This is a genomic window from Paenibacillus sp. 2KB_20 (assembly GCF_052115765.1).
Lineage (GTDB): Bacteria > Bacillota > Bacilli > Paenibacillales > Paenibacillaceae > Paenibacillus_AQ.
The window spans coordinates 1-57,671 of the sequence record NZ_JBFRHH010000015.1 but is presented as its reverse complement, the minus strand read 5'-3'; the positions used below and the strand labels follow the sequence as shown (position 1 = coordinate 57,671).

At 49.7% G+C, this 57,671-nt stretch carries 52 protein-coding genes, 1 tRNA gene and 1 other annotated feature (1 of these 54 running past the window's edge); of the genes, 50 read left to right on the top strand and 3 right to left on the bottom strand.

The genetic code is table 11. The annotated features are described in order from the left end of the window. Together AB4124_RS28845 and AB4124_RS28840 are read right to left on the bottom strand one after the other, a co-directional pair. Positions 1-568, bottom strand: the 5' portion of a protein-coding gene (locus tag AB4124_RS28845) for a class I SAM-dependent methyltransferase (protein WP_441974968.1). Its footprint begins 197 nt before the window's first position; 568 of the gene's 765 nt are visible here — the first part of the coding sequence; its start codon is at positions 566-568; the stop codon falls past the left edge of the window. Positions 569-711: 143 nt separating this feature from the next. Beyond that, entirely contained in the window at positions 712-1,140 is a 429-nt protein-coding gene (locus AB4124_RS28840; RefSeq protein WP_379411196.1) for an EamA family transporter, read from the bottom strand. Between the two features lie 135 nt (positions 1,141-1,275). Between AB4124_RS28840 and AB4124_RS28835 the strand changes: the two genes are divergently transcribed. After that, the gene (locus AB4124_RS28835) at positions 1,276-1,719 is read left to right on the top strand and encodes an acetyltransferase (RefSeq protein WP_076323104.1); all 444 of its coding nucleotides are present in this window, start codon (positions 1,276-1,278) and stop codon (positions 1,717-1,719) included. 616 nt (positions 1,720-2,335) lie between these two features. Here the strand turns inward: AB4124_RS28835 and AB4124_RS28830 are convergent. Beyond that, positions 2,336-2,409, bottom strand: a tRNA-Arg gene (locus tag AB4124_RS28830). Between the two features lie 361 nt (positions 2,410-2,770). Here AB4124_RS28830 and AB4124_RS28825 point away from each other — a divergent pair. The 49 genes from AB4124_RS28825 to AB4124_RS28585 all read left to right on the top strand — a co-directional run bounded on the left by AB4124_RS28825 (position 2,771) and on the right by AB4124_RS28585 (position 57,170). Next, complete coding sequence (locus AB4124_RS28825; RefSeq protein ID WP_441974967.1) at positions 2,771-3,613, top strand: hypothetical protein; 843 nt, start codon at positions 2,771-2,773, stop codon at positions 3,611-3,613. A gap of 145 nt (positions 3,614-3,758) precedes the next feature. After that, complete coding sequence (tig, locus tag AB4124_RS28820; RefSeq protein WP_076323106.1) at positions 3,759-5,081, top strand: trigger factor; 1,323 nt, start codon at positions 3,759-3,761, stop codon at positions 5,079-5,081. Between the two features lie 275 nt (positions 5,082-5,356). Beyond that, complete coding sequence (clpP, locus tag AB4124_RS28815) at positions 5,357-5,947, top strand: ATP-dependent Clp endopeptidase proteolytic subunit ClpP (protein ID WP_006208779.1); 591 nt, start codon at positions 5,357-5,359, stop codon at positions 5,945-5,947. 14 nt (positions 5,948-5,961) lie between these two features. Continuing rightward, a complete protein-coding gene (clpX, locus tag AB4124_RS28810; RefSeq protein ID WP_076323107.1) occupies positions 5,962-7,227 on the top strand; it encodes an ATP-dependent protease ATP-binding subunit ClpX in 1,266 nt (421 codons plus the stop codon). A 113-nt stretch (positions 7,228-7,340) separates the two neighbouring features. Then, positions 7,341-8,450, top strand: a complete 1,110-nt coding sequence (gene ispG, locus AB4124_RS28805; protein ID WP_076323108.1) for a flavodoxin-dependent (E)-4-hydroxy-3-methylbut-2-enyl-diphosphate synthase — start codon at positions 7,341-7,343, stop codon at positions 8,448-8,450. A gap of 691 nt (positions 8,451-9,141) precedes the next feature. After that, positions 9,142-10,851, top strand: coding sequence for an ATP-dependent protease LonB (gene lonB / locus AB4124_RS28800; RefSeq protein WP_379411552.1), 1,710 nt, complete (start codon positions 9,142-9,144; stop codon positions 10,849-10,851). Between the two features lie 84 nt (positions 10,852-10,935). Then, positions 10,936-13,272: an endopeptidase La gene (lon, locus tag AB4124_RS28795; protein WP_076323111.1), complete on the top strand. Its 2,337-nt coding sequence runs from the start codon at positions 10,936-10,938 to the stop codon at positions 13,270-13,272. Between the two features lie 16 nt (positions 13,273-13,288). Further along, positions 13,289-13,933 carry a ribosome biogenesis GTP-binding protein YihA/YsxC gene (gene yihA, locus AB4124_RS28790; protein WP_083659682.1) on the top strand — a complete coding sequence of 215 codons (645 nt, stop codon included), beginning with the start codon at positions 13,289-13,291 and terminating at the stop codon, positions 13,931-13,933. Between the two features lie 214 nt (positions 13,934-14,147). Further along, on the top strand, positions 14,148-14,738 hold the full coding sequence (locus AB4124_RS28785) for a non-ribosomal peptide synthetase module (protein WP_076323113.1): 591 nt from the start codon (positions 14,148-14,150) through the stop codon (positions 14,736-14,738). A 289-nt stretch (positions 14,739-15,027) separates the two neighbouring features. Continuing rightward, positions 15,028-15,426 carry an adenosylmethionine decarboxylase gene (gene speD / locus AB4124_RS28780; protein WP_076323114.1) on the top strand — a complete coding sequence of 133 codons (399 nt, stop codon included), beginning with the start codon at positions 15,028-15,030 and terminating at the stop codon, positions 15,424-15,426. Positions 15,427-15,764: 338 nt separating this feature from the next. Then, positions 15,765-17,171 (top strand): glutamyl-tRNA reductase, encoded by a 1,407-nt coding sequence (hemA, locus tag AB4124_RS28775; RefSeq protein WP_441974966.1) that lies wholly within the window; start codon positions 15,765-15,767, stop codon positions 17,169-17,171. Positions 17,172-17,190: 19 nt separating this feature from the next. After that, complete coding sequence (gene ccsA, locus AB4124_RS28770) at positions 17,191-18,021, top strand: cytochrome c biogenesis protein CcsA (protein ID WP_076323116.1); 831 nt, start codon at positions 17,191-17,193, stop codon at positions 18,019-18,021. Positions 18,022-18,027: 6 nt separating this feature from the next. Beyond that, positions 18,028-18,687, top strand: coding sequence for a precorrin-2 dehydrogenase/sirohydrochlorin ferrochelatase family protein (locus AB4124_RS28765; RefSeq protein ID WP_379411166.1), 660 nt, complete (start codon positions 18,028-18,030; stop codon positions 18,685-18,687). Positions 18,688-18,690: 3 nt separating this feature from the next. Then, positions 18,691-19,647 (top strand): hydroxymethylbilane synthase, encoded by a 957-nt coding sequence (gene hemC / locus AB4124_RS28760; protein ID WP_441974965.1) that lies wholly within the window; start codon positions 18,691-18,693, stop codon positions 19,645-19,647. Between the two features lie 4 nt (positions 19,648-19,651). Further along, complete coding sequence (gene cobA, locus AB4124_RS28755; protein WP_441974964.1) at positions 19,652-21,208, top strand: uroporphyrinogen-III C-methyltransferase; 1,557 nt, start codon at positions 19,652-19,654, stop codon at positions 21,206-21,208. A 55-nt stretch (positions 21,209-21,263) separates the two neighbouring features. Beyond that, the gene (gene hemB / locus AB4124_RS28750) at positions 21,264-22,265 is read left to right on the top strand and encodes a porphobilinogen synthase (RefSeq protein WP_076323120.1); all 1,002 of its coding nucleotides are present in this window, start codon (positions 21,264-21,266) and stop codon (positions 22,263-22,265) included. A 33-nt stretch (positions 22,266-22,298) separates the two neighbouring features. Next, positions 22,299-23,594, top strand: coding sequence for a glutamate-1-semialdehyde 2,1-aminomutase (gene hemL, locus AB4124_RS28745; protein ID WP_379411158.1), 1,296 nt, complete (start codon positions 22,299-22,301; stop codon positions 23,592-23,594). Beyond that, a complete protein-coding gene (locus AB4124_RS28740) occupies positions 23,591-24,499 on the top strand; it encodes an RluA family pseudouridine synthase (RefSeq protein ID WP_430186500.1) in 909 nt (302 codons plus the stop codon). Before hemL ends, AB4124_RS28740 begins: the two co-directional genes overlap by 4 nt. A gap of 163 nt (positions 24,500-24,662) precedes the next feature. After that, on the top strand, positions 24,663-26,009 hold the full coding sequence (locus tag AB4124_RS28735; RefSeq protein ID WP_441974963.1) for a LysM peptidoglycan-binding domain-containing protein: 1,347 nt from the start codon (positions 24,663-24,665) through the stop codon (positions 26,007-26,009). Between the two features lie 190 nt (positions 26,010-26,199). Beyond that, positions 26,200-26,500, top strand: a binding site (T-box leader). A gap of 112 nt (positions 26,501-26,612) precedes the next feature. Further along, positions 26,613-29,282, top strand: coding sequence for a valine--tRNA ligase (locus AB4124_RS28730; protein WP_441974962.1), 2,670 nt, complete (start codon positions 26,613-26,615; stop codon positions 29,280-29,282). A 7-nt stretch (positions 29,283-29,289) separates the two neighbouring features. Continuing rightward, positions 29,290-30,690: a bifunctional folylpolyglutamate synthase/dihydrofolate synthase gene (locus tag AB4124_RS28725; RefSeq protein WP_430199602.1), complete on the top strand. Its 1,401-nt coding sequence runs from the start codon at positions 29,290-29,292 to the stop codon at positions 30,688-30,690. 6 nt (positions 30,691-30,696) lie between these two features. Then, entirely contained in the window at positions 30,697-32,073 is a 1,377-nt protein-coding gene (gene murC / locus AB4124_RS28720) for a UDP-N-acetylmuramate--L-alanine ligase (protein WP_215155283.1), read from the top strand. Between the two features lie 214 nt (positions 32,074-32,287). Beyond that, positions 32,288-33,676, top strand: coding sequence for an SPOR domain-containing protein (locus tag AB4124_RS28715; RefSeq protein ID WP_441974961.1), 1,389 nt, complete (start codon positions 32,288-32,290; stop codon positions 33,674-33,676). A gap of 127 nt (positions 33,677-33,803) precedes the next feature. Continuing rightward, positions 33,804-34,046, top strand: a complete 243-nt coding sequence (locus tag AB4124_RS28710; protein ID WP_076323127.1) for a DUF4321 domain-containing protein — start codon at positions 33,804-33,806, stop codon at positions 34,044-34,046. A gap of 25 nt (positions 34,047-34,071) precedes the next feature. After that, positions 34,072-34,683 (top strand): Maf family protein, encoded by a 612-nt coding sequence (locus AB4124_RS28705; protein ID WP_441974960.1) that lies wholly within the window; start codon positions 34,072-34,074, stop codon positions 34,681-34,683. 85 nt (positions 34,684-34,768) lie between these two features. Further along, positions 34,769-35,458: a RadC family protein gene (gene radC / locus AB4124_RS28700; RefSeq protein WP_009593994.1), complete on the top strand. Its 690-nt coding sequence runs from the start codon at positions 34,769-34,771 to the stop codon at positions 35,456-35,458. 38 nt (positions 35,459-35,496) lie between these two features. Next, positions 35,497-36,531, top strand: coding sequence for a rod shape-determining protein (locus AB4124_RS28695; RefSeq protein WP_009593998.1), 1,035 nt, complete (start codon positions 35,497-35,499; stop codon positions 36,529-36,531). Between the two features lie 57 nt (positions 36,532-36,588). Further along, positions 36,589-37,464, top strand: coding sequence for a rod shape-determining protein MreC (gene mreC, locus AB4124_RS28690; protein ID WP_076323129.1), 876 nt, complete (start codon positions 36,589-36,591; stop codon positions 37,462-37,464). A gap of 1 nt (position 37,465) precedes the next feature. Then, positions 37,466-37,990: a rod shape-determining protein MreD gene (mreD, locus tag AB4124_RS28685; RefSeq protein WP_076323130.1), complete on the top strand. Its 525-nt coding sequence runs from the start codon at positions 37,466-37,468 to the stop codon at positions 37,988-37,990. A gap of 83 nt (positions 37,991-38,073) precedes the next feature. After that, positions 38,074-38,736 (top strand): septum site-determining protein MinC, encoded by a 663-nt coding sequence (locus tag AB4124_RS28680; RefSeq protein ID WP_076323131.1) that lies wholly within the window; start codon positions 38,074-38,076, stop codon positions 38,734-38,736. 3 nt (positions 38,737-38,739) lie between these two features. Beyond that, a complete protein-coding gene (gene minD / locus AB4124_RS28675; RefSeq protein ID WP_009594006.1) occupies positions 38,740-39,534 on the top strand; it encodes a septum site-determining protein MinD in 795 nt (264 codons plus the stop codon). A gap of 167 nt (positions 39,535-39,701) precedes the next feature. Next, on the top strand, positions 39,702-40,607 hold the full coding sequence (locus AB4124_RS28670; RefSeq protein ID WP_430111238.1) for a peptidoglycan DD-metalloendopeptidase family protein: 906 nt from the start codon (positions 39,702-39,704) through the stop codon (positions 40,605-40,607). Next, a complete protein-coding gene (locus tag AB4124_RS28665) occupies positions 40,600-41,463 on the top strand; it encodes a M50 family metallopeptidase (protein WP_441974959.1) in 864 nt (287 codons plus the stop codon). The genes AB4124_RS28670 and AB4124_RS28665 overlap by 8 nt, the downstream gene beginning before the upstream one ends. 118 nt (positions 41,464-41,581) lie before the next feature. Beyond that, positions 41,582-42,817 (top strand): Rne/Rng family ribonuclease, encoded by a 1,236-nt coding sequence (locus AB4124_RS28660; RefSeq protein WP_441974958.1) that lies wholly within the window; start codon positions 41,582-41,584, stop codon positions 42,815-42,817. Between the two features lie 161 nt (positions 42,818-42,978). After that, positions 42,979-43,290, top strand: coding sequence for a 50S ribosomal protein L21 (rplU, locus tag AB4124_RS28655; RefSeq protein ID WP_006208810.1), 312 nt, complete (start codon positions 42,979-42,981; stop codon positions 43,288-43,290). Between the two features lie 13 nt (positions 43,291-43,303). Beyond that, positions 43,304-43,636, top strand: a complete 333-nt coding sequence (locus AB4124_RS28650) for a ribosomal-processing cysteine protease Prp (protein ID WP_076323135.1) — start codon at positions 43,304-43,306, stop codon at positions 43,634-43,636. A 17-nt stretch (positions 43,637-43,653) separates the two neighbouring features. Continuing rightward, positions 43,654-43,965, top strand: coding sequence for a 50S ribosomal protein L27 (gene rpmA / locus AB4124_RS28645; RefSeq protein ID WP_015734021.1), 312 nt, complete (start codon positions 43,654-43,656; stop codon positions 43,963-43,965). A 169-nt stretch (positions 43,966-44,134) separates the two neighbouring features. Next, the gene (locus AB4124_RS28640) at positions 44,135-44,875 is read left to right on the top strand and encodes a Spo0B domain-containing protein (protein WP_441974957.1); all 741 of its coding nucleotides are present in this window, start codon (positions 44,135-44,137) and stop codon (positions 44,873-44,875) included. Between the two features lie 13 nt (positions 44,876-44,888). Next, a complete protein-coding gene (obgE, locus tag AB4124_RS28635; RefSeq protein ID WP_430111230.1) occupies positions 44,889-46,199 on the top strand; it encodes a GTPase ObgE in 1,311 nt (436 codons plus the stop codon). Between the two features lie 287 nt (positions 46,200-46,486). Then, positions 46,487-47,794 (top strand): SPFH domain-containing protein, encoded by a 1,308-nt coding sequence (locus AB4124_RS28630; protein ID WP_441974956.1) that lies wholly within the window; start codon positions 46,487-46,489, stop codon positions 47,792-47,794. Positions 47,795-47,814: 20 nt separating this feature from the next. Further along, a complete protein-coding gene (locus AB4124_RS28625) occupies positions 47,815-48,573 on the top strand; it encodes a hypothetical protein (protein ID WP_430111227.1) in 759 nt (252 codons plus the stop codon). A 24-nt stretch (positions 48,574-48,597) separates the two neighbouring features. Then, positions 48,598-49,350, top strand: coding sequence for a hypothetical protein (locus AB4124_RS28620; protein ID WP_441974955.1), 753 nt, complete (start codon positions 48,598-48,600; stop codon positions 49,348-49,350). Between the two features lie 276 nt (positions 49,351-49,626). Next, positions 49,627-50,064, top strand: a complete 438-nt coding sequence (locus tag AB4124_RS28615; protein WP_063478870.1) for an ACT domain-containing protein — start codon at positions 49,627-49,629, stop codon at positions 50,062-50,064. Positions 50,065-50,117: 53 nt separating this feature from the next. Further along, positions 50,118-51,404, top strand: coding sequence for a homoserine dehydrogenase (locus AB4124_RS28610; protein WP_441974954.1), 1,287 nt, complete (start codon positions 50,118-50,120; stop codon positions 51,402-51,404). A 61-nt stretch (positions 51,405-51,465) separates the two neighbouring features. Continuing rightward, complete coding sequence (thrC, locus tag AB4124_RS28605) at positions 51,466-52,539, top strand: threonine synthase (protein WP_076323143.1); 1,074 nt, start codon at positions 51,466-51,468, stop codon at positions 52,537-52,539. Further along, positions 52,536-53,504, top strand: coding sequence for a homoserine kinase (gene thrB / locus AB4124_RS28600; protein ID WP_441974953.1), 969 nt, complete (start codon positions 52,536-52,538; stop codon positions 53,502-53,504). Before thrC ends, thrB begins: the two co-directional genes overlap by 4 nt. After that, entirely contained in the window at positions 53,501-54,388 is an 888-nt protein-coding gene (gene pheA / locus AB4124_RS28595) for a prephenate dehydratase (RefSeq protein WP_076323145.1), read from the top strand. Before thrB ends, pheA begins: the two co-directional genes overlap by 4 nt. Continuing rightward, the gene (gene ilvE / locus AB4124_RS28590) at positions 54,389-55,273 is read left to right on the top strand and encodes a branched-chain-amino-acid transaminase (RefSeq protein ID WP_441974952.1); all 885 of its coding nucleotides are present in this window, start codon (positions 54,389-54,391) and stop codon (positions 55,271-55,273) included. 163 nt (positions 55,274-55,436) lie between these two features. Then, positions 55,437-57,170: a LysM peptidoglycan-binding domain-containing protein gene (locus tag AB4124_RS28585; RefSeq protein WP_441974951.1), complete on the top strand. Its 1,734-nt coding sequence runs from the start codon at positions 55,437-55,439 to the stop codon at positions 57,168-57,170. Positions 57,171-57,671 lie beyond the last annotated feature (501 nt).

Genomic DNA, 57,671 nt, shown 5'->3' with positions numbered 1-57,671 from the left:
TAGGACGGTCAAAGTGATGGGCGATATGCACGCGGAACCCTTGGGATTCAAGCAAGGTCGCATACTGGCCCAAGCTGGGAAAATACCACGGATTCCGGCTGTCGGCATCAATTCCATAATGATCGGCGAACACTGTTTTCAAGGCATGGTAAATTCCGTCGATATTCCCCTTGCCTCCAAACTCCGCGACGAATCGACCACCGGGCTTGAGTGCGCCATAGACGGAGCGTACCACACCAGCAGCATCCTTCATCCAGTGTAGGGCGGCATTCGAGAAGACGGCATCATACGGCGTTTCGGTTTCGAAGTTCTGTCCGTCTCCGGTCATAAACGTCAATTCAGGATATTTGCTTTTGGCGCGCTCCATCATCTCGGCCGAATCATCCATGCCGGTTACATGAGCACCCGAATCGGAGATTTCATAAGCCAAATCACCGGTTCCGCAGCCGAGATCAAGAATCCGTTCTCCGGGTTGAGGCGCAAGAAGTTCTGCCACTCCTCTTCCATAAGCCGAGACAAACGATAACTGCCGATCATAATCGTATGCTTTCCATACTTGCTTTGACATAACAACACCCCTTCACCCATGAATTATCCTCATTGTGACATGGTTACCTTATAATTAGAAGTATATAAATGTGATAATGTTGATAGGTTTTAGCAATAAACAAGCGAATAAAAAGCCGCTGAGCAGCGGCTTTATGTAGAACATTATTTGACGGCAACAAGAAGAGCGCCAATGGCAATGAGTGCAACGCCGGCTGCGTTAATCCAGGATATCTTTTCTCCAAGAAAGACAAAGGCCAGAATGACCGCGATGACAACGCTCAATTTATCGATAGGTCCGACCTGCGATACTTTGCCGTATTTGAGTGCGAGAAAATAAAACAGCCAGGACAATGCCCCCGCAATGCCGCTGAGCACAATGAAGCTTAATGCTTTCTTCTGAACCAGAATGTCACCAAGTTCCGAGAATTTGCCCTGAACCCCCACGACCCCCAACAGAAACAGTGCCATGATGACAGAGCGAATGGCCGTTGCTGAATTGGCATCGATGTTTTGTAGTCCTATTTTTCCGAAAATAGCGACTAGTGCCGCCGTGGCCGCCGACAACAATGCGTATACAAGCCATAATGGCAATGCTGATCTCTCCTTCCTGACAAAGATAAAGTCTCTGATTAATGTACCGGATTCCTTTATAATAGTATAGAGCAATTTTACCGATATCATGAATTTCTATGAGATCTGAACAATTTGGAAAGGAGTGGATGAAAAATGACGTTTCATATAGCACCTTACGCAGAAGAGTATCATGATCAGTTGGTGGAGCTGTGGCATCGTGCCGTATCTCAAACCCACGATTTCCTGACGGAGGAAGACATCCGGTTTTATTATGACATGATTCAAAACGGAGCTCTGAGAGCCGTGGAGATCTGGGTGTGCTTAAATACGGAACAGGAGCCGGTTGGATTTATAGGGCTGGATGGTTCCAAAATCGAAATGCTGTTCGTGGATCCCCTCCATCACGGCCAAGGTACGGGAACGAATCTGATCCGGCATGCCGAACAGCTGAAGGGGCGGAGGCTGCAAGTCGATGTGAATGAACAGAACCCCAAGGCCCATGCCTTTTACAAAAAATACGGATTCGTGCAAATCGGCCGCTCCGAGCTGGACGGCTCCGGGAAGCCATTCCCGCTTATTCACATGGAGCTGCAGTAAGGTCATGGATCAGCGCAGCTGAGCCCATCGATAATCGTAAGCATAACATCCTCAGCCAAAAACTCCGCGAGATCGCGTTGCGTTGCCTTAACGGACTCAGGAGCCGTTAATTGAGGAAAAAACACTCGTACAGGTATGGTAACGGACCTGAAGTCCGTTATTTATGACAAAAGAGGGTAATTTGCCTGTGAATTTGCTAAATAACGGCTGTGGTGTCCGCTAAATTCCAAATTAGGCCGTTTTTTCTGAAATAACGTACCTACGGTCCGATAGAGTTTGTGTTCTGTGGCGCGATGTTGGGAAACTGCTATTGGAAGTCATATGCCACATTGCCTCTGAAGGGATGCGGCCTTTACAGGCCGACTGCGAAGTGGTCCTCACGAAGCGTATGCGGAGGCGAACCCAATTCTGGGTTCATCATCCTTCTGGAATACGCAAAGAAGCCGCCAACTATAACTAGTGGTGGCTTCCTCTTTTACGTCCCAGAAGGGATACGTCCTCGCAGAGGCCGACTGCGGAGCAATCCTTCCGAAGCATAGGCTCCGACGCTCCCCTACCAGGGTTCTCATCCCCGTGGACGCAAAAACACCGCCCCTAAGAGGCGGTGCATTTTTTACGTCCCAGAAGGGATTCGAACCCCTGACCGACGGCTTAGAAGGCCGTTGCTCTATCCAGCTGAGCTACTGGGACATAGGAATTTTTCAAGCAAAAAATATATTATCACATACGCTGGAGAAATTCAATCATTATTTTAAGATGCAAAGTTTTTTGGTTCTGCAAGATTATGAGAGCAGCATATCGGGTTATATTGATAAAATATACGCTGGACTATATAAAGATAGTCGTCCACCCGTTGCCGGATGTGGCCAAGGACGAGGGATGTCAGCCCTTTTTTAAACTTGGCAGTACATATGCTATAATCAACGAATACGAAAAACAGGACTAGAAAGGAGGTGTCCTTATCAAGGACTCTTACTCCCAAGAACAAGAGGACAAGAACATCATCCTGTTTCCGAAGACGCTGGATTATTACCAGATTCAGCTTACGGTTATGCTCGAGAATGAACGTTACGGTGAGGCGATGGAGGTTCTGCGCTTTCTGCTGAAATGCGGAGGACAGAATGAACGGCATTATGAAGAGTGGAATTCGCTCCTCGACTGGCTTGAAGCCGCATTTCCGGAACAGGCTGTCCCCCGTTCGGTTGATTCCGAAGCAGAGCCCGAGGAGGATGATCCGGACGAAGCGGAAATGGCAAGGCAGCTGGTTAGGGACAAAGTCGCTCAGGATGCCGGATATGCCGACAAGCTGCTGGCTTCGGTCATGAACGGGCCGCTGACAGAGCAGACCATTTTGGCGCTGGAACAGCTCGCTTATTTGGACCGTCCGGAGATCGACGCTATTTTGGTCGAGTGGCTGCATGATACGCCGCTTCATCCGCTGCTGCAATTTCGGGTGCTGCAAACGCTCCGGAGAAGAGGAATGGAAGGGAATGTGAGCCTTCATCGCGGGCAGGAAGCCGTCGAGATTGAGATCGATTCGGTTCCCTTGGACCCAGGAAGTTTCCCGGACGCCATTTCGAAAATTTTGGAGCGTTTGGCCGATCAGACTGAGATTCATGAACCGACACTATTTTATTTTGCACAGGAATTATGGTCTCAGTTCATCATGGCGATTTACGGCACCGAAGATTACCATTCCATGCTGGATGAAGAAGAATCCACGCTTGACATATGGGCAGCTGCTCTGCATGACATTGTGTCGGAGAGTCTGAAAGGGTTTCGCAATGAGGAGGAAATCCGCCCGCTCTACGGCATAACGGACACCATGCGGTTCCGCTATGAGGGAGCCTACCGATCTCTTAAACAATTTGTTGCTGCGGGCGTGGAAGATTAGCGAGAGTTGGAAAACGTTTACGGTATCGTAGCATAAGGGTTCGCCCTTGAAAAAGAATTTAATGTTGTTTATACTATAGTGGTTATTCGGTACGTGATACATTATTGCGTCGACCACGTGAATTATTTTGGAGGGGAAAGCATAAATGAAAGCAACTTGGGAAAAAATAGAGAAGAACCTTGGGGTTCTTGACGTTGAGGTTGATGCGGAGCGCGTTGCATCCGCCCTCGACAAAGCTTTTAATAAAGTAGCCAAAAAAGCAAATGTACCTGGATTCCGTAAAGGTAAAGTACCTCGCTCGATCTTCGAAGCTCGTTTTGGCGTTGAGAGCTTGTACCAGGATGCAATCGACATCCTTCTTCCAGAAGTATACAGCGAAGCTGTAGAACAAGCGGATATCTTCCCTGTGGATCGTCCAGAAGTGGACATCGAGCAATTCGCTAAAGGCGAAACTTTTAAGTTCAAAGCAAGAGTAACGGTAAAACCAGAAGTTAAACTTGGCGAATACAAAGGTGTTGAAGTTGCTGCAGTAGCTGCTGAGGTTTCTGACGAGGAACTGAGCGAAGAGCTTGAGCGTCTGCAACAACGTCATGCTGAGCTTACAGTAATCGACGAAGGTGCTTCCCAGTCTGGCGATATCGTTGTGATTGATTTTGACGGTTCCGTTGACGGCGTTCCTTTCGAAGGTGGACAAGCTGAGCGTTATTCCCTTGAGCTTGGAAGCAACACGTTCATTCCAGGTTTTGAAGATCAAGTCATCGGAATGGCTACTGGAGACTTCAAAGACGTGGAAGTGACATTCCCTGAAACTTACCATGCTGAAGATTTGGCTAACAAACAAGCTATCTTCAAAGTGAAAGTTCACGAAATCAAACGCAAGCAGCTTCCTGAGCTGGATGATGAATTCGCTAAAGACGTAAGTGAATTCGATACGCTTGATGAGTACAAGGAAGATCTGAAGAAACAACTGCTGACTCGCAAAGAGCAAGAAGCACAAGGCGTTCGTGAGAACGAAGCCGTTGAAAAAGCAGCAGCTAACGCTGAAGTTGAAATTCCTGACGCTATGATTCAATCCGAAGTTCAAAACATGATGCGCGATTTCGACAACCGTCTTCGCCAGCAAGGTATGAACCTGGAAATGTTCCTTAGCTTCTCCGGCCAAACGAATGCCGATCTGGAAGGTCAAATGAAGGACGATGCTGCAAAACGCGTTCGCAACAACCTCGTGCTCGAGCAAATCGCGAAAGAAGAAAAACTCGAAGTATCTGAAGAGGAAATCAACAAAGAGCTGGAAAACATGGCTGACACATACAAACGTCCTGCTGATGAAATCCGCAGCATCTTGGGTGCTAACGGTTCCCTTGACAGCCTTCGTGAAGAACTGCTTCTTCGCAAAACCATCGACTTCTTGTTGGAAAACAGCGTAGAAGGCGCTCCTGTTGAGAAGAAAGAAGCAACTGAAGAATAATAAATAGGCGGCTGCGAAAAGCTGCCCTCACATTAGATAAGGCACGTACATTTCATGCGTGCCTTATTTTTAACTAAGAATAGCCAATTTACTACTAAATGTGACATGAATTGGTTATTAATTTCGACATACATAATGAGACAAGTTGGCAGGATATAATTCTTGGCAAGTTCATAGGATGTAAGCAGGGTTAAAAAATGACATCGTGCTGTGAACATGTTAGAATAACTTTTGTAACGTTGTAGTATATTTTTCAAGGAAAAGAGGTTGGTCGCATGAGTCTTGTACCTATGGTTGTGGAACAAACCAGTCGAGGCGAAAGATCTTACGATATCTACTCAAGATTACTGAAGGATCGCATAATATTCCTCAGCAGTGCGATCGATGACGATGTTGCCAATCTTGTCATCGCCCAGCTTCTGTTTCTAGCTGCGGAAGATCCGGAAAAAGACATCTCTTTGTACATCAATTCCCCTGGCGGTTCGGTTACAGCCGGGATGGGTATATATGATACGATGCAGTTGATCAAGCCTGATGTGTCCACGATTTGCGTTGGCATGGCTGCCAGCATGGGGTCACTGTTGCTTACTGCAGGAGCGCCAGGCAAACGCTATGCTCTTGAGAACAGTGAAGTGATGATTCATCAGCCGCTCGGAGGCATTCAAGGTCAGGCATCCGATATCCAAATCCATGCAGATTGGATCATCAAGACGAGACATAAGCTGAATCAAATCTATGTGGAGCGCACGGGTCAGCCCCTTGAAAAAATCGAACGCGATACGGACCGCGATTTTTTCATGAGCGCGGAGGAAGCGAAGGCGTACGGGATTATTGATGATGTTCTGTCTTCACCGACCAAATCTTAAGGGGTGGTAATAGCATGTTTAAATTTAACGATGACAAAGGGCAGCTGAAGTGCTCCTTCTGCGGTAAATCGCAGGAGCAGGTCCGCAAGCTGGTTGCGGGGCCCGGTGTTTATATATGTGACGAGTGTATTGACTTGTGTTCAGAGATCGTTGAGGAAGAACTCGGCCATGAGGAAGAAGTGGATCTGAAGGATATTCCGAAACCTCGTGATATTCGTGACATTCTGGATCAATACGTAATCGGTCAGGATCAAGCGAAGAAGTCCCTTTCCGTTGCCGTTTACAATCACTATAAGCGCATCAATACCCAGAACAAAATTGAGGACGTTGAATTGCAAAAGAGTAATATTTTGCTGCTCGGACCAACAGGTTCCGGTAAAACATTGCTCGCGCAAACCATGGCCAAAATTCTCAACGTGCCGTTCGCTATTGCAGATGCAACTTCACTGACCGAAGCTGGTTATGTAGGTGAGGATGTTGAGAACATTCTGCTGAAGCTGATTCAAGCAGCGGATTATGATGTGGAAAAAGCGGAACGCGGCATTATCTATATTGATGAGATCGATAAAGTGGCTCGTAAATCGGAGAACCCGTCCATTACCCGTGACGTTTCCGGTGAAGGGGTTCAGCAGGCCCTGCTGAAAATTCTTGAAGGCACCGTTGCTTCCGTGCCTCCGCAAGGTGGACGCAAGCATCCACATCAGGAATTCATCCAGATCGATACGACGAACATCCTGTTCATTTGCGGCGGTGCATTTGACGGATTGGAGCAGTACATTAAACGCCGGATCGGTAAAAAGGTCATCGGCTTTAATGCAGCCGGAGAAAACCAGAAGGATCTTAAGCCAGGTGAATACCTGACGATGGTTCTGCCGGAAGATCTGCTGAAATTCGGCTTGATTCCGGAGTTCGTTGGTCGTCTGCCAGTTGTGTCTACGCTCGAACCACTGGATGAGGCAACATTGGTACGGATTCTGTCCGAGCCGAAAAACGCGCTGACAAAACAGTACCAAAAGCTGCTTGAATTTGACAACGTAAACCTCAAATTTGAGCCAGGCGCGCTAGAAGCGATTGCCCGCGAAGCCATTAAGCGCAATACCGGCGCACGCGGACTGCGTTCCATCATTGAAAGCATCATGCTGGATGTGATGTACGAAGCGCCGTCCAGAGATGATATTAAGGATTGCGTCATTACGGAGCAAGTCGTTCGTGATAAAGTGATTCCTGAACTGCAAGCCAAAAGTAACGAAGACGATAAGAAACAAGAAGAAAGCGCCTAATGTGCTCTAGCGCATTAGACGTGGAATAAATCTACGCTGATTCTCCACTTCCAGTTATACCCAATCGGGTTGATTGGAGTGGAGCTTTGGCGTTATATGGGAGAGATCGTACCATGTTTTTGAGACAAGACACACGGCCCGTCAAGGTGGGGAATCTCACTATTGGGGGAAAGAACGAAGTCATTATTCAAAGCATGTGCACCACCAAAACAGCAGATGTGGAGGCGACCGTTGCCGAGATACTCCGTCTGGAAGAAGCGGGATGTCAGATCGTTCGCGTTACGGTGAACAATGAGGAAGCAGCTGCAGCCATTAAGGAAATCAAGAAACGCATTCATATTCCGCTTGTGGCGGATATTCATTTTAACTACAAGCTTGCCCTGATGGCGATCGAGAACGGTATCGATAAAGTCCGGATCAATCCGGGAAACATCGGTAAGCGTGAAAAGGTCGAAGCTGTCGTGAAAGCATGCAAAGAGAAGGGGATTCCGATTCGAATCGGAGTTAACGCCGGTTCCTTGGAGAATCATCTCATTGAAAAATACGGGTATCCGACACCGGAAGCCATGGTGGAAAGCGCCTTGTATCATATCGGCATCTTGGAAGAACTGGATTTCCATGATATCATCGTTTCTCTTAAAGCTTCTGATGTACCGATGGCAATTGCGGCTTACACCAAGGCGGCGGAAGTTATACCATACCCACTTCATTTAGGCATAACCGAAGCAGGCACCCTGTTCTCGGGTACCGTCAAGAGTGCTGCCGGACTTGGCGCACTGTTGTCTCTTGGAATCGGCAGCACGATGCGTATTTCTTTGAGTGCCGATCCTGTGGAAGAGATCAAGGTAGGCCGGGAGCTGCTCAAATCCTTCGGTCTGATCTCGGATGCTGCAACCTTGGTATCTTGCCCGACCTGCGGACGTCTGGATATCGATTTGTTCTCCATTGCCAATGAGGTGGAGGAATATATCTCGAAGATCAAAGTGCCGATTAAGGTTTCCGTTCTGGGCTGTGCCGTAAACGGCCCCGGAGAGGCCAGAGAAGCCGACATCGGTATTGCCGGCGCTCGGGGTGAAGGTTTGCTCTTCCGTTACGGAGAGATGATCCGTAAGGTACCCGAAGAGACTATGGTTGAAGAGCTCAAGAAAGAAATCGATCATATCGTGAAGGTGTACGAGGAAACGGGTGAAATCCCGGGCCGCAAGCACAAATCCACGGTCTAAGCTGGATAACTTGGTTTTTGAAATGTATCCCCACTTAAATAAAAACGGCAGTCTCTGGATTCAAAGAGACTGCCGTTTTGTTGTTTTCTAAGGAAGCACAGGGTCTTAGGTGATGTGTGGTTCAAATTTATGAATGTACTTTTAAGCGGTCTGTTATTAGTATAAAGTTGCAATTATGCTTTCTGTTGTTCCAAGTATAATCGCTCCTAACTGAGCTTCTGATAAATGAAGCTCAGCCCTACCCACTCCCCACCCCCACGATTAAGAAGGATGCAATGCGCCGCACCAGCGGAGCGGACGAATCGATTCCGGAGAAGCGGATGCGTTCGCCTTTGTTTCCGAATTTCTACATTGGTACTCGTCATTCATGAAATTCGGAAACAACAGCGATCGGAGGAACGATACGTACGCGGAGCGTCTCACATCACAACGTCTCACAACGTCTCACAACGTCTCACAACGTCTCACAACGTCTCACAACGTCTCACAACGTCTCACAACGTCTCCCATCCACTTTTTGATACTTTACGACTTCGTTAATGCATCCTGATTAAATCACCCTCTTTTACAATTTGTTCCCCCTCCCGCGTTTTACCATCCGAGGAATCGGCAATACTACCATGTATTAACGTTTGGATGAAGACATAATGGAGTACAGGAGGAATGACTTGTGAATTTAAGTATCGTAATTATGCTGGTGCAACTGTTTTTTGCGGTCATCATCGGCATTTATTTTTGGAATTTATTGCGCGGACAGAAGACAAGCAAAACAGCGGTGGATCGGGAATCGCGCAAGGAGCTCGATAAACTCCGAAAACTCCGGTCGATATCGCTAACGAAACCGCTCGCTGAGAAAACAAGGCCGCAAACGATGGATGACATCGTGGGGCAAAAGGACGGTTTGCGCGCCTTAAAGGCAGCGCTATGCAGCGCGAACCCTCAGCATGTCATCGTTTACGGACCCCCGGGGGTCGGTAAGACTGCTGCTGCCCGCGTCGTGATGGAGGAAGCCAAGAAGAACCCGCAATCGCCGTTTAAATATGACGCAAAATTCACGGAAATCGACGCAACGACGGCCCGTTTCGATGAACGGGGAATTGCCGACCCGCTCATCGGGTCTGTTCATGATCCGATTTATCAAGGTGCCGGTGCCATGGGGGTTGCAGGCATTCCTCAGCCGAAGCCGGGTGCGGTGACCAAGGCCCATGGGGGGATCCTGTTTATTGATGAAATCGGGGAATTGCATCCCATCCAGATGAATAAGCTTTTAAAAGTGCTGGAGGACCGCAAGGTACTGCTCGAAAGTGCATATTATAATTCGGAGGATGCCAATACACCTGCCTATATACACGATATTTTTCAAAATGGCCTTCCGGCAGACTTCCGTCTGGTGGGTGCTACGACACGTTCGCCCGAAGAGATTGCTCCTGCACTTCGCTCGCGCTGCATGGAGATTTTTTTCCGTCCGCTTTTGCCTGAAGAAATTGGGAGAATTGCAGAGGATGCCATTCAGAAAATTGGTTTGAATGCAGCGCCTGAAGCGGTGGAAGTTGTGAAGCAGTACTGTTCCAATGGACGGGAAGCGGTCAATATGATTCAATTGGCTGCCGGTCTTGCTTTGACGGAGAAGCGAGATTCGCTGCGAGCGGCGGATGTAGAATGGGTAGCCAGCAGCAGCCAGCTTCAGCCAAGGCCCGACCGAAAAATACCGGAGAAGCCTCAGATTGGCGTAGTAAACGGATTGGCCGTATATGGCCCGAATATGGGGGCACTGCTTGAAATTGAAGTATCTGCGGTTCCTGTCGAAGAGGGCCGGGGTACCTACAATATCACCGGGGTTGTGGATGAAGAGGAATTTGGCGGAGGCTCGCGCAAGCTGCGTCGCAAGAGCATGGCCAAAGGCTCGATCGAGAATGTACTAACTGTGCTGGGTTCGATGGGCTTTACACCTAAAAACTATGACCTGCACATCAATTTTCCCGGAGGGACACCGATTGACGGTCCTTCCGCCGGTATTGCGATGGCAACAGCAATTGTATCAGCCATCAAAGGAATTGAAGTCGATAACAAGGTCGCCATGACCGGCGAGATGAGTATTCATGGAAAAGTGAAACCGATAGGCGGGGTCATCGCTAAAGTGGAGGCGGCATTCCAGGCAGGTGCTACCCGCGTCATCATCCCTAAAGACAACTGGCAGACGCTGTTTCAGGATTTGAGCGGCGGTTTGCGGGTAATTCCGGTAGAGTCGCTGGATGAAGTATTCAGCCATATTTTTGGTGGAACGTTCGCTCCGGAGGTGGTACAGCTCCCTGCAAACGAGGTATTTCCATCCGCTTCCGCTTCATTGCTGCAGGCGACGCCTCCGCGCAACGGCAAAATAACGGACGCCGGAGGATGTTAAGCTTCGTTTGGTTGGTTTTTTATACGCAGATTTGATAAAATAGGAATAGTGTCAACATTGAGAGCCATTGGAGGTGCGAAAGCGATGGGACCCAGTAAATCCAAAGGTCGTCGTTTTCCTTTACTGCCTTTGAGAGGTCTGTTGGTCTATCCAAGTATGGTGCTTCACTTGGATGTAGGCCGGGAGAAATCGGTAAAGGCTTTAGAAAAGGCGATGGTTGAAGACAATTTGATTCTCCTATGTTCTCAATCGGAAGTGAACATTGAAGAACCGACGCAGGATGATATTTTTCGGATTGGCACAGTTGCGAATGTACGCCAGATGCTTAAGCTTCCTAACGGTACCATACGTGTGCTAGTGGAGGGTATGGAACGGGCGGAAGTTATTGAATATACGGATCAAGAGGAATACTATGAGGTCATCGCTCGGGAGCTTCCCGAAGAAGAGAATCATGACCCTGAAGTTTCCGCATTAATGCGAACCGTACTGTCTCAGTTTGAGAATTATATCAATCTGTCGAAGAAGGTGACACCAGAGACACTGGCGGCCGTTTCCGATATTGATGAGCCGGGCCGACTGGCGGACGTCATTACGAGTCATTTGTCACTGAAGATCAAGGATAAGCAAGAAATTCTCGAAACAATTGATGTTCGCAAACGCCTCGAGAAACTTCTAGATATACTGAATAACGAGCGTGAAGTGCTGGAGCTGGAGCGCAAGATCAACCAGCGGGTCAAGAAGCAAATGGAGAAGACCCAGAAGGAATACTATTTGCGCGAACAGATGAAGGCCATCCAGAAAGAGCTGGGCGACAAGGAAGGCCGTGCAGGGGAAGTAGAGGAACTTCGAAGTCAGCTTCAGGAGCTTGAGCTGCCGGAGCGGGTACATGAGAAGGTAGAGAAGGAAATCGACCGCCTCGAGAAAATGCCGGCGAGCTCTGCAGAGGGCGGCGTGATTCGGAACTATGTCGATTGGCTATTGGCGCTGCCATGGACGAACAAGACCGAGGATGATCTGGACATCGTCAAAGCGGAGCAAGTGCTGGATGAGGATCATTACGGTCTCGAGAAGCCGAAGGAACGCGTGCTGGAATATCTGGCGGTCCAAAAGCTGGTGAAGAAGATGAAGGGGCCTATTCTATGTCTTGTTGGTCCTCCAGGGGTCGGTAAAACATCGCTGGCCCGTTCTATTGCCCGATCTTTGGAACGCAAGTTCGTTCGTGTTTCATTAGGCGGAGTAAGAGACGAGGCGGAAATCCGCGGTCACCGGCGCACTTATGTTGGGGCTATGCCGGGACGTATCATTCAAGGCATGAAAACAGCGGGTTCGATGAATCCTGTGTTCCTGCTGGATGAAATCGATAAGATGGCCTCCGACTTCCGCGGCGACCCGTCTTCCGCACTGCTTGAGGTACTTGACCCTGAGCAAAACAATACGTTCAGCGATCATTTCGTGGAAATTCCTTTTGATTTGTCTAACGTCATGTTTGTCACAACGGCGAATGTGCTTCACAACATTCCAAGACCGCTCCTGGACCGGATGGAAGTGCTGTACATTCCAGGCTATACGGAGCTGGAGAAATTGCAGATTGCCAATCGTTATTTGCTGCCCAAGCAGAAGAGTGAGCATGGTCTTGCGCCGGAGCAGTTAATTCTGGACGAGGAAGCACTCATGAAGGTGATCCGGGAATATACCCGTGAATCTGGGGTGCGGAATCTGGAGCAGCAAGTGGCTGCCCTATGCCGCAAAGCCGCCAAACAGATCGTGACTAATCAATCGGAATCCATTGAGATTAAGGCTGACGATATTAAGGAATATCTCGGTATTCCGAAGTTTCGCTATGGTATGGCCGAGCTTGAAGATCAAGTAGGCACGGTAACAGGGCTTGCGTGGACGGAAGTGGGCGGCGAGACGCTGACCATTGAGGTTACCGTGGTGCCTGGTACCGGCAAGCTGATCTTGACGGGTAAGCTGGGTGATGTGATGAAGGAATCGGCCCAAGCCGCCTTCAGTTTTACCCGCTCGAAGGCGGTAGAACTGGGCATTGATCCGGATTTCCACGAGAAGCTGGATGTCCATATCCATATCCCGGAGGGAGCCATTCCGAAGGACGGCCCTTCAGCCGGCATTACGATTGCGACGGCTCTTATCTCATCTTTAACCAAACGGCATGTAGCCCGTGATGTGGCCATGACGGGGGAGATTACACTTCGGGGACGTGTTCTTCCGATTGGTGGCTTGAAAGAGAAATCCCTGGCAGCCCACCGTGCCGGCTACAAAAAAATATTACTCCCTAAGGATAACGAACGTGACTTGCGTGATATACCTGACAGCGTGAAGAACGACGTTGAGTTCGTTCCGGTATCCCATATGGATCAGGTTCTGGAGCATGCGCTCGTTGAACAAGCGGGAGTGCACTAGAGAGGAAAGTCTAATTATGAAAGTTACGAAAGCCGAGTTTGTCATCAGTGCTGTCGTACCTGCTCAATATCCTGAAGACGCCTTGCCGGAAATTGCTCTGGCAGGGCGTTCCAATGTGGGCAAGTCATCACTGATTAACCGTATGATATCCCGTAAGAACCTGGCCCGAACCAGTGCAACACCGGGGAAAACCCAGCAGCTCAACTATTATCGGGTGAACGACGACCTGTATCTGGTCGATTTTCCCGGCTATGGTTATGCGAAGGTATCCAAGACCCAGCGTGCGGCATTTGGCGAAATGATTGAGAGATATTTGCTCAGCCGGGAAGAACTGAAGCTTGTATTACTGATTGTGGACATGCGTCACCCGCCTTCAAAAGATGACATCAGCATGTATGAATGGCTGCAGCATTATAACCGGCCGGTATGCGTGGTTGCGACCAAGGCGGACAAAATTCCGAAAACGCGCCGTGAGAAGCATGTAAAGATCGTGAAGGAAACACTAGGCTTCAAACCCTATCACTCTTTTGTCATGTTTTCATCCGAGCTCGGTCTGGGTAAAGATGAGTTATGGGCCATCATGGAGTCCCATATGGGGACTATGGATGAAGAGGAAGAGCCATATCTGGATTCGGAAACGGAAGGCAATGAGCAAGCCTGATCCGATTAATTTCGTGATATTTTTTTCAAGGCTAATATAGGGAATCGGTGAATTCTTTACAGGAAAGTGAGCATCTTGCGGGAAATGTCGCTCTGATTCCGGCTAATTCCGTTTTTTTATGAAATATGATGGATATTCTCATTCGAACGGCAGGAAAGACCGCTTGGATTTGCTGTATAATGGTAGTAAGTTAAAAGAATTGAGGGAGATTTTTATGGCTCAGCGGTTAGCCACAGAATATGTTAATGCCACAATGCAAATGACGGATATTCAAATGGATCAATTTCTGCAGTATACCCAAGCTTTCCGGGTTACTAACCGGGTAAAAGTCATGGATAGCGGAGAGCAGGAGTTCGTGCTCGAAGATGAAAGCGGGGAAGAAGTTCATTTGCCCTTTGAACGCAAGAATGGCTTGTACGTCTGTGAGCTGTCGTGCCGATTGGTTACTCCCCATCTGACAAATGCCGTACGCAAACTGTTTGCGGCTTTTAAGGGATCAGGTAAAGTGAATCGGATTTATCGCGGCTTTACGATGAGCTACGACTACCACGCGGGAACGGTGCACAGAATTACGCAAGTCACCGGGAACGACAGCATTGTCATTTATGAGTACAAGAATACGGCAGGAGAGCTGCAGCGACTCTTCAACAGCAATGAAGCAGAGAAAGAGATCGAATCCATCCAGCATCATATTAACGTGCTTCTAGACCAACGGATTGCAGCAGGGAATGATAATCTTATTACGAAGACCATAGATGAGCGGCTGCGACGGTTTAATCAACGCCTATTCGTGCTAGAGGCCTAAGGAGGCTGCCCTGTAACAGGGCGCCTTTTTTATTCACGGATCCATGACACCAAGTGGTTCAATCGCACATATATTGAGCTGTAAAATATTTATGGGTTATTTTCGAAAAAGGTGTTGCATTTAAGCGTCATAGATGTTATTTTTAATCTCGTTGAAAAGAATATAGGAACCAGGATTCACTCAGGACATGTAATGTTGCGAGAGATTATTCCCTCGGGAAGTGAATGACGTAGGTCCTAGCGGATGAAATTTTCAAACATTTTATTCCTAGGAAGGGGGAAACCGGAAGATGGAATACTCAACTTTCGGAAGACACGTTGCTGTTGATACTTGGGGAGTCGATTTTGAACTATTGAACAGTGCAGAATTTTTGCAAGCTCAGATGGTGGAAGCCGCTGAAGCATGTGGAGCAACGGTAATGTCCGTCCAATCCAAGCAATTTGAACCACAAGGTGCAACTGTGCTGGTGTTGCTGTCGGAAAGCCATCTCTCGATTCACACATACCCTGAGAGAGGTTTTGCTGCGATTGACTGTTATACCTGCGGGGAGACAGTAGATCCGCAACTGGCTATTGACTATCTGGTATCCGCTTTGAAACCTGAAAAATGCTATGCTAAGAAACTCGTGCGAGGACTCGGCGAAATGACCGTGGAAACGCCTGAGATGAACCAGGCTGAACTCGTTTAATCCAGCCTTCTAAAAAAATGCCTATACTGATAACCATGGAGGTTTCCATGGTTATTTATTTTGGGGATTGAGAAGTACGGCCGATTTCCAGTCCGTCGTTCTCTGAAATGAGATTTCGTAGAAAATAACACGTATATCTAAGGTGTTCTATATCCACAATAGTAAGGTACGATCTACAGGTAGAAATCTTCATGAATGGAATGAAGAAGTATGGGGATTTCATAAACATTTCATAAAATAGACAAGGGTGCTCAATATACTGTGATATAATGAACAGGGTCAAGACAGTCCGTTGTGAACGGCAAAACTACTCGGAGAAATAGGCAGGTGAACATGCAATGCACATCGTCGTTGTTGGGTTGAACTATCGCACGGCGCCCGTGGAAGTCAGAGAACGTTTTACATTCTCGGAAGAAGACATGCCGAAGGCGTTAGAGCAGCTAAATTCAACCAAGAGCGTATTGGAAGGCGTCATTGTCGCTACCTGCAACCGCACTGAGATTTATGTTGTGGTAGACCGCCTTCATATGTGCGGCTACTTTATCCGCAGTTTTATGGAACAGTGGTTCGGCATTAATCGTGAAGAATTTACACAGCACCTCTATATATATGAAGACGAACAAGCGATTTCCCATCTGTTTAAGGTTACTTGCGGCTTGGATTCCATGGTCATTGGAGAGACGCAGATCCTGGGACAGGTGCGCAATGCTTTTTTGACGTCGCAGCAGCAGAATGCCACCGGTACTTGGTTTAATATGTTGTTTAAGCAAGCTGTTACGCTCGGCAAGCGGGCTCATTCCGAGACATCGATCGGAGAGAGTGCTGTTTCTGTCAGCTATGCTGCGGTGGAACTGGGTAAACGGATTTTCGGTACGTTTAACGACAAAAAAGTAATGATTCTCGGCGCAGGCAAGATGAGTGAACTTACCGTGAAGCATCTTTATGCCAACGGTGCTGCGGAAGTAATTGTAGCCAACCGTACGCTTGGCCGTGCGGAGGAACTTGCACGCAAGTTCCAAGGGACGCCGTGCACCATAGCCGAAGCCAAGAATTTGCTGCATGAAGTCGATATTATTATTAGCTCTACGGGCTCGAATGAATATGTTCTGAATGCGGAGCGGGTTAAAGAGAGCATGAAGAAACGTCAGGCCCGCCCGTTGTTCATGATTGATATTGCTGTGCCACGGGATATCGATCCGGCGATTGGGGAACTTTCCAATGTGTTCTTGTACGATATTGATGATCTGGAAGGCATTGTAGAGACCAATATGGAAATGCGCCGAGTGGAAGCAGCGAAGATTGAAGTAATGATTCAAGAAGAGATGGATGCATTCCACACATGGCTGAAGACGCTCGGTGTCAGACCGGCGATTCGGGCCTTGCAGGAGAAGTCGAATACCATTCATGAAGAAACGATGGAAAGCTTGTTCAACAAGCTTCCAGAACTGGATGAACGCCAGCGAAAAGTCATCCGTCGTTTGACCAAGAGCATCGTTAACCAGATGATGCATGATCCCATTAACCGGATTAAGGAAATGACGGGCGGCAAGCAGGGCAGTGAAGCACTGGATTATTTTTCACAAATCTTTGCGCTGGAAAGCCTGATCCATGAGAATGAGCAGGAAGCCCGCAGCCGCAACAAGAAAGCAACTGCACCCGTTAAAGCTGAACGGACGAAGAATGCTGTAGATCAGCAGGCAGAAGAGAAACCGCTTAAGGTGTCTCTAGCCCCAGCCACCCTTTGAGGAGGGTGAGTACAAACCCATGCTGTTAAACTTAATTTATATCACCGGCATTTGTATCTATGCCCTGAGCCTTCTGTTTTATATCTCGGATTGCGTTTCACGCAATTCGGTGGCGAAGCGGATAGGCACAGGGCTTCTTGTTATTACTGCACTGTTACAATTCACCGGAATCAGCATCAGAGCGATGGAAGGCGGACATTTCCACTTCCCGGTGTTTACGCTGTTTGATTTCCTGTTCCTGCTGGCGTTCTGCATATCGATTACTTCGATTGCCCTGGCGTATTTGAAGCGGTCGGAATTTGCCGTCCTGTTAATGAACCTCGTCGGGTTTAGCGTCATGCTGGTCAATCGTTTATGGTTCACGGCGGGAGACAATGCATTGTATAGCTGGGAGACGGAACATCGTCTCTTGCTTATTCATATTGCCCTGGCGAGTGTCAGCTTCGCCGCTTTGACCGTCGGGGCTGTGTTTGCGGCGATTTATATGTTCCTTCACCGGAAACTGAAGCACAAGCAATGGAATGATACGATCCGCAGGCTGCCGAGTCTGGAGAAGCTTGATGTTTATTCTTATAAGGCGCTGATGGCTGGAACGATTATTCTGGTCATGTCGCTCATTTTGGCCGTCATGTCGGTGGCCATGGCTGGGCGATGGACCTTGTTCTTGGATATCAAAGTCCTGTCTACATTGACGGCTCTTGCGATGTATTTGGTTTATTTCATCAAACGTCGCCTGTGGAGAAGGTCAGGCAGGGAAGCAGCCATATGGGCCTTAATCGGGTATGGATTCATTATTTTGAATTTCTTTCTCAATACGTGGTCCGCTTTCCATAGTTGGTCAGGAGTGTGATGGCAGATGGCATATGATGATCATTATGTGCCCATCCTGCTGAATTGCAGGGGACGTCTATGCTTGATTGTCGGCGGCGGCAAGGTGGCGGAACGTAAAGCCGACACCCTGCTGAATGCCGGAGCAAGCGTACATATTGTAAGTCCCATACTACGAAGCGAGAAACTTCAACGTTTGGCCAATGAGAAGGCTCTTCGATGGACGAAGCGGAAGTATCAATCAGACGATCTGACAGGCGCGTTCATGGTTCATGCGGCAACGGACGACAGCATGCTGAACCTGAAGATAGCGGAGGACGCCGATCGTCTTGGCGTGTTGGTTAACGTAGCCAGCAACGGCGAGGCTGGGACGTTTATCAACCCGACAGTGCTGCGGCGAGGGAGGCTTACACTGGCTGTATCAACATCAGGAGCTGGGCCGATGGCCGCACGCGGTATACGCGACGATCTCGAAGAACAGTTCGGGCCTGAGTATGAGGATTATTTGGATTTTTTATATAGGATGCGTTCGATAATCAGGGAAGAGGTGGAGTCTGCTGATGCACGCAGGCGGCTGCTGCACAAGGCATACCGCATGGATATGCTCGGAGAGATCCGCCGCGAAGGTTATGCGCCCTGGAGTGAGGATAAAATCAAGCAGTGGATTGCGAATAATCAGGAGGAATGAAAGATGCGCACAATCGTAGTTGGCAGTAGACAAAGTGCTCTGGCACTGACACAGACAGGACAGGTTATCGATGATTTAAAGCGTTTAGCCAAGGAGCATGGTCTGGACTATGACTTCACCGTCAAGAAAATCGTCACCAAGGGCGACCGCATACTGGATGTTACGCTTTCCAAGGTAGGCGGCAAAGGATTGTTTGTCAAAGAAATCGAGCAGGCAATGATCGACGGTGAGATTGATATGGCGGTTCATAGCATGAAGGACATGCCCTCTGTTCTGCCCGAAGGTTTGGTATCCGGCGCGGTGCCGGCAAGAAAGGATCCTCGTGATTGCCTGATTTCCAAAGAAGGGGTAACGCTGGATGACCTTCCTACAGGTGCCAAAGTGGGGACAAGCAGTCTGCGCCGGTCCAGCCAGCTCAAGGCCTATCGGCCGGATCTGCAGATCGAATGGATTCGAGGGAATATCGATTCTCGCATTCGCAAAATGGAGGATGGTGAATTTCAGGCCATCATTCTGGCGACCGCAGGTCTTCAGCGCATGGGCTGGGAGGACCGGATCACATCGTACTTGCCGGTTGATATTAGCCTGCCTGCCGTTGGCCAGGGCGCACTCGGGATTGAATGCCGCGAGAACGATGCTGAGCTGCTGCATTTGCTCTCACTTTATAATGATGATGTCACCGCACGAACCGTTGCGGCTGAACGCAAGTTTCTGAGCGAGCTGAACGGAGGATGCCAGGTGCCTATCGGGGCTTACGCTGTCCTGAAGAATGTGGATGCCGAAGATTCCCGCGGAGTACAAAACGTTATACAATTAACAGGAATGGTTGGCTCTCCTGACGGCGAAATCGTATTGAAGGAAAGCGCCGAAGGAACCGACCCTGAATCGCTCGGAGTGGAAGTGGCTGCAAAGCTGAAAGCTAAAGGAGCGGAGAAGATACTGGCACAAGTTAGGGGTTGAGGGGATGGCAGGCAAGGTTTATCTCGTGGGAGCAGGACCGGGCGATGCACGCCTGATCACGATTAAAGGCAAGGAATGCATTGAGAAGGCAGATGTCGTGGTGTACGACCGATTAGCCAGCCCTCGGCTGCTGCGGTGGATGAAGCCCGGAGCGGAGAAGGTCTATGTAGGCAAGCTCCCCGATCGGCATACGATGAAGCAGGAGCAGATCAATCAGCTGCTGGTTGATTATGCTTTGGAAGGCAAGACGGTCGTCCGTTTAAAGGGCGGCGATCCAACCATCTTCGGTAGAGTAGGCGAAGAAGCGGAGCTGTTATACCGTCATGGCATCTTGTACGAGATTGTACCGGGGATCACCTCAGCGATCAGCGTTCCGGCTTATGCCGGGATTCCGGTGACGCATCGTGACCATGCTTCATCTTTATCCATCATTACCGGGCATGAAAGTCCCGAAAAGCTGGACCGGATGATTCAATGGGATAAGGTGACCAATGCAACGGGGACTTTGATTTTTATGATGGGTGTGGCCAAGATCGGCTATATCAGTCGTCAACTGATCAAACACGGCAGGCCGCCAGAAACCCCGGTGGCTCTTATTAGATGGGGAACCCGAGCGGAGCAAGATACGCTGACGGGGACGCTGGCGGACATCGAGGACAGAGTCAAGGCAGCGGATTTTCAGCCGCCTGCCGTCATCGTTGTTGGGCAGGTGGTGCTTCAGCGGGAGCACCTGAAGTGGGCAGAACGGCTGCCTCTGTTCGGTAAACGAGTTCTGGTCACGAGGGCCCGAAGCCAGGCCAGTGCATTGGTATCCCAAATCGAAGAGCTCGGCGGAGAGCCTTATGAATTTCCCGTCATCGACATCGTCATGCCTTCGAAGGACGAAGTGCTTGCTGGCGTTCAACAAGCACTGGACAAGCTGAGTACGTATGACTGGGTATTCTTCACCAGCGTGAACGGAGTCGAATTCTTTTTCCGCCACTTGAAGGAGAATGGGCGCGATATTCGTTCCCTAGCCTCTGCCCGCATCGTCGCGGTTGGTCCAGCAACAGCCCATGCTCTTGGTAATTACGGCATAGCCGCTGAAGTCATTAAGGAGCGGTACCAGGCGGAAGGCATTATCGATGCTTACGGTTCAGAGCTCAAGCCTGGTCAGCGTGTGCTGCTGCCTCGGGGCGATCTGGCACGCAAGTGGCTGCCAGAGAAGCTGACGGAAATGGGGCTGCTCGTGACGGAAGCCGTGATCTATGAGAACGTGCTGTGTGGTGAGGACGATGATGAGCTGTTGAAACTGCTTCAAGATGGCGGCATTCACGCCGTTACTTTTACCAGTTCCTCTACCGTTACCAATCTGCTGAAGGCGCTGAAGGGGATGGGCGTAGCAGATCCTGCCGAACTGTTAAAAGGATCGACGATTGCTTGCATCGGACCTTTGACCGCCCAGACGGCAGAGGAAGCCGGTCTGCACGTATCCCTCCTCGCCGAGGAAGCGACGATCGACAGTCTGGTGAAGACCTTGTGCATTTGGAATGAGAACGATCCACGCCGCGTTGGGCCATAATATCCTTTTCTTTTAAATACATGATCAAAAAGTACATCATCAGGAGGTATACGTCATGAGTTTTCCAATCGTACGCCATCGTCGGCTGCGTCAAAATGCCGGCATTCGCAGCATGGTCCGTGAGACCGTGCTTCATACGGAGGATCTGGTTCAGCCAATCTTCGTTACCTATGGCAGTGGAGTGAAATCCGAAATTTCCTCGATGCCGGGGGTCTATCATTTTTCGCTCGATACCTTGAAAGAGGAAGTAGACGAAATCGTAAGTCTAGGCATTCCTGCTGTGCTCCTGTTCGGAATTCCTGAGACCAAAGACAGCGTAGGCACATCCGGTTTTGCGGATGACGGGATTGTCCAAGAGGCTACCCGTCTCATCAAGTCGTGGTATCCCGATCTTCTGGTGATTGCTGATACGTGCCTGTGCGAATTTACCGACCACGGCCACTGCGGTATGGTGCATACCTTTGAGCGTGACGGTCACACCTGCGGCGATGTATTAAACGACGAGTCACTGGAGCTGCTCGTTCGTACAGCGGTTTCCCAAGTGAAGGCGGGAGCCGATATTATTGCACCTTCCAATATGATGGACGGTTTTGTTCAAGCCATTCGTTCCGGACTTGATGAAGCCGGATTTTATAACGTGCCGATCATGTCTTACTCGGTTAAGTACGCTTCGGCCTTTTACGGACCTTTCCGTGAAGCTGCCGATTCTGCTCCGCAGTTCGGCGACCGTAAAACCTATCAGATGGATCCGGCCAATGTGAGAGAGGCGCTTCGCGAGGCGGAGACGGACGTGCTGGAAGGCGCCGATATGCTGATGGTGAAACCAGCTATGGCCTACCTTGACGTTGTCAGATTGCTGAGAGACCAGTTTGATCTGCCGATTGTCGCTTATAACGTAAGTGGGGAATATTCCATGATTAAGGCGGCTGCTCAGCAGGGATGGATCAGTGAGCAGGCGATTGTGATGGAGCTGCTGACGGGGATGAAGCGTGCCGGTGCGGACATTATCATCACGTATTTCTCGAAGGATGCAGCACGCTGGATGCGCAGCAAGTAACCAATAACGACTAAAGAGTTAGGAGTGCATCGTATGAGCCAAGATATGCGGAAAGAAGAATTATCGCGTTCTGCTTTTGAAGAAGCGAAGTTATACATTCCCGGCGGTGTCAACAGTCCGGTACGTGCGTTTAAATCTGTGGGATTAACGCCGATTTATATCGATCGCGGAGAAGGCAGCCGCGTATATGATATCGATGGCAACAGCTTTATCGATTACGTAGGTTCTTGGGGACCGCTGATTATGGGCCACGCGCACCCTGAGGTCGTTGAAGCACTTCAGGAGACCGCTGCGAAGGGGACCAGCTTTGGTGCGCCAACCCTGTTGGAAACGAAGATGGCGAAGCTCGTCTGCGAGCGCGTGCCGTCGATGGAGGTTGTGCGAATGGTGAATTCCGGTACGGAAGCTACCATGAGCGCCATCCGGCTGGCGCGCGGTTATACCGGGCGCAGCAAAATCATCAAATTCGAAGGCTCTTATCACGGTCACGCCGATAGCCTTCTGATCAAGGCGGGATCGGGCATCGCAACGCTGGGTCTTCCCGATAGTCCCGGTGTCCCTGAGAGCGTGGCTTCCAACACCATTGCCGTTCCTTATAATGACTTGGAGTCGGTAGAGCTTGCCTTCAAGCGGTTCGGCGAAGAGATCGCCGCAGTCATTGTTGAGCCGGTGGCCGGCAACATGGGCGTGGTACCTCCACAGCCAGGGTTCCTGGAAGGACTCCGCAAGGTCACTTCCGATTATGGTACAGTGCTTATTTTCGACGAGGTCATGACCGGATTCCGCGTGGATCTAAACTGTGCGCAAGGACGTTATGGCGTTACGCCGGATTTGACATGTCTGGGCAAGGTGATCGGCGGCGGTCTGCCAGTCGGTGCTTATGGAGGCAAGCGTGAGCTGATGGATCAGATTGCTCCGGCAGGGCCGATCTATCAAGCAGGAACGTTAAGCGGAAATCCGCTCGCCATGGCGGCCGGCTACACGACTCTAAAACTGTTGACGCCTGCTATCTATGAACAGCTGGAGGAACGAGGAGCCCGCCTTCAGGCCGGATTTGAGCGAAACGCTAAGGAATTCGGGATCCCGCTTACGATCAACCGGATCGGGTCCATGGTATGTCCTTTCTTCACGAATACGCCGGTTGTCAATTTTGATACGGCCAAGACAAGTGATCTGGATCGTTTCCGTCAATATTTTGCAGCGATGGTAGAAGAGGGAGTCAGCGTACCTCCTTCCCAGTTCGAGGGCATGTTCATCTCGGGAGCGCATACGGTGGAAGATATCGATGCCACCATCGAAGCCAACTACAATGCCTTCAAGAGCCTATGAGTTACGGGGGCAATTGGAGCAAACGCGGCGAATGGCTGGAGATGACGCCGGGCAAGGCGCTGTTAGGTCAGCCGGATCGGAACGAGGCTGCTGCCAAGTGGCTTATGGAAACGGTCGGTATGCCCGAGAAGCTGTATCGCAAGCTTCATCATGAGCAAGGGATACAATGGAGAGGGGACCGGCTTCGGCTGGTCCTTTTTCCTTATCGGGATTACGGCATCGAACCGAGATGGCAGAAGCTAGATGTATTGTACGAGGACGATTTCTGCCTGGTCGTGAACAAACCGGCCGGCATGGCGGTCCATCCGGACAACGAGAGCACGGAGACGACGCTGAATCATGTGGTAGCTGCGTATTACGAAGCCGAAGGCATTCATACGGCAGTCCGGCATATTCATCGGTTGGATAAGGACACAACAGGTCCCGTACTGTACGCCAAGAATGAATATGCGCAGCTAAAGCTTGACGAGGCCATGCGGGAGAAGAAGATCGTCCGGATTTATGCGGCTATCGTTCAGGGGAGGGTCTCGCAGGATCTGAAGAGAATCGATTTGCCGATAGGCAAAGACCGCTATCACGCAAGCCGCCGGCGGGTTTCATTAACCGGGCAGGCTGCGATCACGCATATTCTCTCATCTGAAGTGTATCCAAAAGCCAGCCTGCTGCAAATTCGTCTGGAAACCGGCCGTACGCATCAGATCCGGGTGCATCTAAGTCATATGGGACATCCGCTTCTGGGAGATTCCTTATACGGAGGACCCGAGACGTTCCCGCGCCAGGCGCTGCATGGCAAACGTCTGTTGTTTACTCATCCTCTCTCGGGCGAGAGTATCGAGGTGGAAGCGCCCTGGCCTCAGGATATGTTGGAGTTAAGAGAGCAAATCATAGAGTCAGCAGGCCGTTAAGAAAATTTGAAAAATCCTGAATGAACCGGTAACTTTCACGCACAATTCGCAAAAAAGTCATGCTCTCCTATTTTCGGCATATAGATAAATTGAGTGGCAAAACTTAGGCTCATGCCGTGATAACAGATCACGGATAGTATATGCCAAAAAGGAGGACATTCCCGTGTTTGACCAGTCCTACGGATTGCGGTTCGATATTTACGAGCGTATTAATTTAACGGAAGATTTGCCGGGAATCGATGAATTGGAAGAGGCGGAGTTGATCCCGCACATTCAGGTGATCAGTCAGCAGGACCAGGCCACGCTTCGGGGTCATCTGCTTCTTGCAGGCCTGTATAAAGGTGACACCGAAGCCGGAGAGACGGAGCCGCTCGAACACTGGATTCCGGTCGAAATCACGGTCCCGCTGAACCGGGTATCATCATTGGATGACATCGCGGTCGAGATCGAGAATTTTGACGTGGATTTGTTATCTAAACGCAGCTTGAACATTACAGGGGTTCTGTCGCTCAAAGGAATTCAGGCAGCGGCTCCGGGAGCCCGTGACCAAGTATGGGCCAATGAGGAATTCACAGTGGTACATGCTCCTGAAGCGACAGATTATTCGAACGGGGAGCAGCAGTTCGCAGCCAACCCGTATGACCAGTTTCAAGGCGGAGCCAACACTGATGCGAATTCGGCTTCACCTTCTTACTTCAACGAGGCTCAGCCCCAAGCCCAAGAGTCCGGGACGGATGCACGCACACAGCAGTATCTGGCATCCTGGGCGCAGTATGAGAACCAAACTCGGGATTCACAGGCCTCGGACAGCACCCTAAGCATCTCCGGTGCGACTGAAGCCCGGGATACGGTCGAATATGCCTTACATAGTGAGACGGAAGCTCAGGCAGCTGAGCCGTCGATTCCAAGTGTATGGCAATTCGAACGGGCTGCCTCCCAGCCGGAGCCGGTGCAGGAAGATTCAGCAGCCGGTTTCCCTGGTGTCACTGAGCGTAAGGGCGAAGAAGTTGAAGCCGTACCGGTGCTGGAATCACCGGAAACGGAGGAAACCCAGCCTGTTTTTGCTGAGGAAGCAGTACCTTTGGAGGATATGGATGATATAACGGAGGAGGTTTCCGTTAAAGTTGAAGAGGTTCCGACCAAACCGGAGTTAAAGGTGGCCTTCAACTCGAAGAACAGCAGCACAAACAGCACATCGGGTGTAGGCTTATCTTCATTGCTTCAATCGAGCAGAACGGTTCAGGATCAAGCCGCTCGGGACGAGGAAGAAGAGGCGGAGGAATTGGTTGATTCGGCTTCGGCCGAGGATGTGGAGTGGAAGAGTCTGTTCCTGGGTAACCGCCGCGAGGAAACGCCGTTCCGCAAGGTCCGGATGTGCATTGTACAGCGTGAGGAGACACTCGACGAGATTGCCGAGCGTTATCAACTGACGCCGCGGGAGCTTTTGTTATATAACCGCATGTCCGAGCAGAATGTGGAAGAAGGACAGGTATTATACATTCCCCAGTAATCGGTGGGGGGAGCAATTGCGTAAGAAAAAGCAGGTCAAGGTAGGACATCCTTGGCCTGCTTTTTCAATGTATAAGATTTATTGATTCGGCAGGTATGATGTCTAAATCGATCGGAAACACTCGAAATATTGACTATATGCAACAACCACGGTATATTTGAATAGAATATGTACAGGTATTTCATAAGCTAGAACAACGTTGAACGGGAAGAGTAGGAAGGTATGGCCTTCAGAGAGCGGAATTGCTATCAAGCGCTGTGAGATTCCGCAGGAACCAGCTTGCCGAAGTCACCCCGGAGTTGCGGACTTGAGATAGAGTAGGGATCGATTGCTACCCTGGTTAGAGTTCGCCGGCCGCAGCCGTTATCTGCGTAAAGTGTCGTGCTTGATCGTAAGCCTTTCATGTTCTTCATGGGAGGACACGGTTGATGAATTATTTATAAGCACGAAACAAAGGTGGTACCGCGAGAGAACAGTCTTTCGTCCTTTGAGGACGAAGGGCTTTTTTTGTTTCATGCCAAACATTGATATTCATGCCCACGCCCGGAGGCTAAAACATTTCGGGTTGGCAAAACTGATTAACAGTATCGGAGGTACGAAAATATGGATCAAAAACAAAACCAATCCCAGTTAGAAATGCCGACGACGTATGATCCGAAGGCAGCTGAACAAAAATGGTATCCGTACTGGAAGGAAGGCGGCTTCTTTGAAGCTGGCAAACGACCGGATGCGGAGCCGTACACGATTGTTATTCCTCCACCAAACGTTACGGGAATGCTTCATATCGGCCATGCGCTTGACTTTACGCTGCAGGATATTCTGATTCGCGTAAAGCGGATGCAGGGTTATGATTCGCTGTGGCTGCCGGGCTCTGACCATGCGGGCATCGCTACGCAAACCAAGGTTGAGCAGAAGCTTCGCGAGGAAGGCGTTACCCGATACGATCTGGGACGTGAAAAATTCCTTGAGAAAGTGTGGGAATGGAAGGATCTATATGCGAATACAATCCGTGACCAATGGTCCAAGATCGGCCTGTCCCTCGATTACTCCAGAGAACGTTTCACGCTCGACGAGGGGTTGTCGGACGCGGTTCGGGAAGTATTCGTTAAGCTCTATGATAAAGGGCTCATATATCGCGGTAAACGCATCATCAACTGGGACCCGGCTGCCCGCACGGCTTTGTCCGATATTGAAGTGGAGTACAAAGAGGTCAACGGCCATTTGTATCACTTGCAATACCCTCTGAAAGACGGCAGCGGCTCCATTACCGTAGCAACCACCCGTCCGGAGACCATGCTTGGCGATACGGCGGTAGCCGTTCATCCGGAAGATGAACGCTATAAAGACATGATCGGCAAAACATTGGTCCTGCCGATTGTCGGCCGCGAGATTCCGGTTATTGCCGATGAGTACGTTGAGAAGGACTTTGGCAGCGGAGCGGTTAAAATTACGCCGGCGCATGATCCGAATGACTTCGAAATGGGTCAGAGACATGACCTGCCGCAAATTACCGTGATGGATGAATCCGGGACGATGAATGAGTTTGCTGGTAAGTACCAAGGTCTTGACCGGAGCGAATGCCGCAAGCAGATCGTAAACGACATGAAGGAATCGGGCGTATTGCTCCGCATCGAAGATCATGTCCATCAGGTTGGCCATAGCGAGAGATCCGGTGCGGTGGTTGAGCCTTATCTGTCGACGCAGTGGTTCGTTAAGATGCAGCCGCTTGCGGAAGCAGCTGTGGATGCGCAGAAATCCGGCAAGGGCGTTAACTTCGTGCCTGACCGCTTCGAGCGAACCTACCTGCATTGGATGGAGAATGTACGCGATTGGTGCATTTCCCGTCAATTGTGGTGGGGCCACCGGATTCCGGCCTGGTATTCCGAATCGACGGGCGAAGTGGTTGTTGCCATGAATGAAGAGGAAGCGCGCGCGAAGCTTGGCAAGGATGATCTGAGACAGGATGAGGATGTGCTGGATACCTGGTTCAGCTCCGCATTGTGGCCGTTCACGACCATGGGCTGGCCGAATCTGGACAGCGAGGATTTCAAACGTTATTATCCAACGAGCGTTCTCGTGACGGGTTATGATATTATTCCGTTCTGGGTATCGCGGATGATCTTCCAAGGGCTTGAATTTACGGATCAAATGCCGTTTAAAGATACGCTGATCCATGGTCTGGTCCGGGATAGCGAAGGCCGCAAGATGTCCAAGTCGCTCGGAAACGGTATCGACCCGCTTGAGGTTATTGAACAGTATGGCGCAGATGCCATGCGTTATATGATATCGACCGGCAGTACGCCGGGTCAGGATCTTCGTTTCCGCTGGGAACGCGTGGAACAAGCGCGTAACTTCGCGAACAAGATCTGGAATGCGTCACGTTTTGCGCTCATGAACCTGGAGGGCTTCACGGCGGCGGATATCGACATTTCCGGAGAGCTGGGAACGGCCGACAAGTGGATTTTGCATCGTTTGAACGAAACTTCCCGCGACATTACGCGTCTAATTGATGCCTACGAATTTGGCGAAACCGGTCGACTGCTCTACAATTTCATCTGGGATGATCTGTGTGACTGGTATATCGAGTTTGCCAAGCTGTCCCTGTATGGCGAGGATCAAGCGGCCAAGAAAAAGACGCAGTCGGTGCTTGCCTATGTGCTGGACCGCACGATGCGTTTGATCCACCCGTTCATGCCGTTCATCTCCGAAGAGATCTGGCAGCATTTGCCGCATGAAGGTGAGACGGTGATGTTGGCTTCATGGCCGACCTATGATGAGGCGTTTGAGAATACGGAAGCCGTTACCGAAATGAACCTGCTGATGGATGTCATCCGCGCTGTACGTAACATCCGGGCGGAAGTAAACGTACCGATGAGCAAAAAAGTGGAGCTGCAATTAAAGCCGGTAAGCGAGCAAATTGCCAGCATTATCGATCGCAATGCGGATTATATTTGCCGCTTCTGCAACACGTCGGAGTATCAGTCCTCCCTTGCGCTTGAGGCGCCGGATAAGGCGATGACCGCTGTGGTTACAGGTGTTGAAATGTATCTGCCGCTTGCCGGGTTGATCGATATCGCTCAGGAGATCACGCGTCTGGAGAAGGAAATTCAGCACTTGAACAGCGAAGTCGAGCGTGTGGAGAAGAAGCTGAACAACCCTGGTTTCGTATCGAAAGCACCGGAAAAGGTGATTGAAGAAGAACGGGCGAAGCTTGTGGATTACTCGGACAAACGCAGTAAAGTGATCGCACGCATCGAAGAATTGAGAGGCTGAGGGCAAGATGAACTTGGACCAGAAGGTGAGAACGATGGTTGATCATTCGGGAGCAGCTGTAGCTCCGTTCCATACCTATGAGGAAGCGGTAGCTTGGATCAATGGGCTGATTCCGTTTGGAATCCGCCCTGGCATGGATAGAATTCAGCGATTGATGGAGCTGCTGGGCCATCCGGAACGGCGGTTGAAATTTATTCACGTGGCCGGAACGAATGGAAAAGGCTCCACATGCGCTTTTTTAACAAAGGTTTTGCTTCAAGGGGGATTCACGGTTGGCACCTACACTTCTCCCTATATTACGAAGTTTACCAATCGGTTTCAGTATAACGGCGAGGACATACCGGAAGAGACGCTGCTGGCGCTCGCGAATCGCTTAGAGCCACTTGTAGCCGAAGTGGCGAGCTCCGGGCTTGGATCGCCCACGATGTTTGAGGTGTCCACCGCCCTTGCGATCCTGTATTATGCCGAGGTATCTTATCCGGATGTAGTGGTATGGGAGACGGGACTTGGCGGTCGCCTGGACGTGACCAATATCGTTCATCCCATCATTTCGGTGATCACGAATATCGGGATGGACCATACCGACGTTCTGGGTGACACCATTCAGGAGATCGCCACGGAGAAGGCTGGCATTATCAAGCCTGGAGTCCCTGTGGTGAGTACGGTAACTCAGCCTGAGGCTGTCGAAATTCTGAAACAAGCGGTAGAAAAAAACCGTACAAGTCTGTATCTCGTAGATGAACAATTCTCCTATGAGCGACTGCGCGGGGATGAAGAAAGCCAGACTTTCCGCTTTAAGGGCCCGTTCCGGGACATGGATCTGGACATCTCGATGCAAGGCGAGCACCAATGCGCCAATGCTGCGCTTGCCATGATGACGCTGGAAGTGCTTCGCCAGTACATGGCTTTTATCGTGGATGAAGAAGAATTACGTACAGGGTTTAAGGATACTTTCTGGGCGGGAAGACTGGAACAAGTACAGTCCTCCCCGCGGATTGTTCTCGATGGTGCGCACAACCCCGAAGGGGCTGAAACCTTGGCCAAAAGCTTGCCGCAGATCTATAAGTATCGGAAACTGAACTTAATGATGGGAATGCTGGCAAATAAGCATCATGAATCGTATTTGCAGCATATACTGCCAATAGTGGATACGCTTATCCTGACTGAACCGGATTTCCGGAAGAAACTGGACGCCAAGGCGCTTGGTGACATCGTAGAGCAGGTAAGGGAGAAATACGCCAAACATACACTGCAAATCATCATAGAACCAAATTGGAAAAACGCACTTGAAGAGTTGAAGTCACGGACGGAAGCGGAGGATCTTGGGGTGGTGTCGGGCACGTTGTACCTGATTGCCGACGTGCGTTCCAACCTCCTGGGCCTTTCCGATTCTGAAAAAGGTTGGTGATATCTGTTGAATACATCGGAACATGTTCATTTTATAGGAATTGGCGGCTACGGGATGAGCGCCATTGCAAGAGTTATGCTGGAGATGGGTTATAAAGTCACGGGTTCTGACGTGGCATCGCAAGAATTGACAGAAAAGCTGGCGGCCAAGGGCGCCAAAATATACATTGGACATACCGCCGAGCAAGTCCAGGGCGCGGACCTTGTGGTTTACTCGACGGCATTGTCCAAAGACAACGTGGAGCGGGTCGAAGCAGAGAAGCTGAACATTCCTGTCCTTCACCGTGCGCAGATGCTGGCGCGTCTTTTGAACGAACGCAAAGGAGTCGCCGTAGCGGGTGCGCATGGTAAGACAACCACTTCATCCATGATTGCGCTCGTGATGGAAGAATGCGGAGTCGATCCGACATTTATCATCGGCGGGGAAATCATGAATGTTGGCACCAATGCCAAAGCCGGCGAAGGCGAGCACGTGGTGGCCGAAGCCGACGAGAGTGACGGTTCATTCCTTCAGTACCACCCATGGCTCGGCGTTGTTCTGAATATTGAGGCCGATCACCTGGAGAATTACGAAGGGGATTTCAATCGTCTCAAGGCAGCTTATGTACAATTCCTCAGCCAGATTAAGGCAGACGGGACGGCCGTGGTTTGCGCGGACGATAACAACATCCAGGCTATTTTGCCTGACCTTAAATGCAATGTGACCACATACGGCATTCATGCTGATGCGGAGTATACGGCAACGAATCTGGTGCTCGGCGACCGTCACGTCAGCTTCACGATGCTTCATAACGGAATGGAGCTGGGCACCGTGGAACTGTCCGTACCGGGTAAACACAATGTCTACAACGCAATGGCTACGGTGATATGCTGCTTGAAAGGCGGAATCTCGTTTGAAGCGATTGTAGAGGCCATTGTTAAGTTCAACGGTGCTAAGCGCCGCTTCCAGGTGCTTGGTGAAGCAGAAGGCATTCTGGTGATTGACGACTATGCGCATCATCCGACGGAGATTGAGGCTACGATCAGTGCTGCTAAAGCTACGGGCAAACGGATTATTGCCGTATTCCAGCCGCAGCGGTATTCGAGGACCTTTTTCCTTCTGGATGCGTTTAGTCGCGCGTTCGGAGAAGCCGATGAGGTGATTATCACCGATATTTATTCTCCTGCCGGCGAGAAGCAAATCGAGGGTATCAGTTCCGGTAAGCTGGTTGAGCTGATTGTCCAGAACAGTAATGCCGGTGCCCGCTATTTGCCTACCAAAGAGGATGTTCTGAACGATCTCAAAGGTCGTGTAAAAGAAGGCGATCTGGTTCTCACGATGGGGGCGGGCGATATTTGGAAAGTCGGCGCTGCTTTAGCAGAGTCTATTAAAGGCAAGAAGTAAATGGATTGCGCGCATGCTTTGCTGCTTCGCTGCAGCAGGGGATTGCATGGGCTTTTGTCTTTCGAACGGAGGCAAAGCGAGCGGAATCGCTAAGTATAACAGGCTGATCAAGATGTTTTCTTGATCAGCCTGTTTGTTTTGTTTTTCGCACACTCATAAGTTGCCAAGCTTGATCATATAGCTAGGTGTAGAAGGACAAGTGAGGTGTGTGGATATGAATAAAGCACGGATGACGATTCGTTTTGATCACGATCCGCCGAAGGACAGTCATAAGGATCATATGCGTGAGGAACGGGATCCGTATCAAAAAGTTCCAGCAAGACGCAATGACCAAGTTGATGACCGCCATCTCGTATTCGACGAGTTTGACACAACGGCGCCAGATCGGTTTGCCGATGCGGGCACTTCGTTCGAACCTAGGAGCAGTATGCAGCATGATCATCTACGCGTCGTTCCGCCTCTCCGGGAGGAGGGGGAGACCCCGAATGTGAACGGTCAAGGGTGGAGAACCTCGCGTCATAACCGGTCCAGGGGCCGATTAGCTGAGGAAAGACGGCGTCTGGATCATATCGACGGCGGGTCGTTTGGTGACGGACCTGAACATAACGATACATATGACGATATGCGTGAGCGTAAGGAACTCTATGACCTTCATGATGACGTGTATCCCGGAAGAGTGGCCCCCGAAGCGAACGACTCCAACTGGAATCTCGGGCCTGAGGCGGATCTATATGAGTCATCTGCTGATGACTACAGTTATTATCGCTCACGCAAACCTACCTCCTTCTGGAAAATGGCTGTGTCTGTGACAGCGGCTGTTGTTACGGGTTTGCTGTTTGGGTATATGGTGCTGTCTATGTTTAACGGCGGTAAAGCAGGTGAGGATCCAACATCGGGACAGCTTGAAACCAATGATGCAGTGAATCAAGCCCCGGCTGATTCCTCTGGTGTAACGGGTGCAACCATCGCACCTGATTTAACTGAATCGGCTGTTCACATTCCAGGTCAAATCTTTTATATGCTTCAGTACGGTGTGTTCAGCACCCCGGAACGGGCTGAGCAAGCGAAGGGGGAGCTGCTGCAGTCCGGTATTGCCGCCGGTGGAGATTCGGATGAGGAGAACCGGGTGTATGCGGGCATTTCACCAGACCGCGAGCAGGCCAAGCTGCTCAGCAATCAGCTTAAGGCCGAAGGCGTCGAATTATACGTAAGAGAAATCGCGCTCCCTAATATAGAGTCAGCTGTCTTTGCGGGCGAGGAGCAGACGCTGACGGACTATTTTACGATCAGTGGGCAACTGGTATCGGAGCTTAGTAAGCTATCGGCATCGCTGCTGGGGAAGGAGGCGGGCGCGGTGGCGCCGGAGAATATGACTGCGATCACAAATCTGCACCAGCAGTGGATCCAATCGATGAAGTTGCTGTCCGCCGGCTTGGGTCCGGAGACCGGGGCTGTGCTGCCGGCGATGGAGCAATCCATGAACAGTTCAATCACTGCGCTCTCCGAATATAACAAAAATCAATCCAAGGGGCATTTGTGGGAGATTCAAACAGGTATGATGAACTATGTCATGGGCCAAAAGAAACTCCTGGATGGCCTATAAATTCAAATTTACGTAAAATCCGGCTTGGAACTGGAAATAGTTCCCCCTGCCGGATTTCTGTTTGTATTGCTTATCGATTCACCGTATAATAATTAGGGTGTCAAAATATGGCGAGGGAAGAGGATGCATGAAGAAAAACAAAGGAATGCTCATCTTGTTTTTGCTGCTGGGGTGGCTGACGGGAACATGGCTTGCTAAGGCGCTTCAGCCTGTCAAGGCTTTGTCGTTTTTAACGTCTACTACACCGATTAAGTGGTCGCCTCGCGCTGATTTTGACATTATTCGTTATGATATTAACCTTGAACTTAACTTTTGCCTGCTCAGTCTGCTCGGCATTATAGCTGCACTTTGGTTATACCGCAGGCTCTAAGACATGACAAAGGAGATTATCCCCCTTGAATGAGAAGAGAAACCGCCGTATCATATTGGCCTCCACCTCTCCTCGGCGTCAGGAATTGGTTGCCTCCCTTCGTATCCCATTCGAGATTATGCCTAGTGAAGCTGATGAGGACACCCCGCAAGGGTGGTCGCCAGAGCGAATTGTGGAGTCACTGGCACTACGTAAAGCGGAAGCGGTTCTCCGAAAGCTGACGGATGATCCGGGAGATGGTATCATTGTGGGAAGCGACACGATTGTAGTTGTAGATGATCATGTCCTCGGGAAACCGGAGGATCATGCTGACGCGGCAAGGATGTTGTCCATGCTTCAAGGACGGGCTCACCTCGTGTACACGGGCGTGGCTTGTGTTGATCGGGAATCCGGTCATACAAAGGTTGCCCACCGTGTGACAACCGTAAAGATGAAATCGTTAAGTGATGATGCGATCGCGGCTTATGTAAAGAGCGGGGAACCTGCTGACAAAGCAGGCTCGTATGCGATTCAAGGCTTGGGTGCAACCATCGTGGAAGGAATCGAAGGCGACTATTTTAACGTTGTCGGCCTGCCGCTTTCTCTGCTGTCGGACATGCTGTCTGAAATGGGGATGGATGTACTCACCGATTCATAGATATAGAACAACGGCATGCGAAATGTAGGGGAATCCTGAAGTTTCGGTGACCTGCTGATTTAAATCTTAGAAAAGAGGGGAATATATGGAGTCGCCAACGCTATTGCTGCGCGACATCCCCCATGATGAACGACCTAGAGAGCGCATGATGCAATATGGGGCGAGCGCTTTAAGCCATGCAGAATTGCTGGCGATATTGCTTCGGACCGGTACCCGCCAGGAATCTGCCGTACATATAGCCCAGCGGCTGCTGGGGGAAGCAGGCGGCATCCGGCAGCTCGTTGATCTTAGCATTGAGGAAATTACGCAAATCAAAGGAATTGGAACCGCTAAGGCTGTTCAGCTGAAGGCTGGCATAGAGCTTGGACGGCGCTTAGCCGCATCGAGACATGTAGAGCCAGTTATTATTCGCAGTCCGCATGACGCGGCAGAACTGCTCAGTGAACAGATGCGCTATTTACAGAAAGAGCATTTTGTCTGTGTATTTTTAAATACGAAAAATCATGTCATAGCCCAGGAAACGTTATCGATGGGAAGCCTTAATGCTTCCATCGTTCATCCCCGCGAGGTGTTCAGAGCGGCCATCAAATGCAGCAGTGCATCCCTGGTGTGCGCGCACAACCATCCTAGCGGAGATCCGACGCCCAGCCCGGAAGACATATCGCTGACTGCCCGCTTAGTGGAGGCAGGACAGATTGTCGGGATCGACGTGCTGGATCATCTGATCATTGGGGACGGATCGTTTGTAAGTTTGAAGGAACGGGGCTTGATGTAATATAATAGTTCAGATTGACGAAGAAAGGGAGATACATCATGTTAGGTGGTTTTACGAAAGATTTGGGAATCGATTTGGGGACGGCAAATACGCTGGTTTATGTTCGTGGGAAAGGAATTGTCGTAAGAGAGCCTTCCGTGGTTGCTCTGCGTACAGATACTAAGAGCATTGAAGCCGTCGGAGAATCGGCTAAGAAAATGATTGGACGCACACCAGGCAATATTCGTGCCATTCGTCCGATGAAAGACGGAGTCATCGCTGATTTTGATACAACAGCTACGATGATTAAATACTTTATTCGTCAAGCACAGAAGCAACGTTCCATATTCCCGCGCCATCCGAACGTGATGGTATGTGTACCTTCCGGCATTACGGCGGTAGAGCAGCGTGCGGTTGAAGATGCGACCAAGCAAGCCGGTGCACGCGAAGCTTATACGATCGAAGAACCTTTTGCAGCTGCAATCGGTGCCGATTTGCCTGTGTGGGAACCTACAGGGAGCATGGTTGTTGATATCGGCGGAGGTACGACCGAGGTTGCGGTCATTTCTCTTGGCGGTATCGTAACCAGCCGCTCTGTACGCGTGGCAGGCGATGAGATGGATGAGTCTATTATTTCCTATATCAAACGTCAATATAACTTGATGATCGGTGAGCGCACATCCGAGCTGCTCAAGATGGAAGTCGGTTCCGCCATGCCGCTGGAGACCGTGGAAACGATGGAAATTCGCGGCCGTGACTTGGTGACGGGTCTGCCGAAGACGATTACCATTACTTCGGATGAGATTAGCGAAGCGTTGGCAGATACGATTAATGCGATTGTTGAAGCTGTTAAGGTTACGCTTGAGAAATGTCCTCCGGAGCTTGCTGCGGATATTATGGACCGGGGCATCGTGCTTACGGGAGGCGGCGCATTGCTTCGCAACCTGGACAAGCTGCTCGCTGAAGAGACCGGCATGCCGGTGATCGTTGCAGAGAATCCGCTGGATTGCGTGGCCATTGGTACAGGTAAAGCGCTCGAGAACATTCACTTGTTTAAATCCCGGAGCAGCTCTGCCGTCCGTTCCAAACGGTAGAAATCAAAATAGAAGTGTAAACCCCTAATGTTGGGAGAGAAAACAGTAAGTTAGAGGGTGTTGCAACTGTTTAAGCTGCTAGGTAATAAGCGATTGTTTATTATGCTCATCGGGCTGGTAGCGTTTATCGCTATTATGGGGTTTACGCTCGGCCCGAGAGCTTCTTTATCTTGGCCTGAAAAATTTGTCAAAGATACGGTCGGTTTTGTGCAAAGTGTGTTTTATAAGCCCGCTGCCTATATAGCGGGTTTCTTTGAAGATGTACGGAACATGAAGGAGATCTATGAAGAGAATGAGGAGTTGCGTAGAGCGGTTGCCCAATATTCTCGAGAGAGTGCGAATTATAACACGATGAAAGCTAATTACGAAAAGCTTCGGGATCAGCTCCATTTTACAGAGAACCAGAAAAATCGTGACAAATATGAGTACCGTACGGCCCAGGTGCTCAGCGTCAACTCGGATCCGAATAACCGGACACTTGTCGTCGATCTGGGCGAGCGCGATGGGGTTCGCCCCAATATGTCGGTCACGACAGTGGACGGCATGGTCGGTATTATTAGCAGTGTGAGCAATTTCACCTCAACGGTGAAACTGTTGACATCGATGGACGCCCAGGATCCGAACCCGCAGCCGATTTCGGTAACGGCCATCGGCAAAGAGGATAAAACGTTTGGCGTGGTTGAGAGCTACGATGAGAAGACCAACACACTGCAGATGACGCGTATTCAGGAGAATGATCCGATCAAGAAGGGCGATAAAATCATTTCATCCGGTGCCGGAGGCGTTATACCACAGGGCTTGATCATTGGTGAGGTAAAAAGTGTTCAGGTAAGCCAATACGGTCAGAGCAGAACAGCTACGATCAAACCAGCGGCCAAGTTTGATGACTGGAAGTATCTGATCATCGTCTTTACGCCTGAGGAGCCGGAATAAGATGGCACGTAAACAGATTCTGGTCCTGTTGCTGTTCGTGTTGTTTATCCTGCAGGGCACGGTGGTTTTCTGGTTAACGCCAAGCTCGCTGCAGCTTCAGATTTATCCTAATTTTGTATTGGTCTGCTTGTTCTTTGTATCGATTTATTATCATCGCCATACGGGACTGGTGCTCGGACTCATATTCGGCATGCTTCACGATATCGTGTATTACGGCGAGATGATTGGCACTTATTCATTTGCTATGGGCGTATCCGCATATCTGGTGGGACTTGTATTCAAGTCCCCGCGGGCACCATTGCCCATGATGATGACCGTTGTCATTCTGGGAAGTTTGTTGTTTGACAGTACGCTTTTTGGCATATATAAGGTGTTTCGACTCAATCCGACTTCTTATAATTGGTCACTGCTTCATCATATGCTACCCAATCTCCTTGTTCATTTTGCCTTTGCTCTGGCGATTTACGTTCCTCTTCGCAAGCAGATTGAGTTGGTTACGAAGAATCAGAGAAGGAAGGCATCCTGAACCCTCCATTATGACATTTTACTAGACTAGCAGGAACTTGAAGGTTTGAGCGCGAAATGTATAGGGATGGGAGGGACAGGCTTATGGCTGTAAAATCCAATCATGTAACGATTAAGGGCATCAAAGATGGCCTGGTATTCCTGCTTGATGACCAGTGCGAGCTGGAGGAGTTGCTCGACGAGCTGCGCTATAAGCTGGAGCACAGTCATCAGAATATTTTGACCGGGCCTATCATTCATGTGGATGTGAAGCTGGGTTCCCGGAAAATTTCCGAAGAAGAGAAGCAGACGATTCTTGACATATTGAAGCAAAAGGGCAACCTGCTGATACGTAATGTGGAGTCGCCGCCGCTTGAGTCCGAGCTCATTCCAGAGGAGAAGCTTACACTGAAGACGGGAATGGTGCGTTCTGGACAGGTGCTGCATCATGACGGCGATCTCTTGTTCCTCGGCGATGTGAATCCCGGCGGGACCATAACGTGTACTGGCGATATCTACATATTGGGAGCTCTGCGTGGAACCGCGCACGCCGGTGTAGAGGGCAACGAGGAAGCGATTATAGCGGCTTCGTATTTTGCCCCTACCCAGCTCCGTATCTCCCAGATGATCAGCAGACCGCCGGATGAATGGGAGACGCGGGAAACGGTCATGGAGTTTGCGTATTTGAAGGACGGAAGCATGGAGATCGATAAGATCAGCAACATCTCACGTTTGGGTCGGGATTTTAATGTGTTTAAAGGGGTGTAGAACATGGGAGAGGCAATCGTCGTAACTTCAGGTAAAGGCGGAGTCGGTAAAACGACGACATCAGCGAACATCGGCACAGCTTTGGCACTGCTCGGTAAAAAAGTGTGTCTGGTTGATACGGACATCGGTCTTCGTAATTTGGATGTCGTGATGGGCCTGGAAAACCGGATAATATACGATTTGTGCGACGTTGCAGAAGGGCGATGCCGACTTAACCAGGCGCTAATCAAGGATAAGCGCTTTGATGAGCTGTATATGCTTCCTGCAGCCCAGACCAAAGACAAGAATGCCGTTTCTCCGGAGCAGGTGAAAGATATCGTACTTGAATTGAAAAAAGAATTCGAATACGTCATTATCGATTGTCCGGCTGGAATCGAGCAAGGATTTAAGAATGCCATTGCCGGTGCAGATAAAGCGATTGTGGTTACAACGCCCGAGAATGCGGCCGTGCGGGACGCAGATCGGATTATCGGCCTGCTGGAGAGCTCGCATGTCGAGTCTCCGAAGCTCGTTGTGAACCGGATTCGCCCGAACATGGTGAAATCCGGCGACATGCTGGAGATTGAAGATGTGCTGCAGGTGCTGAATATTGATCTGATCGGTATCGTGCCAGATGATGAAATGGTCATTAAAGCGGCCAACATCGGGGAGCCTACGGTGATGAATCCGGACTCCCAGGCAGCCATCGCCTATAGAAACATCGCCCGTCGTATCCTGGGTGACACCGTTCCTCTGATGCAAATCCATCAGAAAAAAGGAATGTTCACCAAATTCAAAAAGTTTTTTGGAATGGGTTAAGGGATTAACACGAACCGGTGCCGGAAGGCATCGGTTTTTTGTTTACTTCATCGACGCTGTTTTGATCTGCATACGTTCCGCTAGCTTCTTCAATAGGGCTTGTTCTAAATATCTTTCATCTCCTCATAGGATAGAGTAAGAAAACAAGCCCCAAGGGGGAAAGAACAATGGACATCAAAACTTCAGTTAAGAACCGAAGAGAAGCCCGCATTCGCGAGCTGCTGGAAGGGGAACAGTCTCAGGCACCGCATGATAAGTCGTCATGGACGCCCGTTCCCGAGAGGAAGCTTGCCAATCTCAATCTTCACAAGACAGGCTTTGTACAGGATCACAGAGCGAACCCATCCCCTCGCGCAGACAGGGAACCGGACCCCGAGCAGCTTTGGAAGCAAGGGCACCGCGGTTGGTATGGTACGCTGGATCCCGGTGATCCAGGGGAACCTCCAAGAAAAGCTTCGTTTCTGTCGGGCTTGGTGCGCCGCGTAATCGTCAGTGCGCTGGTGTTTGGGTTGGCATGGGGGGTATTTTCGTTTCAGCAGCCGTGGGCTCTTCGTACACAAGCTTTTATTGTTGAGGGACTGAGCCATGAGATGGATTTTCAGGCAGCTCAAGTATGGTACGAGGAGCACTTTGGAAGCGCGCCTTCCTTTATTCCGATTTTTGGACAAACTGACGAGCACTCGACGAAGGTAAATGCCGGGACTACTTTAGTTCCTCCGCTTTCCGGAAAGGTGGTCCAATCCTTTGCTGTGGATCTTAAAGGCATTGTTTTGGAAGCCGGAGGGGGTTCTTTAGCAGACCGGGCGGTTAAGAGTATAGAGACTGGACGCGTGCTTGAGGTTAAAGATCATCCTGAGAATGGGATCACCATTCTCATACAGCATACAGGAGAGAGAACGGCGATATACAGCAGGCTGGCAGAAACGGGACTTAAGGTAAACGATTGGGTCCAAGGTGGAGATATTATCGGCACATTGGCGTCTTCAGGTACAGGCAGCCCGCCCGCCCTTTATTTCGAACTGAAAGAGGGGAATCGTGGTGTCGATCCGGCGGAAGTGATTCCGTTTGATTAAGTTTAAGGGAACGGTATTGTCGCTGCATCCTCTCTTTGTTATTGTCATGCTGGCCTCTGTATTCACCGGTCACTTTTTAGAATTGCTGACCCTGTTTATTATCGTGTTTATTCATGAATTGGGACACGCCGCCGCAGCGGCAGCGATGGGGTTCAAGGTACGAGCCATTCAGATGCTGCCGTTCGGCGGCGTTGCTGTCATTGAAGATGACGGCAGAATGACCGCGATGAAGGAAATCATCATTGCGGTTGCAGGTCCGCTGCAAAATGTCATCATGATTGGAATTACCCTGGTGTGCAGATGGGCGGGGTGGGGAGACGAGCAGCTGTTATCTTATATCATTCAGGGGAATCTCATCATTGCGCTGTTTAACCTTCTCCCGATTCTGCCACTGGATGGCGGCAAAGTGCTGCAAGCTCTTATGAGCCTGCTCGCCCCATATCATGCGACCTTGCTGTGGGCTTCCCGCGCCGGCATTTTGTGCAGCTTGATCATGATCGGATATGGCTTGCAGCCGTTATTCTTTGGCGGCGGTATCCGTTTAAATGTGCTGATGATCGGTCTCTTTTTAGCGTATTCCAATTTTGAAGACTATCGGAATGTGCATTACCGGTTCTTACGATTTTTGGTTAATCGGAGCGAGATTTATGAAGGAAATTTGGATGGACTCGGTCCTGCCCAGCCAATCGTTGCAGATTCTTCGAAACCTTTGGATGATATCATGCGTCTATTTAAACGAGAGAAGTATCATCTCATTTATGTCATGAGCGGACGAGGCAGCCTGCTTGCCGTCGTTCCGGAGCAGCATGTGATCTCTTCTTATTTTGCATCAAATGGTCCGCCCTGGTATGCGTAAATCGTAAACACCATGAGGAAGACGCAGGGCGGGCCATGATTCTTTATCCATTCATATCATCTGAGATTGTGTTAGGATAAAAAAATAGAATATCGTCTTCCATTTGAGGGGTGAAGCCATGAGGCAAATGATAGTTCATTGTGAACATGAGACCATTCAGATGGCCCTCATCGAAGATGGGAGGTTAGCAGAATTCGCCGTTGAGCGGAGTCGTGAGGAAAGTGTAGTCGGTAGTTTTTATAAGGGCAGGGTCGTTAATGTGCTGCCGGGCATGCAGGCGGCTTTTGTAGATATCGGGCTGAAGAAGAATGCATTTCTATATATTGATGATGTGCTCCATCCTCATTTAGAGAAGCAGCCCAAGCAGAAGCCGTCCATATCGGAGCTGCTAACAGTTGGCCAGGAATTGATCGTGCAGGTGATGAAGGAACCGAGAGGTGGCAAGGGGGCGCGGGTCACTACCCATTTCTCGCTTCCTGGTAGATGCATGGTGTACATGCCTACTGCGGATTATGTTGCCGTCTCCAAGAAAATTGGACGTGATGCGGAAAGAGCAAGGCTCAAGAGTATCGGCGATCAGCTCCGCACAGACGAAGAGGGGATCATTATCCGCACGGTATCGGAGGACGAGCCTTTAGAATTTCTTAAGGGAGATCTTGAATATCTGCGGAAAGAGTGGGCGCGAATTCTCGACAAGGGCGAATCTTCTCCTGCTCCAACGCTTCTGCATCGTGATCTAGGTATGCTGCAGCGTTTTCTCCGCGATGCTTTTGATCCACTTCATGACGAACTTGTGATCGACAGCAAGCTTAAAGGCGAGGAAACCAAGAGCTATCTGAGGGAAACCGTTCCTGGTATAGAGCCAAAGGTTACATATTACTCGGAAGGAAGTCCGATTTTTCATGCTTACGGGTTGGACGAGCAGATGAGAGCCGGCTTTGCAAGGAAAATCACGCTTCCCGAGGGTATAACCATCGTTGTAGATCAGACGGAGGCCATGACCATCATGGACGTGAATACAGCCAAATATATCGGTGGCAATAATTTCGAGGAAACGGTGCTGAAGACAAATCTTATGGCGGCGCAGCAGATTGCAAGAATCTTGCGGCTCTGGGATATCGGAGGCATTATCATCGTTGATTTCATCGATATGGATCGTGAAGAGTATCGGGAGCAGATTGTTTCTGCCATGGAGGCTGTGATGCGCAAGGACCGTACCAAGAGCTTTGTGGTGGGTTGGACCAAGCTGGGACTGCTGGAAATGACCCGCAAAAAAGCTAGAGAAAGCTCTTCGCTCCCATTTGCCAAGCCCTGCGGGGCTTGTGGGGGCAGAGGCGTTGTTATCGAACAATGATGTTGACGGTGAACATGGGATATGATATTATCATTGGGTATGTGTCTAGTGATGAATTGCTGCACATGCTGTAACCGCTCCGGTTGGGTTAGCAAGGACGTTCCTGCTTAGGACGGACACCTTAAACTAGGCGAGTCTGAGACATAGGGAGGTGCAAGCAAATGTACGCTATTATCGAAACAGGTGGTAAACAATACAAAGTTCAAGAGGGCGACGTATTGTTCATCGAGAAGCTGACTGCAGGTGACGGCGAGAGCGTGACTTTCGACCGTGTACTGGCCGTATCCAAAGAGGACGGTTTGGTAGCAGGTACGCCGGTTGTTTCCGGTGCAACTGTAACTGCGAAGGTAGAGAAGCACGGTAAAGGCCGTAAGGTCGTTGTATACAAATACAAGCCGAAGAAGAACTACCACAAGAAGCAAGGTCATCGTCAACCTTACACTAAAGTAACCATCGAGAAAATCCAAGCGTAAGTAGGTGCGGTAATTGATTACTGTGCAAGTACTGCGCGGGGGAGATGGACGGATCCATAGCTTTAAGGTTACGGGGCACGCGGGATATGCCAATCCTGGAGAAGATATTGTATGTGCTGGAGTTTCCAGCATTACAGTGGGAACGGTCAATTCCATTGAAGCGTTAACCGGAACTGTTATGGAGACCCGGATGAAGGGCGGCTTTCTTAGCGCGAATCTTCCGCCGACGGCAGACGATTCCGTCTCGGGACAAGTTCAACTGCTTCTCGAATCCATGGTTGTTATGTTACAGGGAATTGCCGATTCATACGGCAAGTATATAAGAATACAAGAATTGACTACTTGAAGAAGGAGGTAGACAACATGTTGAAATTGGATCTTCAGTTATTCGCATCGAAAAAAGGTGTAGGTTCCACAAAGAACGGTCGCGATAGCGAATCGAAACGTCTTGGTGTGAAACGTGCGGACGGTCAAGCAGTGACTGGCGGCAGCATCTTGGTTCGCCAACGCGGAACGAAAATTCATCCAGGCACGAACGTAGGTATCGGTAAAGACGATACTTTGTTTGCGAAAGTTGACGGCGTTGTGAAATTTGAACGTTGGGGTCGTGATCGCAAGAAAGTGAGCGTCTACCCGGTTGATGTCGCTCCAGTAGCGGCTGCAGTAGAAGCTTAATCGTTTCTTATGCTGCATACAGAAGAAGCCTTTCGGCATCGTTGCCGGGGCTTCTTTTTTTGTAAATTGCGCAAAGATCATCATCCAGGGGATGAACCGTCCTGAAAGTCTATGATATACTGGGATTTGGTGAATGTAACCAATTGCTGTTGAAAGACGAGGAGAAGCGATGAAATCCTGGAAATGGATAGCAGCTGGGGCGGGGTTAACCTCCGTAATACCCGTAGCATGGATGGTATGGAAACCGACTTTGGCTGCAGGAGCAGTGTTGACGGTTTGGGCTGTCACTGCGTCTGTCTGCGGTGCATGGCTTGTCCGAAAATCGGACGAGCGTAGACAGCAAGCCATCGTTCGGAATATGGAGTCGACGGCGATTCAGATGCTGAATCACCATCGTCATGATTGGATGAATGAGCTTCAAATTTTGTACGGCTACATTCAACTTGGAAAGCTTGATAAAACAGTGGGTTCTGTGGAAAGAATAAAGGACAGGATGGCGACGGAGAGCAGAATCTCTAAGCTAGGCATTCCTTCGCTGGTTTTTTATTTACATTCATACCGTACGTACAGCAACAATCTGCAGCTCGAAGTTGAAGTTGTGGACCAGGTACAACTGGAAGACAAAGTATCGCCACAAACGGCGGAGTCTTTTACCGAAGCAATCATTCAAACGGTGAGAGCTTTTCAATTGAGCGGAAAAGCGTCCTGGGGGGATACCCGGCATTTAACATTAACATTTATGCAGCAAGAACAAGAGCTGATGGTATGCGCACAAGGAGAAGGATCCTTTGGTGACCCGGACAGCTTGAAGCTTCAGATTGAACAATCCGTAAAAGGCGAAGGCATTCGGGTGGAGCAGACGGAGCCGGGGGAGACCTCGTATCGTTTGTATTTGCCGTTTGTGACTTGAGGAAGGTGATTTCATGTTTGTAGATAAGGCAAAAGTATATGTAAAAGGCGGAGACGGCGGAGATGGTCTCATTGCGTTCCGTCGAGAGAAATACGTTCCTGAAGGCGGACCTGCCGGCGGTGACGGCGGTAAGGGCGGCGACGTGATTTTCCGGGTGGACGAAGGACTGCGCACGTTGATGGATTTCCGTTACCAGAAGCATTTTAAGGCCAAGCGTGGGGAAAAAGGCCGCAATAAAAGTCAGCATGGCGCCAATGCGGATAGCATGATTGTCCGTATCCCGCCGGGTACCATCTTAATGGATGACGATACCGGTGAGGTGATTGGGGATTTGACCCGGCACGGTCAACAGGTTGTTGTTGCCAGAGGAGGCCGTGGAGGGCGTGGAAATATCCGCTTTGCTACGCCGAACAATCCGGCACCTGAACTTGCCGAGAACGGTGAGGAAGGCGAAGAGCGTTACGTAACCCTGGAACTTAAAGTGATGGCTGATGTAGGTCTCGTCGGGTTCCCAAGCGTAGGCAAATCAACCTTGTTATCCGTTGTATCTGCGGCTCAGCCGAAGATCGGCGCATACCACTTTACGACCATAACACCGAATTTGGGAATGGTTGAGGTTGGAGACGGTCGCAATTTCGTAATGGCTGACTTGCCTGGTCTGATTGAGGGTGCGCATGAAGGCGTGGGACTTGGTCACGAATTCCTCCGGCACGTGGAAAGAACACGCGTCATTATCCATGTTGTGGATATGGCAGGCACGGAAGGAAGGGATCCGTTTGAGGACTGGGAAAAAATCAATGATGAAATCAGGCTTTACAACCCGATTCTGGTCGATCGGCCGCAAATCGTAGCCGCTAATAAAATGGATATGCCGGAGGCGGAAGAGTATTTGGCAGCCTTCAAAGAGAAGGTGAAGGAAATCCGTCCGGACATCGAGGTCATGCCGATTTCCTCGCTGACCCGACAAGGTATCCAGGAACTTCTTTATCGCACGATCGATGTGCTCGAAAGTATTCCGGATGAGCCAGCGATTGAAGAAGTATCCGAGGTTTCCGAGCGTAAGGTGTATAAATTCAAAGCGCAAAACGACAACTCCTTCACCGTCACTAGGGATAATGAGATGTATGTGGTGCATAGCGAGCGAATTGAGCGGATGCTGAAACGGATGCAGATGAATTCACATGATGCGATTCTGAAGCTTGCAAGAACAATGCGTCATATGGGCATTGATGAAGAACTCCGGAAACGGGGCGCGACAGAAGGCACCATTGTACGGATTGGCGATTTCGAATTCGAATTTGTTGAAGGCAGCAGCTACTATTAATGCGTAAAAAGTACGTTTTGAAGAAAAATACCGCAAAGTCTGTATAACAGCAGGCTTGGCGGTATTTTTTTTATGAACGAACTTGTATCTCTATGAATCGATAACTCGTAAACATGAACAGTGATTTATGGCATCTGCCTGTGAAACTGTTTCGATATGTCTTTTTCCATTTAGGTTTCCAAATTTTGCATCCACATATCGGGTAAATCGTATACAATAGTAGTACAATAGTCCTTTTCCATAGACAATCAGGATGGAAGGAACGGCGTAAAAAGGAGAGTAGAACTATGGCTATTATTGAAGTTGTAAAATACGAAGGGCCGCCGGATGTGTTTGCATGGCGTTATCCGAATCAGGAGTTAGGGACTTGGACCCAGCTCATTGTTCATGAGACACAGGAGGCAATCCTGTATAAGGGCGGTCAGGCCCTGGACTCCTTCTCAGCGGGGCGGCATACGCTGAGCACAGCGAATATACCGATTTTATCCAATGTGATCAATCTTCCATTCGGTGGGAAGTCTCCCTTTACGGCAGAAGTCTGGTTTGTGAATAAACTTCGTTCACTGGACGTGAAATGGGGGACCAACTCGCCGATCCAGCTGCAAGATCCGAAATACAATATTATCGTATCGGTCCGGGCTTTTGGCCAATTCGGCGTACAGATCAGCGATCCGCGAAAGTTTCTGGCGACCATGGTCGGTACGCTGCAAACTTTTGACCAGGGCACCCTGATTAAATATTATCGCGGCGTACTGATGTCCAATATTACGGAAATCATATCCTCCTATATCGTTCGCAAAAAAATCAGCGTTGTGGAGATCAATGCTTACATAGCGGAAATATCGAAGCATATCATGGAGGCGATTGCGCCTTCATTTGAAGAGATAGGGATCACTCTGCTGAATTTCTATGTAGATTCCATCAACATACCGGAGAATGACCCTGCAACTGTTCGAATCAAGGAGGCGCTAGCGAAGAAAGCGGAGATGGACATCATCGGATATACCTATCATCAGGAAAGAACCTTTAATACGCTTGAGGGGGCAGCGAAGAATCCCGGCAGCCCGGCAGCGGTCATGGGGACCGGGCTGGGCATGGGGCTTGGGATGGTCGGCCCGATGTACGAGACCGCCCGGCATATGTTTGAGAGTTCAAAGGAACTAGAGAAGGATGATATGCCAATCAACCAGAAGGCATGTACCAAGTGCGGAACACGGAACGGGGAAGAAGCCCGATTCTGTTCGGGATGCGGCCAATCGCTTCAGGCGCAAGCCGAGCAAGAGCCAGCGAAAACTGTCCGGTGCAACGATTGCGGGCAGCCTCTACCTCCGAATGCCAAGTTTTGTCTTCACTGCGGAGACCCTTACCATGCATGCCCTAAGTGTGGTCATGACCATCCTGCCGGTGCTGTTGAATGTCCGGAGTGCGGTGCACCGCTGCCTATGCCTTGCCGGGCATGCGGTGAATTGGTGGATGCGGAAGCCAAGTTTTGCCCGCACTGCGGGTCGAGCCATGAACTTACATGTCCTGGGTGTCATCATGAGATCAAACCGGGCCAGAAGTTCTGCATGGAGTGCGGTCATAAATTGATGTGAAGTGAAAGCGGGGGAATAGAGTGAACACAAGGACCACAAGTCGAAACAGATTATGGCTGGCTGCCGTAGCGCTTCCGGTCGTAACCATCCTTCTGTTCGGATTGATCAGTGGGATCGTTCAGCTGAATGCTTGGATATCGGGCATAGCCCTCGGATGCGCCGAGGCGGCCATTCTCGTATTTATCGGTTTTGTCATGCACCAGCGCAAAGCGGCTTCGTCAGGAGCACCCTTTCATATTGCTTCAGGCGTTATTATAGGGATCTATACAATCTCCGTCTTGCTGGAGGTTATTCTGCTGGGATATTTATTTAAGCTGCCTGAATCTTCGTATTTGATGATTCATCTGATAACCTTCCTGGGGTTTTCGGTTGTTCTAGGACTGATAGCTTTGGCGGGAAAATATGCAGGAGCTCATGAATGGAAGGAAAGTGATCATCTTTCGGTTAAGAAAGAGACGGTGGCTTGGATCGGGGGAATCCGGAGAAAACTAGGGGAGATGCCAGGAGAAAACATTCATTTGTTAGACCGGCAAATGGCCGAGCTTGAGGAAACGCTTCGGTATAGCGATCCAATCACACACACCTCATTATATGAAGTGGAGCATATGATCCAGCAAAAAATCGCGATGTTGGAGGACCAAGTGGCACTGATCGGGGAAACACAAGCGGAACAACGTGATGAGCTGGTAGAGCAAACCGTTCACATCATCTGCGATATCCTTAGAACGGTACAGGATCGCAACACGGAACTTCTGAAAGCAAAGGCGGGATCAACCTAATGCAGATGATAGAGGGGATAGAAAATGGAAGCTTCTGATCTCAAGCGCTTTAAACAGAAATTCACAGGCATCGATTATTCCATTATTGCGCTAGCGGTTCTGTTTTTTCCGCTGGCCATTGTGCTGACAGCTGTTCGGGTCCTTGTCACCCATCGCCATAATCACTGTAAGGGACGAAACAATCGGCTCTTCGGGTGGGTTTTGGTCATCACCTATGGAATCTTTGAATTGCTTATGATTCTGGCGACTATTGATGATAAAGATGTCGATGGCCTCTATTCGGCTTCCATCGTTTGGGGCGTTATTATACTGGTTCCAGCTATCATCATGCTGTTGATTGCCAAAAAAGAAGACAAGAAATTCAACAGTTTGCTGCAATTTTATTCGAATGCCATTATGAAAAGAGGGCTCGTCCAGATTGAATATATCGCTCGTGAGGCAAGACAAACGCCGGCACATGCCGTCCGGGATATCACGTTCATGTTTGAACGGCGTATGCTGCCTAACGGAAAGCTCGACAATGGAGTCGTCATCATCCCGTCCTTGCAGAGGAGAACCCAATCCCCATTCCAAGGGGAATTTGTTTCGCGCAGCGGACAGAGAATGCAGTATTCACTGGGAGAAGTTGCGGCTGAACCAGCGCCATTAACCCGAAACGAAGCGACGCCCGATCCAGGACCGAAGTCTGTGGAATGTTCCAACTGCGGTGCAAGGACTGTGATTTCACCCCAAGAGGAAAAAGAGTGCGAGTACTGCGGCACGATCATTGTTGCTTAGATTTTACGCGGAGCGTTTGATCTCAAATCTTAAACATGGTTGTTTCATCGGCAGTTTCCGCATACCGGAGACTGCTTTTTCTTACGCATCATTTACAATTTTGACGTGAATATCGATGTGTTCCGAATCGAATTGCGATATAGTATAGGCTATAGAGTTGACATAAGAAATATCGGGATATCTAAAAAAACTGGACACTTATGTATTGCCCTTACTTGGTATATCCAGTATAATGTCCACTATACGAATACAGTAGTCTTTGAGGAGAGGACGTTTGTGAAGGAACGCTACTATTTGGTCCGGGAAGACATCCTTCCCGAGGCTGTGGTTAAGACGATGCAAGTGAAAAAATTGCTGGCGTCGGGAGACGTTAGGACGGTCCATGAAGCCGTTGAGCAAGTTGGGCTTAGCCGAAGCGCTTTTTATAAGTACAAGGATGGAATCCATCCTATCAATCAACTGGAACGAGATGAAATCGTAACGATTTCTATCGATATGGAACATCGCTCCGGGATGCTATCCGAAGTGCTGGGGCTGGTAGCGGGTGAAGGCGGGAATGTATTAACCATTCATCAGAGCATTCCACTGCAGGGTATCGCCAATGTCGTGATTTCCGTCGAAGTATCCCGGCTTAATGAGGAACTGGATGATCTGCTCGACGGATTGAGACGAATAACCGGAGTAAGAAGAGTGCAGATGATAGGCCAGGGTTAAGTTATGACGAATAAATAGATATCTATGCGATGGGATACAGGAGGTATGTATTAATGAAACCGGTCAAAGTAGGACTTTTGGGATTAGGAACCGTAGGAACAGGGGTTGTCCGCATCGTTGAGGGGCATCAGGAGGATTTGAGCAGCCAGGTCGGTTCGCCGATTTCGATAGAACGCATCGCTGTCAAACATTTGGAGAAGTACCGCAGTATCAATGTGGACCAGAATAAACTGACGGAAGATCCATGGGCGGTCATCCGCGATCCTGAGATTGATGTCATCGTTGAAGTGATGGGCGGGATTGAGCAGACGAAAACCTATATCCTCGAAGCGCTTGAGCGCGGCAAGCATATCGTTACCGCGAATAAGGATCTGATGGCTCTCCATGGTGCCGAAATATTAGCCAAGGCACAAGAGAAGCAGTGCGACGTGTTCTACGAGGCAAGCGTTGCTGGCGGTATTCCTATTATCCGCACGTTGATTGAAGGCTTCTCCTCGGATCGAATCATGAAAATCATGGGGATCGTGAACGGTACAACCAACTTCATTTTGACCAAGATGAGCCAAGAAGGGGCATCGTATGAGGATGTCCTGGCTGAAGCTCAGGAGCTCGGTTATGCAGAAGCCGATCCGACCTCCGATGTGGAAGGCTTGGACGCGGCCCGCAAAATGGCGATACTAGGGGCACTCGGCTTCCGCACGAACGTTGAGCTCCAGGATGTAACCGTTAAGGGAATCTCGCAAGTGACCAAAGAAGATATCGCCTATGCGAAGCGTTTGGGCTACGAGATGAAGCTTCTGGGTATAGCGGAGCGTCAGGACGATGAGTTCAGCATCGCTGTTCAGCCTACGATGGTTCGAAAAGGACATCCTATCGCGGCCGTGAATGGGGTATTTAACGCGGTTTATGTATACGGAGAAGCTGTAGGTGAAACGATGTTTTACGGAGCCGGCGCCGGCGAGATGCCAACCGCTACATCCGTTGTTGCAGACTTGGTTGCGGTCATCAAGAATCTGAAGCTCGGCGTCAACGGGCTCAAAGCCATCGTTCCTTACAAACCGAAGAAACTCAAAACCGATGAGCAGATCATGTACAAGAACTTCATTTTGCTTCATGTCGACGATAAAGCAGGTGTACTTGCCCAAATTACGCAGGTGTTCGCCGAATATAACGTAAGCCTGGAATCGGTTGTTCAGCAGCCGAACGAGCATAATCCGGACGCAGAGATTATTATCGTCACGCACAATGCGAGCAAAGCCAATATGGATGAAGTGTTGAATCATTTTGAAGGCCTGGAAGTCATCCGCCGGATTAAAAGTGTTTACCGAGTTGAAGGATAAGGGATTAGAACTCATTAAATACCCGATATAATTTTTTCATAAGAAAAGGAGAACATGAGAGATGCCGTATGAAGGATTGCTTCAAACCTACAGAGAATATTTGCCGGTGAATGAGCGTACTCCGCTTCTAACGCTTAAGGAAGGGAACACACCCTTGATCAAAGCCGTGAATCTATCCGAAGAGCTCGGAATTGATCTGCATTTCAAATTTGAAGGACTTAATCCAACGGGTTCATTTAAAGACCGCGGGATGGTGATGGCCGTAGCGAAAGCAATGGAAGAGGGAAGCCGTACTATTATGTGCGCTTCCACGGGTAATACTTCTGCAGCAGCTGCTGCTTATGCCGCTCGTGGCGGATTAAATTGTATCGTTATCATTCCGAACAATAATATTGCGCTGGGCAAGCTCGCCCAGGCGATGATCTACGGAGCGAAGGTTATTGCGATTGAGGGCAATTTTGACCGCGCGCTGGAAATCGTGCGCGAGATTACGGCGAAGCATCCGATTGCGCTTGTGAACTCCGTGAATCCTTATCGAATCGAAGGCCAGAAGACGGCTGCATTCGAAGTCGTAGACCAGTTAGGGAAAGCTCCGGACGTGCTGGCGATTCCGGTCGGCAATGCGGGGAACATCTCCGCTTACTGGAAAGGATTTAAAGAGTACCACGCGGCGGGCAAATCATCTTCACTACCGAAAATGCTAGGATTTGAAGCGGAAGGTGCTATGGCGATCGTGAAGGGAGAGCCTATTGCGAATCCGGAAACGGTAGCGACTGCCATCCGTATCGGGAACCCGGCCAGCTGGAAAACCGCGGTTGCCGCCGCAGAGGAATCCGGTGGACAGATTAACTACGTAACGGATGAAGAAATTTTGGAAGCATACCGCAAAATTGCATCGCGTGAGGGCATTTTTGCCGAGCCAGGATCGGCTGCCTCCATCGCAGGCGTTTATAAAATGAAGCGAGAAGGATATTTTAAAGGTGGAGAGTCCGTTGTCTGTGTGCTGACAGGGCATGGGCTCAAGGATCCGAATATCGCCATTTCTACCGTGAACGCCGAACCGCTCGTCGTATCGGATACGGAATCAGCCGTAATGGATGCTATTGCTAAGCTTGAAGGAGCTGCACGGGTATGAGTTTGTCTCAAGGTGTCCGGGTGAAGGTTCCGGCCAGTACGGCTAATTTGGGACCTGGATTCGATACACTCGGCATGGCATTGTCTTTATATTCCTGGATCGAGATGAAGGCGTCGGAGCGGACCGTATTCCATCTTCATGGTGATGAGATGGGAGGTCTGCCGACGGATAAGAGCAACCTGATCTACAAGGTGGCTCAGATGGTTTTTGAAGAAGCGGGACAGGCTGTTCCTGATCTGGAGATTTCCATGTACTCCGAAATTCCGCTTACCCGCGGTCTTGGCAGCAGTGCATCGGCGATTGTAGGGGCGCTGGCGGCTGCCAATGCGCTGATCGGTTCGCCGCTGCCCGATTCCAAGCTTTTTGACATGGCGACGGATCTTGAGAAGCACCCGGATAATGTAGGGGCTTCTTTATTTGGAGGGATTATTACGGCGGTATGGGACGGAGCCCATGCGGATTATATACGAATTCAACCTCCAGCAGACCTCGGAACGCTCGTGGTTATTCCCGATTTCGAGTTGGCTACATCCAAAGCAAGGGAAGCGCTGCCCGCCCAGGTCAGTTTAGCAGATGCTGTATATAATATTAGTCGATCCTCCTTGATGACCGCGGCTCTTTCGGCAGGCAGACTGGACTTGATTCGGGCTGCAATGCAAGATCGGATTCACCAACCCTATCGGGTTCCGCTTGTGCCAGGGATGACCAAGATTTTGACCGAAGCGACAAGCCACGGAGCGCTCGGTGTTGCGCTAAGCGGAGCGGGCCCGACGATGATTGCGTTGGTGGATCGGAACGATTCACGGGTAGAAGAATTGAGCGCGTATTTAATGGAGACGATGAAGGCAGAAGGAATCTCGTCTTCGTGCTACCAATTGAATCCAGTTGCGGAAGGCGTCCAGCTCTTGGATGATATAAACAATAGATCCTTTTTGGATATGATTAGAGGGGAAGTTACCGCATGAAAAAAATAGCCTTGTTGCCCTCAGGATCGGTATCTCATGAAGCGATACTTTATCTCCTTAACGGTGAGCCGGTGGAGTTTGTCCACCATAAACTGATCTCTGATGTATTTATGTCTACAGTAGAAGGACAAAGCGATTACAGCGTGATCCCGATTGAGAATACCATCGAAGGCTCCGTGAGCCTTCATATGGATTGGTTGGTCAATGAGGTGGATCTGCCGATGCAGGTAGAGTGGGTCTATCCTTCCATTCAAAACCTGATCGGAAATGCTGCCGAGTTCCGTTCAAATGACGGTACGATGGATTACAGTAAAATCACAAAAATTTGGTCCCACCAAGTAGCAACGGCCCAGTGCCGTCAGTTCCTTGCGAAGGCCGCACCACAGGCTGAGTTGGAGCAAGTAGGCAGCACGTCTGAAGGGGTTAAGATCGTAAAGGAAAATCCCGGCCAGGGATGGGCGGCGATCGGCACTTCACTTGGGGCAGCCACTCACGGATTAAACCTGCTTGCCGAGCGTATTACCGACCATGATAACAATTACACCCGGTTTGTCTTGATCGGACGCGAGCCGATTTCAGTCAACCGTTCGCCGGAGCATATCAAGACCAGCATTCTCGTGACCCTCCCAGAGGATGTGCCGGGAGCGCTGCATCAGGTGCTTTCTGCTTTTGCTTGGCGGCGCCTGAACCTGTCGCGGATCGAATCCCGTCCGACGAAGAAGAAACTCGGTAATTACTATTTTTATATCGATGTCATGGCCGCAGCGGATTCCGTTCTATTGCTCGCCGCCATGGGAGAGATTGAAGCGCTGGGATGTTTGGTTCGTGTGCTGGGTACTTATCCGGGCTATGCGTACGAGAGTGAGAAAATGGAGGTTAAGTAAATGTCAGAGCAATGGATCCATCTGGATGGAGAATTCGTCACAAAAGAGAATGCAAAAGTATCCGTTTTTGATCATGGATTTTTGTACGGAGACGGCATATTCGAAGGCATTCGGATATATAACGGCAACATCTTTAAGTGCAAGGAACACTTGGATCGGCTGTACGATTCCGCCAAGTCCATCGATTTAGTCATCCCACTGGCATATGATGAGCTGCTGGAGGCTACGGCCGAAACGATTCGGCGCAACGATATGCGAAACGGGTACATCCGTATCGTAGTATCCCGAGGTGCAGGCAATCTGGGTCTGGATCCGCGTCGCTGCCCTAAACCAACGGTGTTGATCATTGTGGAACAGCTGGCGATCTACTCTGAAGAAGCCTATCTGAACGGTTTGAAGGCCGTATCAGTAGCCCAGCGCCGTAACATTCCGGATGCGCTCAATCCGAAAATCAAGTCTCTGAACTATTTGAACAATATTCTTGTGAAGATACAATCCAACTTTGCGGGAGCGGATGAAGCAATCATGATGAACGCACAAGGATATGTGACGGAAGGCTCCGGGGACAATATTTTTATCGTGAAAAACGGCGTGGTCACCACGCCACCGTGCTACCTTGGTGCGCTTGAAGGCATTACACGTCAGGCGATTATTGATTTGTGCGATAAACTCGGCATTAAATTGAAGGAAGAGCCTTTCAGCATGCATGACGTATATATTGCAGACGAGGTATTTTTTACAGGAACCGCCGCCGAGGTCATCGCCGCTCGCGAAATTGACGGACGGATGATCGGAAAAGGGCAGGCTGGTCCAATTACGCTTCAATTGCTCGAGGAATTCCGCAAAATTGTGGATCAAGACGGTTATAAAGTGTGGGAATCCTAACGTTTTTGGACAGCTAAATAAACGACTTAAACAATCCTTTCATGTCGATGAAAGGATTTTTTTTGCCCAGAGGGATGTCAATCGCCTATTCCGTGCATAGGATGTAGTAACGAAAGCGGGCGAATTACATGACGCCTAGAAGAGTGTAGGAGGTTTTAGCGGCGTGAAGATACACATCGTCAAGGAAGGCGACACCCTATATGAGCTGTCCAAAAAATACGACGTTCCTTTAGCGAAAATCATCGATGCCAATCCACAGCTGGTGGATCCGAATAAGCTCGATGTCGGTGCCAAAATCAAATTACCGACAGAGCCTGTTCCGGTACCAGGCGGCAGCCAACCCATTATCCATAAGCATACGGTAAAGCAGGGGGACTCCCTCTGGAAACTGTCGAAGGCATGGGGCGTAACCTTGAAGGAAATCATTGATGCCAACCCGCAGCTTAAAAATCCGAATGCACTGCTGGTGGGAGAGGTCGTGAACATCCCTTCATCAGGCGTATATTCGGAGTCGGGCGCAGATGACTGGGGTTCGATGAGCAGTGGCAGTGGTTCGAACCCGGGCAAGAAGAAGCCGGGCAGCAAGGATTACACAGGAGTAAAGGAAGAAATCACAGCGCCGATCGAGCAGCCTCCGGTTGTTCCGGAAGTTAAGGAGCCCGAGCCGCCGATTTTGCCGAAACTTCCTGAGATTTCGCCTTTCCCCGAGGAGCCTAAGAAATTCGAACCGGAGTACAAACCGGAGATTTTACCTGAAATCAAGATGCCGGTCATCCTGCCGGAAGTCAAGAAACCAGAGATCCTGCCAGAAGTAAAGAAACCGGATGTCATGCCTGATTTTAAAAAGCCTGCAATCATGCCTGAATTCAAACCTGAATTCAAACCTGAATTCAAACCTGAATTCAAACCTGAATATAAACCAGAGTACAAACCAGATTTTAAACCGCCATATAAGTCAATAGAACCTGAGTATACGTACCCTGTTAAAACCATGCCGTTACCTCACCCAATCCATCCCATGGCCGAACCATGTCCGCCATTTGCGGAGATGCCACTTCATATGATGCCGCATCCGTGTCCGGAGTTTCCTTTTCAAGAAGCGCCTGCATTTATGATGCCTCCATACGGTGGTTTTCATGAAGGGCCATGTGGTTGCCATGAACCTAAACATTGGCATGGTTCCGATTACGGCACAGCCGTTCATCCGTATCACCATATACCGCAGGAAGCGATGCCCGTTTCCTATAATGAAGGCTGGGGAAATGCAGCTTCAGGATATCCGGGTGTTTCTGAACAGCCAATGAGCTTGGAATATTCCCAGTTCTCGATCACGGAATCGTATACAGGGAATATGGGTTCCGATTACCATCCATATCCTGAGCATCATCATACAGCGCCGACATATGGTTATGTCCCGTCTCCTTGCGGATGCCACGGGGGAGAAGTTAGTCCGCACTATGACATGCCGCAACACGGGCATTATCAGCATGCACCGGACATGGCGGTACCGTATCAACCTTGGCAGGGTGGAATGGACTACAATGCTAGGCCATACGGATATCCGTCCGAACTCATGGGAACTCAAGGAGCATATCCTCCATTTGTAAATCCATATGAACAGAACTGGTATGATCGGCAAAATGACCAGCAGCTCGATTCGGCATTCAATCCGTCGGCTCCATTCGAAGCAAAGCAACCCAATATGTCGATCAGCAGTGACGTTGAGAATGATACGGAACCATCCGTATCGAGAGATACCGCCATTGAAGAGAATGCTAAGGAAAGAGCCAAAGTCCATCGTCAGCAAGCTAATAAAACAAGAACTGCAGCCAAGAAATCACGCAAGCCTCAAGTCTCATCAAAAGGCAAGCGCCACAATCCCTGGATCAAGGGTTAAGACATCATCAATGAATGCCTAGTTATAGTTAAACAAAAGGGACCTCATCTTGGTCCCTTTTGTATGCTCGTCAACATACTGTCTATGAATCTACTGTAATGAAATACTGCTAACAGCTATTTATAAAGGAATTAACATTTGGAAGAAATTATGTATTGCTATCGGGTTGAGAAATATGATACATTATAAATCCAGTCGCGATAAGCAAGATTGCGATGGGATAGAGGTCAACCGAAAGTAATGAAGCATTTAAGAAGAACTTAAAAAACTTCCTAAAAAAACCTCTTGCATTATCGAAACAAACATGATATATTATAAGAGTTGCTGGTGCGAACGAGATTCGCTGGTAACGAAGAAGTTGATCTTTGAAAACTGAACAACGAGTGAGTAAAACGGACCACTTAGGTGGAACGTTGAAATAGAGAATTGAACAAATTCTCGTCAGTTAAGAAATGAGCAAGTCAAACACTTTATTGGAGAGTTTGATCCTGGCTCAGGACG

Bases quoted from the DNA above. Each gene is read 5' to 3' on its own strand.
- AB4124_RS28835 (WP_076323104.1), top strand. From the start codon at position 1,276: ATGACGTTTCATATAGCACCTTACGCAGAAGAGTATCATGATCAGTTG.
- AB4124_RS28825 (WP_441974967.1), top strand. From the start codon at position 2,771: ATGCTCGAGAATGAACGTTACGGTGAGGCGATGGAGGTTCTGCGCTTT.
- tig (WP_076323106.1), top strand. From the start codon at position 3,759: ATGAAAGCAACTTGGGAAAAAATAGAGAAGAACCTTGGGGTTCTTGAC.
- clpP (WP_006208779.1), top strand. From the start codon at position 5,357: ATGAGTCTTGTACCTATGGTTGTGGAACAAACCAGTCGAGGCGAAAGA.
- clpX (WP_076323107.1), top strand. From the start codon at position 5,962: ATGTTTAAATTTAACGATGACAAAGGGCAGCTGAAGTGCTCCTTCTGC.
- ispG (WP_076323108.1), top strand. From the start codon at position 7,341: ATGTTTTTGAGACAAGACACACGGCCCGTCAAGGTGGGGAATCTCACT.
- lonB (WP_379411552.1), top strand. From the start codon at position 9,142: ATGCTGGTGCAACTGTTTTTTGCGGTCATCATCGGCATTTATTTTTGG.
- lon (WP_076323111.1), top strand. From the start codon at position 10,936: ATGGGACCCAGTAAATCCAAAGGTCGTCGTTTTCCTTTACTGCCTTTG.
- yihA (WP_083659682.1), top strand. From the start codon at position 13,289: ATGAAAGTTACGAAAGCCGAGTTTGTCATCAGTGCTGTCGTACCTGCT.
- AB4124_RS28785 (WP_076323113.1), top strand. From the start codon at position 14,148: ATGGCTCAGCGGTTAGCCACAGAATATGTTAATGCCACAATGCAAATG.
- speD (WP_076323114.1), top strand. From the start codon at position 15,028: ATGGAATACTCAACTTTCGGAAGACACGTTGCTGTTGATACTTGGGGA.
- hemA (WP_441974966.1), top strand. From the start codon at position 15,765: ATGCACATCGTCGTTGTTGGGTTGAACTATCGCACGGCGCCCGTGGAA.
- ccsA (WP_076323116.1), top strand. From the start codon at position 17,191: ATGCTGTTAAACTTAATTTATATCACCGGCATTTGTATCTATGCCCTG.
- AB4124_RS28765 (WP_379411166.1), top strand. From the start codon at position 18,028: ATGGCATATGATGATCATTATGTGCCCATCCTGCTGAATTGCAGGGGA.
- hemC (WP_441974965.1), top strand. From the start codon at position 18,691: ATGCGCACAATCGTAGTTGGCAGTAGACAAAGTGCTCTGGCACTGACA.
- cobA (WP_441974964.1), top strand. From the start codon at position 19,652: ATGGCAGGCAAGGTTTATCTCGTGGGAGCAGGACCGGGCGATGCACGC.
- hemB (WP_076323120.1), top strand. From the start codon at position 21,264: ATGAGTTTTCCAATCGTACGCCATCGTCGGCTGCGTCAAAATGCCGGC.
- hemL (WP_379411158.1), top strand. From the start codon at position 22,299: ATGAGCCAAGATATGCGGAAAGAAGAATTATCGCGTTCTGCTTTTGAA.
- AB4124_RS28740 (WP_430186500.1), top strand. From the start codon at position 23,591: ATGAGTTACGGGGGCAATTGGAGCAAACGCGGCGAATGGCTGGAGATG.
- AB4124_RS28730 (WP_441974962.1), top strand. From the start codon at position 26,613: ATGGATCAAAAACAAAACCAATCCCAGTTAGAAATGCCGACGACGTAT.
- AB4124_RS28725 (WP_430199602.1), top strand. From the start codon at position 29,290: ATGAACTTGGACCAGAAGGTGAGAACGATGGTTGATCATTCGGGAGCA.
- AB4124_RS28715 (WP_441974961.1), top strand. From the start codon at position 32,288: ATGAATAAAGCACGGATGACGATTCGTTTTGATCACGATCCGCCGAAG.
- AB4124_RS28710 (WP_076323127.1), top strand. From the start codon at position 33,804: ATGAAGAAAAACAAAGGAATGCTCATCTTGTTTTTGCTGCTGGGGTGG.
- radC (WP_009593994.1), top strand. From the start codon at position 34,769: ATGGAGTCGCCAACGCTATTGCTGCGCGACATCCCCCATGATGAACGA.
- AB4124_RS28695 (WP_009593998.1), top strand. From the start codon at position 35,497: ATGTTAGGTGGTTTTACGAAAGATTTGGGAATCGATTTGGGGACGGCA.
- mreD (WP_076323130.1), top strand. From the start codon at position 37,466: ATGGCACGTAAACAGATTCTGGTCCTGTTGCTGTTCGTGTTGTTTATC.
- AB4124_RS28680 (WP_076323131.1), top strand. From the start codon at position 38,074: ATGGCTGTAAAATCCAATCATGTAACGATTAAGGGCATCAAAGATGGC.
- minD (WP_009594006.1), top strand. From the start codon at position 38,740: ATGGGAGAGGCAATCGTCGTAACTTCAGGTAAAGGCGGAGTCGGTAAA.
- AB4124_RS28670 (WP_430111238.1), top strand. From the start codon at position 39,702: ATGGACATCAAAACTTCAGTTAAGAACCGAAGAGAAGCCCGCATTCGC.
- AB4124_RS28660 (WP_441974958.1), top strand. From the start codon at position 41,582: ATGAGGCAAATGATAGTTCATTGTGAACATGAGACCATTCAGATGGCC.
- rplU (WP_006208810.1), top strand. From the start codon at position 42,979: ATGTACGCTATTATCGAAACAGGTGGTAAACAATACAAAGTTCAAGAG.
- rpmA (WP_015734021.1), top strand. From the start codon at position 43,654: ATGTTGAAATTGGATCTTCAGTTATTCGCATCGAAAAAAGGTGTAGGT.
- AB4124_RS28640 (WP_441974957.1), top strand. From the start codon at position 44,135: ATGAAATCCTGGAAATGGATAGCAGCTGGGGCGGGGTTAACCTCCGTA.
- obgE (WP_430111230.1), top strand. From the start codon at position 44,889: ATGTTTGTAGATAAGGCAAAAGTATATGTAAAAGGCGGAGACGGCGGA.
- AB4124_RS28630 (WP_441974956.1), top strand. From the start codon at position 46,487: ATGGCTATTATTGAAGTTGTAAAATACGAAGGGCCGCCGGATGTGTTT.
- AB4124_RS28620 (WP_441974955.1), top strand. From the start codon at position 48,598: ATGGAAGCTTCTGATCTCAAGCGCTTTAAACAGAAATTCACAGGCATC.
- AB4124_RS28610 (WP_441974954.1), top strand. From the start codon at position 50,118: ATGAAACCGGTCAAAGTAGGACTTTTGGGATTAGGAACCGTAGGAACA.
- thrC (WP_076323143.1), top strand. From the start codon at position 51,466: ATGCCGTATGAAGGATTGCTTCAAACCTACAGAGAATATTTGCCGGTG.
- thrB (WP_441974953.1), top strand. From the start codon at position 52,536: ATGAGTTTGTCTCAAGGTGTCCGGGTGAAGGTTCCGGCCAGTACGGCT.
- pheA (WP_076323145.1), top strand. From the start codon at position 53,501: ATGAAAAAAATAGCCTTGTTGCCCTCAGGATCGGTATCTCATGAAGCG.
- ilvE (WP_441974952.1), top strand. From the start codon at position 54,389: ATGTCAGAGCAATGGATCCATCTGGATGGAGAATTCGTCACAAAAGAG.